This window comes from Microbacterium dauci (assembly GCF_030065535.1).
Taxonomy (GTDB): Bacteria; Actinomycetota; Actinomycetes; order Actinomycetales; family Microbacteriaceae; genus Microbacterium; species Microbacterium dauci.
In genome coordinates this window covers 1-57,671 of the sequence record NZ_JASJND010000004.1, presented here as the reverse complement: position 1 = coordinate 57,671, position 57,671 = coordinate 1, and the positions used below count along the sequence as shown (strand labels likewise).

Here is a 57,671-nt window from a genome sequence, read left to right as displayed (position 1 = left end):
CGCCTCGATCCCCGCCGCGATCGGTTTCGGCACGTACGCGATCCGTCAGTTCGTCCGCACCGTGCGGTACTCGATCGCGCCGACCTCAGCCGGCGTGCGCATCACGTTCGGCCTGCTGACGACCGTGACCGAGACGCTCCCGCCCGGCCGCGTGCACGCCGTCGACATCCGGCAGCCGGTGCTGTGGCGCTTGGGCGGCTGGTGGAAGGTGCGCGTCAATCGCGTCTCGGGTCGCTCGTCGACCGACGCGTCGGCCGCGCAGAACCTCGACGTGCTGCCGATCGGCAGCCGCGACGATGTCGAGCGCGTCGTCCGGTTGCTGTTGCCGACCGTGCCGGTGGATGCCGCGATGCTCGAGGGCGGCATGTTCGGCCCGCGTCAGGGCGACGGCTACACCGTCTCGCCGCGCCGTGCCCGGTGGTTGGGGCCCCTGTCGTACCGCCGGAACGGCTTCCGGCTCCTGCCCGAAGCGCTGCTCATCCGGCGCGGACGGATCTGGCCGAAGCTCGTCCTGCTCCCGCTCGCGCGGCTGCAGTCCGTGCGCATCGACCAGGGCCCGCTCGACCGCCGGCTGGGCCTCGCGAACGTCACCGGCCACACCGTCCTCGGACCCGTCTCCGGCGACGTGAACCACCTCGACCGCGCCGACGCCCTCGCGCTCTGGCAGGCGACGACGGATGCCGCCGTCGTCGCGGCTGCGGCTGTGGACGCCGTGGCGGTCGAGGCCGCGCCTGCGTCGGAGCCTGCGCCTGCGCCTGCGGCATCCGCCTTCGCGCCTGAGACGGTGCCCGCGGCATCCACTCCCGTATCGGATTCGGAGATTTCCACCGGAGTCGGACGAGAACCAGAAATCGATCCGAATCCGGTGACATCCTTCGAATCCGGTGCCGCCGCGGAGCAGATTCCGCCGGTGGGTGCCACCCCGGAGGAGCGCCGCGATGCGTGACGGCCGTCTCGGCGTCGGGGTCATCGGCGGCGGCAGGGTGGGCCCGGTCGTCGCGGCCGCGCTCGCCGGCGCGGGGCACCTGCTCACCGGGATCACCGCCGGGTCGGATGCCGACCGACTCGAGGCCATGCTGCCCGGTGTGCCCACGCTCACCGCCGACGAGGTCGTGCGCCGCAGCGAGCTCGTCGTGATCGCGGTGCCCTCGGACGAGCTCGAGGCGCTCGTCGCAGGCCTCGCCGACCTCGGCGCCTGGCAGGTCGGGCAGCTCGTGCTGCACACCGACGCGGCGCAGGGACTCGCGGTGCTCGCGCCCGCCGCGACGCGGGGCGCGATTCCGCTCGCCATTCACCCCGCGATCGCGTTCACCGGAACGTCGACCGACCTGCGCGCGCTGCAGGGCGCGTACGCCGCGGTGACCGCGCCGGCGGCGGTGCTCCCGATCGCCCAGGCGCTCGCCGTCGAGATGGGGTGCGAGCCCGTCGTCGTCGCCGACCGCGACCGGCCCGCGTACGGCGAGGCGATCGCCACCGCGACCGAGTTCTCGGCGTCGATCGTTCGCCAGGCCTCGGCGCTGCTCGCGACCGCCGGTGTCGACGAGCCGGGCAGGTACCTCTCCGCGCTCGTTCACACGACGGTCGACCGGGCGCTGAGCACGTCGGTCGAGCCGTGAGCGACGTCGAGCTCGCCCGCATCCCGGGCGGCGACGTGACGCTGCACGACGCCCGCCGCTCTACCCGTCGCACGGTGACACTCGAGCCGTTCGAGATGGGCGTCTACCCCGTGACGCAGGAGCAGCTCGGCGAGGTGCTCGGGGTCGCGGCATCCAATCCCCGGCGTCCTGCGGTCGAGGTCAGCTGGCAGCGCGCGGTGCGGTTCTGCAACGCGCTGTCGGAGTGGGAAGGGCTCGACGCGGCGTACACGGTCGACGGCGAAGAAGTTCGCTGGCACGTCGACAGCGACGGGTACCGCCTGCCGACCGAGGCGGAGTGGGAGTTCGCGTGCCGCGCTGGCTCGACCGGTCCGCACTACGGTCCGCTCGCCGACGTCGCCTGGACCGCGGCCGACGGCGTCTCGGCACCGCAGCCGGTCGGCGGCAAGCTGCCGAATCTGCACGGCCTCTTCGACACGCTCGGCAACGTGTGGGAGTGGTGCTGGGACTTCCTCGACCCCGAGCGGTACGACGAGTACCGGGTCTTCCGCGGCGGCGGGTACGCCGACGACGCGTGGAGCGTGCGCGCCGGCGTCCGCCGGGGGAGTGGCCCGCGGACGACGCACGACGACGTCGGCTTCCGCGTCGCGCGCGGCGGCTTCGACGGGATGGATGCCGCGCAGGGCTGGTCGGCCGCTGCCGACGAGGTCGCCGGTGGTCGACCCCTGCCGCCCGGCTGGACGCCCCGCCGCTGACGCCGCACCGCGGCGCGGTCGCCCCCCGCGGCGCGGTCGCCCCCCGCGGCGCGGTCGCCCCTGCGCGGCGCGGTCGCCCCTGCACGGATGCAATGCCGCTGAGGCGACGCGCCGGGGCCGAGCGCCGCCACGGCGGCGTGTCGCCCTAGATCCATTGCATCCGCGCACGCGCATCGCGACGACCGCGCACGCGCATCGCGCGGCATCCGCCCGGAATTCGCCCGGGCACCCGCCGGTAGACTTTGGGGCCTACCCCCGAGGAGCTTTCCCCCATGACCGACGCGCCCGCGCCCGTGCCCGCCGAGACGACCGAAGAGGACGTTATCGAGCAGAAGGCCGTCCGTCTCGCCAAGCGCGAGCGTCTGCTCGCCGAGCGAGCGGATGCCGCGGGCGGTGCCTACCCCGTCGCCGTCCCCGTCACCGACACGATCCCCGCCCTGCGCGAGCGCTACGCGTCGCTCGAGGCGGGCGAAGAGACCGGCGTGACGGCCTCGGTCGCGGGCCGCATCGTCTTCAGCCGCAACACCGGCAAGCTCTGCTTCGCGGCGCTGCAGGCGGGCGACGGCAGCCGCATCCAGGCGATGGTCTCGCTCGCCGAGGTGGGCGACGAGTCGCTGCAGGCGTGGAAGGACCTCGTCGACCTCGGCGACCACGTGTCGGTCACCGGCCAGGTCATCTCGAGCCGCCGCGGCGAGCTGTCGATCATGGTCACCGACTGGGCGATCGCCGCGAAGGCGCTGCTGCCGCTGCCGAACCTGCACTCCGAGCTGAGTGAGGAGAGCCGCGTCCGCTCGCGCTTCCTCGATCTCATCGTGCGCGACACCGCCCGCGAGACTGTCGTCGCCCGTGCGAAGGTCAACGCGTCGCTGCGCCGCACGTTCGAGTCGCACGGCTTCCTCGAGGTCGAGACCCCGATGCTGCAGGTGCAGCACGGTGGCGCCGCGGCCCGACCGTTCACGACGCATTCGAACGCGTTCGACACCGAGCTCTACCTGCGCATCGCGCCCGAGCTGTTCCTCAAGCGCGCCGTCGTCGGCGGCATCGACCGCGTGTTCGAGATCAACCGTAACTTCCGCAACGAGGGCGCCGACTCGACGCACAGCCCCGAGTTCGCGATGCTCGAGGCGTACCAGTCGTACAGCGATTACAACGGCATCGCCGATCTGACGCAGGAGCTCATCCAGCAGGCCGCGGTCGCCGTGTCGGGTTCGACGACGGTCACCTGGGCCGACGGCACCGAGTACGACCTCGGTGGGCAGTGGGACCGCATCTCGATGTACGAGTCCCTTTCGGATGCCGCGGGGCGCGCGATCACTCCCGAGACGCCGGTCGCCGAGCTCGCCGCCTTAGCGGCGGAGGTCGGCGTCGAGGTGCCCGAGAAGATCGCGACGCACGGCAAGTTCGTCGAGGAACTGTGGGAGCACTTCGTGAAGGGCGGCCTCGAGCGGCCGACGTTCGTTATGGACTTCCCCCTCGACACCTCGCCCCTCGTGCGCGAGCACCGCAGTATCGCGGGCGTCGTCGAGAAGTGGGACCTGTACATCCGTGGCTTCGAGCTGGCCACCGGCTACTCCGAGCTCGTCGACCCGGTCATCCAGCGCGAGCGCTTCGTCGAGCAGGCGAAGCTCGCCGCGAAGGGCGACGATGAGGCGATGCGCGTCGACGAGGAGTTCCTCCGCGCGCTCGAGCACGGCATGCCGCCCACCGGCGGCATGGGCATGGGCATCGACCGCCTGCTGATGGCCATCACCGGCCTCGGCATCCGCGAGACGATCCTCTTCCCGCTGGTCAAGTAGCCGTCAGAGAGCAGTCACCGCCGGAACGCCCAGTCGGGCAGATGGGATGCCGCGACGAACGACCGCACGATGTCGGCGAGGCCATGGCGGCTGTCGACGTCGAGCGCGGCATCCGCCAACCGTCCCGCGTGCGTCGATCGGCCGAGCGCCCACGAGAGCCACGCGGCGGTCGCGAGCGGGCCAGGTGTCTGCGCGCGGTCGGCGACGGCGGCGACGTGGCGGACCAGCATGAGCGCCTGCTCGAGCCGCGCCGGGTCGGGTCGACTGCCCTCGCCCCACATGACCTCGGCGAGGTCGGCGGGGTAGTCCTCGCCGTCCTCCCAGCGCCGCTGGGCGTCGAGCGCGCGGTCGCCACCGGCGCGGTCGCTCGACCACTGCACGAGCGCGACGTCGCGAAGCGACGGGCGCATCAGGCACCACAGCAGCACCGCCGCGTGCATCGGGTCGAGGGCGGCGGCGTCCCAGCCCAGCGCGTCCTCGAACAGCGCCGGCAGGTCGTCGAGCGCGCACGCCGCCTCGAGCGCGGCCGGGTCGATGCGGGCCGCGGAATCTCCCACCGAAGGGATGCCGCACAGCACCGTGAGCGCCGCCTCGACCGACGCCGTCGCGGCGGCCACGCCTGCCACGAGCGCCGGCGAAGCCGCCGGGAGGTCGGCGCCCGTGGCCTGGTCGCCCGGCGGCATCCGCTCGTCGAGTTCGGACATCGGACGCACGCCATCCGCTGAAAGGTGCGACCCCCAGCCGTCGCCCGCGACGGTGAGCGCGTCGGTCACCGCCAGCCCGCACGCGTCGGCCGAGCGCCGCAACGCCTCGACGAGGTCGGCCTCTGGGAGTCCTTGCCGAGTGGATGCCACGGTGTACACGACCACGACGACCGCATCGGCCTGCGGGATGCGGCACACCATGCCCATCACGCTCGAGGCGACCGGGTCGAGGTCGACGTCGTCGGGCGGGAGGTCGACGCGCATCGCGCCGAGGCTGCGGCCGCGCGCCATCGGGATGACGACGAGGCTCTGCGTCGGCGTGTAGCCGAGCAGATGGGGGACCAGGGACAGCAGGTGCGCGGCATCCGCCGCTCTCACGATCATCGACATGCGTCGAGCGTGCGGGGGAGCGGGTGGTCGTGGGAGCGTAAGTCCCCGGGCTCGGGAGCGTTGCCGGCTGGCGTCGATTGTGCAGAACGTTGCGGGCCGCCGCGTGGGGAGAATCGCCCGCCGGAGAACCCCCAGACCCCCGGGCGATACGATGGACGCATGGACTATCTGTGGGCGCTGCTGCCGACGGTCGTCGTGCTCGGACTCCTGATCTTCGTACTGCGGAGCATCCTGCGCATGGACCGCAACGAGCGGAAGGCCTACGCGAAGGTCGAAGCCGAGGAGCGCGCCAAGCGCGGACTCGCGCCGCGCGGCGACACATCCGTCTGACCGCCTGACGGCGGGCTGCGAGACGTTCGGGGGACGGTATGGACAGCATCTGGGTCTGGTGGCCGATCCTGGTGCTCGTCGTCGACATCATCGTCCGCGTCGTCGCCGTGATCGTCGTCCCGCGCAACCGTCGCCCCACCGCCGCGATGGCATGGCTCCTCGCGATCTATTTCATCCCCTTCGTGGGCATCTTCCTGTTCCTGCTCATCGGCAATCCGAGGTTGCCGCGCAAGCGCCGGAAGCAGCAGGAGGCCATCAACAACGCGCTCCGCGAGGCGACCGATTCGATCACCTTCGGCACGCTGCGACCGGGCGCTCCGACCTGGTTCACCCAGCTCGTGCAGCTCAACCGCACCCTCGGCGCCATGCCGATCGCGGGCGACAACGGTGCGCACCTCATCTCGGACTACCAGGCGAGCCTCGACGCGATGGCGGCCGCGATCGACGACGCGAAGCGGTACGTCCACGTCGAGTTCTACATCCTCCAGTCGGATGCCTCGACGGACGGCTTCTTCGCCGCACTCGAGCGTGCCGCGGAGCGCGGCGTCACGGTGCGCGTGCTGCTCGACCACTGGGCGAACCGCTGGAAGCCCCGCTACAAGCAGACCCTGAAGCGCCTCGATCGGATGGGCGCGCAGTGGCACCTCATGCTCCCGGTGCAGCCGCTCCGTGGCAAGTATCAGCGACCCGACCTCCGCAACCACCGCAAGCTCCTCGTCATCGACGGCGATCTCGCCTTCCTCGGCTCGCAGAACGTCACCGACTCCAGCTACAACCTGAAGAAGAACATCAAGCGCGGCCTGCACTGGGTTGACCTCATGTCGCGAGTGGACGGCCCGATCGTGGCATCCATCAACGCCGTCTTCTTGTCGGACTGGTTCGGCGAGACGGGTGAGATCCTCGACGCCGACAACGAGTTCGTCAGCGCGCCGGGATCGGGCGACCTCGACTGCCAGATCGTCCCGAGCGGTCCCGGCTTCGAGTATGAGAACAACCTCAAACTGTTCACGAGCCTGATCTTCGCCGCCGAACACAAGATCGTCATGGTCAGCCCGTACTTCGTGCCCGAAGAGGCGCTGCTGCTCGCGATCCAGACGGCGTGCCACCGCGGGGTCGAGGTCGAGCTGTTCGTGTCGGAGGTCGGCGACCAGGCGATGGTCTATCACGCGCAGCGCAGCTACTACGAGCAGCTGCTGAACACCGGCGTGAAGATCTGGATGTACAAGCGGCCGTTCATCCTGCACTCCAAGTCGATGTCGATCGACGACGGTGTCGCCGTCGTCGGGTCGAGCAACATGGACATGCGCTCGTTCGGTCTCAACCTCGAGGTGACGATGCTGGTGCGCGGCGAGGAGTTCGTCGAGCAGCTGCGCGACGTCGAGGACCAGTACCGCAGGATGTCGCGCGAGCTCACGATCGAGGAATGGGAGAAGCGACCGCTCCGCTCGATCGTGCTCGACAACCTCGCACGGTTGACGTCGGCGCTCCAGTGATCTGAGACGGTCCGACGCGTGCCGACACTCTGAGGGTGACCGCGAAAGGAACCTCCCCATGCGACCCCGTCTCACCGCCGCCCTCGGCGGAACGCTCCTGCTCATCGCCGCCCTCACCGGCTGCGCAACTCCCGCCGCCCCCGGCGACGCGCCGTCGTCCGTGCCGGATGGTGGCGCGCCGCCGCTGTCGGACTGGGAAGTGGATGCCGCGTGGCTGAACGGCGGCTCGATGATCGCGCTCGTCACCTACGGCAGCTCGAGCTGCGTCCCGACGCTGGTGGACGCGAAGGCCGACGCGGGGGTGCTCGTCGTGGAGCTCGCCGACGCGAATGCCAACGGGTGCACCGACGACCTCGTGCCGCGACCGCTCGCCGTGCCGGTGCCCTCGGGCATCGACGCGTCCGCCGAGGTCGAGGTGCAGGTGTCGATGGGCGAGGCGTACGCGGATGTCGACCTCGACCCGTACACGGCTGGTCCGGTCGAGGAGTTCACGCCGTCGGCGGGCTGGCTCGACGACGATGCCGTCGCGATCCTCACGTGGGGATCGTCGTCCTGCGTGCCCGTCATCGAGGACGTGAGCGTGCCCTCCGCGGCATCCGTCGTCGTGCGGTTCGCGAAGCCCGACCTCGAGCAGGTGTGCACCATGGACATGGCCCCGCAGCTGACCGTCGCGATGCTCCCCGAGGGCGCTGACGTCGACGACACCGCGACCCTCACCCTCGGCGGCCTCGTCGACGCCGAGCCCCTCCCGATCGGGTAGCGGGGGCGCCTACTCCGCCCGGACGAGGAGATCGCCGACCTCGCAGTCGAGGGCGCGGCAGATCGCGGACAGGGTGGAGTAGCGGATCGCGCGAGCGCGGTCGTTCTTCAGCACCGAGAGGTTGACGACCGAGACCCCGACGATCTCGGAGAGCCGCGTCAGGGTCATGCCGCGTGCAGCGAGCAGCTCATCGAGCCGACAGTGGATGCCGGTGAGCTCGTCGTCCTCGGCCGGACTCACACGAGCCCCTTCACATCGTGTTGCAGGCGGGACCCGTAGCGGAAGATCGCTGCGAGGGCGGCGAGCGCGAGCCCGGCGGCGATCGGCCAGAACGGGATCTCAACGAGGAACGTCGACTGCGGGATCCAGGCCTCGAATGGGCTCTCGATCCCCGGAATGTCCGTCCAGGAGCCGCCCGTGGTCTCGAACGTCTCACTCGAGGCCATGCTGCCGGAAATGCCGCGCAGGATCTCCCGCACGATGCCGCCGCCGGCGACGATCACGGCGGCGACGGATGCCGTGCGCGCGACGACCGGCGCGAACGCGTTGCCGCTTCTCATCGAGCCGCAGGCGACCGCGACGAGGGCGGCGACGGCACCCGAGATCACCCACCCGAGCATCTCGCTGATCGCCCAGGTCACCCGTGCCCCGACGCTCAGCCCGTCGAGCGTGAGCGTCACGGCTTCGAACCCGCCTGCGGCACGCGTCGCAGTGCCGCTGTCGACGACCACGCCCGCGGGCAGCTGCGGCCAGAACTGCTGGATAGGCATCGTGATGCTCACCTGCGGAGTGAGCAGGACGGCGCACAGCGACACGACCGCGCCGATCGCCGACGCTCCCGCCCATACGTAGCCGACGATCTGCGTTGCGCGCACGAGGGCCGTCGGATCGTCGTCCTGACGCGAGCGGCGGGCCGCGAGTGCCAGGGCGGCGATCGTTGCCACCAGAGCGGCGACGAGGAGTCCGCCCACGATGAGAGCCCATCCACTGATCACGTCACACCAGTCCTTCTGTGTCGCGCTGCAGCCGGCCCGCGCGCACCGCGAGAGTCGCCACGAGGAGAAGCAGGACGCCGAAGGCGGCGAGCACCCAGTCGCCGTCGGGCAGCACATCGAACACCGGTGGCGACACCCAATGGGAAGCGGTCGCCCCGTCTGTCGGGTATCCCAGCGCCGCGACGGCGGTCGCGTCGGCGAGGCGCGCAGCCCACGGCACGACGACCGACACCGCGATCGACAGCACGCCCACGGCGGCGACGCCGACTGGGACGGCGCGCGTAAAGGTCCGCCGTGCGCCGGCGCGGACGGCCAGCAGCACGACCAGACCGCAGGCGGCGACGAAGACGACGAACGGCAGCGCCATCGCGACCGCCCTGAGGGTCCGCGGGCCGACGAGCGCCTCGTCGCTCCAGATGACGGCGGTCCCGTACTGCGCCACCGACGGCGCCGCGCTGCCGGTGAGGCCGGCGATCTCGGTTGCGGGTCCCGCATACGGCACCTCGACCGCGAAGGTCGTCGTGACGACATCCGAGACGAACCACGCGGCCACCAGCAGGGCAACCGCAGCCGCGACCGTCGCCGCCGCGATCACCGCGGTGAGCGTCGCACTCTTGGCCCGACGGCCCGTCTTCATCAGCGTCATGGCATCCCCATATCGAAAATCGTTGTTATTGAGAAACGATATGGTCTCGTGTGGGTGCTCGTCAAGATCTCGTCCGCGCGCATGCCGAACCCCGCCGCGCTTCGCATCGGGCACCCCGCACGCGGGCCGGTATGCCCACGGCGAACACGGGCATACCGGCATCCTCTGCTCGTTAGCCTCTACATACGACGCCATCGGTGCGTCAGTAGGAGGAGGGGACGATGTTCGAGAGATTCACAGACCGTGCACGTCGCGTGGTGGTGCTCGCCCAAGAAGAGGCGAAGATGCTGAACCACAACTACATCGGCACGGAGCACATCCTCCTCGGCCTGATCCACGAGGGCGAGGGCGTCGCCGCCAAGGCCCTCGAGTCGCTCGGCATTTCGCTCGACGCCGTGCGCGAGCAGGTCCAGGACATCATCGGCCAGGGCCAGCAGCAGCCGACGGGTCACATCCCGTTCACGCCGCGCGCCAAAAAGGTGCTCGAGCTGTCACTGCGCGAAGCGCTGCAGCTCGGCCACAACTACATCGGCACCGAGCACATCCTCCTCGGCCTCATCCGCGAGGGTGAGGGCGTCGCCGCCCAGGTGCTCGTCAAGCTGGGCGCAGACCTCAACAAGGTGCGCCAGCAGGTCATTCAGCTGCTCAGCGGCTACCAGGGCAAGGAGCCCGCGGGCGTCGCCACGGGAGCCGGCGAGCAGGCGCAGGCCTCCGCGCAGGGCGGTTCGGCGGTGCTCGACCAGTTCGGCCGCAACCTCACGCAGGCCGCGCGCGACAACAAGCTCGATCCCGTCATCGGGCGCGAGAAGGAGATCGAGCGCGTGATGCAGATCCTGTCGCGCCGCTCGAAGAACAACCCCGTCCTCATCGGCGAGCCCGGCGTCGGCAAGACCGCCGTCGTCGAAGGTCTCGCGCAGGCGATCGTCAAGGGCGAGGTGCCCGAGACGCTGAAGGACAAGCAGGTCTACTCGCTCGACCTCGGCTCGCTCATCGCCGGATCCCGCTACCGCGGTGACTTCGAAGAGCGCCTGAAGAAGGTCACGAAGGAGATCCGCACCCGCGGCGACATCGTCGTGTTCATCGACGAGATCCACACCCTCGTGGGTGCCGGTGCCGCCGAGGGCGCGATCGACGCCGCCTCGATCCTCAAGCCGCTCCTCGCCCGCGGCGAGCTGCAGACGATCGGTGCCACGACGCTCGACGAGTACCGCAAGCACTTCGAGAAGGATGCCGCGCTCGAGCGCCGCTTCCAGCCGATCCAGGTCGCCGAGCCGAGCCTGCCCCACGCGATCAACATCCTGAAGGGGCTGCGCGACCGCTACGAGGCGCACCACAAGGTGCAGATCACCGACGGCGCCATCGTCGCCGCGGCGAACCTGTCCGACCGCTACGTCTCTGACCGCTTCCTGCCCGACAAGGCGATCGACCTGATCGATGAGGCCGGCGCTCGCCTGCGCCTGTCGATCCTCTCGAGCCCGCCCGAGCTGCGCGAGTTCGACGAGAAGATCGCCAAGGTCCGCGAGGACAAGGAAGCGGCGAGCGAGGAGCAGGACTTCGAGAAGGCCGCCGCGCTCCGCGACGAAGAGAAGTCACTGCTCGCAGAGCGCCTCCGCCTCGAGAAGCAGTGGCGCTCGGGCGACGTGGCATCCCACGCCATCGTCGACGAGGGTCTGATCGCAGAGGTGCTGGCGCAGGCCACCGGCATCCCCGTGTTCAAGCTCACCGAGGAGGAGACCAGCCGTCTCGTCTTCATGGAGAAGGCGCTGCACCAGCGCGTCATCGGGCAGGAGGAGGCCATCGCGGCGCTCTCCCGCACGATCCGCCGCCAGCGCGCCGGTCTCAAGGACCCGAACCGTCCTTCGGGTTCGTTCATCTTCGCCGGACCCACGGGTGTCGGTAAGACCGAGCTCGCCAAGGCGCTCGCCGAGTTCCTCTTCGACGACGAGGGCGCGCTGATCTCCCTCGACATGTCGGAGTTCGGTGAGAAGCACACGGTCTCGCGGCTGTTCGGTGCACCTCCCGGATTCGTCGGCTTCGAAGAGGGCGGCCAGCTCACCGAGAAGGTGCGTCGCAAGCCGTTCTCGGTCGTGCTGTTCGACGAGATCGAGAAGGCACACCCCGACATCTTCAACTCGCTGCTGCAGATCCTCGAAGAGGGTCGCCTCACCGATGGTCAGGGCCGCGTCGTCGACTTCAAGAACACCGTGATCATCATGACGACGAACCTCGGTTCGTCGGCGATCGCCGGTGGCCCGGTCGGCTTCCAGGTCGAGGGCAACTCGCAGACGACCTACGAGCGGATGAAGGGCAAGGTCGACGAAGAGCTGAAGCGCCACTTCAAGCCCGAGTTCCTCAACCGCGTCGACGACGTCATCGTGTTCCCGCAGCTGAACAAGGACGAGCTGCGCCAGATCGTGACGCTGTTCACGAAGCGACTCAGCGAGCGTCTGCTCGACCGTGACATGACGGTCGCGCTGACGGATGCCGCGAAGGACAAGCTCATCGAGATCGGGTTCGACCCGACGCTCGGTGCCCGCCCGCTGCGTCGCGCGATGCAGCGCGAGGTCGAGGACCAGCTCTCCGAGCGGATTCTGCGAGGTGAGCTGAACGCCGGTGACCACGTGAAGGTCGACGTCGAGGCCGGCAAGTTCGCCTTCGAGACGACCCGCCAGGAAGGCCGCGAAGCGGTCGGCGTGGGCGCCGCAGGCGAGATCACCGCGAGCCCCGACATGATCGCCGGGTCGTAAGCACCTGAACGACAGAGGGCCGGATGCCTGGGCCCACGCTCCCAGAGGCTCCGCGCGTCGCATAGCGACGGGTGGAGTGGGAGTGGGGAGGGGCATCCGGCCCTCTTCGCGTTCATCGGCCCCGAGCACGATTGCAATGGATGCCACGCGACACGCGGCATCCATTCGGCTCAGCCCGGCGTGTCGGGCCTGATCCATTGCATCCGCGCGCGGGCCACCGACGCACCCGACACAGGCGAAAGGGCCGGGGCGCGAAGCCCCGGCCCTCCACGCACTGCCTACTTGTCGCCGAAGACCTGGGCCTCCATCGCGTCGTAGCCCTCTTCCTGCGGGTTGCCGTGCTCGCCGCCCGAGAGGGCGTACTCCTCTTCGGGGGAGAGGACGAGGCGGTGGCGCCCGTAGAAGGCGAAGGCGAGGAAGATCACGGCGTAGACCGCGATGATCGCGACGATCGCGAGCAGGTACGTCGGGTTGAACAGCAGCCCGAAGAACACGATCGCGGCGATGATCGCCGCCGAGTAGGCGCCGAACAGGCCCCACGGGCTCTTGTACGGCCGCTCCGCGTTGGGGAACTTCTTGCGCAGGATGATGAACGACAGCATCTGCAGGAAGTAGGCGACGACCGCACCCCACACCGCGATGTTCAGCACGATGGCACCGGCCGGTGAGGCGTCGCCGCCGGCTGCCTGCACGATCACGAGCGCGATGAATCCGATGACCGCACCGACGGTGAGCGAGACCCACGGGGTCTGCGCCTTGCCGGTGAGCGACAGCCAGCGCGGGTAGTACCCGGCGCGCGACAGGGAGTACATGTTGCGTCCGTAGGCGAACATGATGCCCATCAGCGAGGCGAGCAGACCGATGAGGGCGAGCAGCGCCAGGATCGCGGCGGCCTGCGGCGGCAGGAACGCCTTGAACCCGTCGAGCAGCGGTTCGAGCGATGCGCCGGTGACCTCGGCGCCGAGCACACCGGTGTTGATGAACAGCACGATGAGGCCGGTGACGATGAGCGTGCCGCGTGCCCAGAGACCGGCTCGCGGGATGTCGCGCTTCGGGTTGCGGGACTCCTCTGCCGCGAGCGGCAGCTCCTCGATGCCGAGGAAGAACCACATCGCGAACGGCAGCGCGAACAGGATGGCGCCGAAGCCCTCGGGGAGGAACGTCGAGGCGCCCACCGCGTCGGGGTTCGGTGCGATGTCCCACAGCGACGCCCAGCTGAACGCGCCCGAGAACAGTGCCATCACGCCGAATACGACGATGATGCCGATCGAGATCACCGAGACGACGATCGCGAAGGTGAACGAGATCGCGGCGCCCGCGGTGTTCAGGGCGATGAACAGGGCGTACAGGATGAGCCACCAGACCCAGCCGGGCAGACTGATGCCGGTCAGCAGGAACAGCGCCTGGTCGGCGTACGCGCCCGAGAAGTACACGACCACCGCGGTGGTCGCGACGTACTCAATCGTCTCGGCGAGGCCGGTTGCGAGCCCTCCCCAGGGCCCCATCGCGGAACGCGAGAACGAGTATGCGCCGCCGGTGTGCGGCATCGCGGCGGCCATCTCGCCGATCGAGAAGGTGAGGCCGTAGTACATGAGCACGAGCAGCGCGAACGCGATGAGCATGCCGCCGAAGCCGGCGAACCCGATGCCGAAGTTCCAGCCCGAGAAGTCACCTGAGATGACGGCGGCGACCGCGAGGCCCCAGAGTCCCCACACCCCCGCCGACCGCTTCAGCGTGCGCTTCTCGAAGTACCCGTCACCGGCTCGGGCGTAGCTGACCCCGGCGACCTTCTGTGTGGTGGAGCGCTGATCGGACAATACGACCTCCTGGCTACGGGTCGGCGCATGTGCGCCGTTGGGCGGCGCGCGTGCGCTCTCGGGTGGGCGCGCTGGCCGCGCCTTGCGAAGAGTGTGGACGCTATTGGTATGCCCTGTCTACCTTTGGGATGTAAGTTTCTCGTTACAGAGCGGCACCCGCCGCCGCGAAGGAGTGATCGGATGCCGGGCAACCTGACCGCCGCGCAGCTCGAAGCAGCAATCGCCGCCGACGAGATCGACACGGTCATCGTCGCGTTCCCCGACGCGCAGGGCCGCCTCGTCGGCAAGCGCGTCGCGGGCCGCTTCTGGGTCGACGAGGTCGGGAAGCACGGCGCCGAGGTCTGCGACTACCTGCTGTCGGTCGACGTCGACATGAACACGGTCGACGGCTACGCGATGTCGAGCTGGGACAAGGGCTACGGCGACATGATGCTGCGTCCCGACATCGAAACGCTCCGTCGCATCCCGTGGCAGCCGGCGACCGCGCTCGTCATCGCCGACCTGCTGTACGTCGACGGCTCGCCCGTGGTGCAGTCGCCCCGCGGCATCCTGCAGGCGCAGCGTGATCGACTCGCAGAGAAGGGCCTCGTCGCGTTCTCGGGCACCGAGCTCGAGTTCATCGTGTTCGACGACTCGTTCCGGGATGCCTGGGCGAAGCGGTACCAGGGCCTGACGGCATCCACCGACTACAACGTCGACTACAACCTGCTCGCCACCACCAGGCTCGAGCCGCTGCTGCGCGACATCCGCCGCGGCATGGAGGGCGCCGGGCTCTACTGCGAAGGCGTGAAGGGCGAGTGCAACGACGGCCAGCAGGAGATCGCGTTCCGCTACGCCGAGATCATCGAGACCGCCGACCAGCACACGATCTACAAGAACGGCGCGAAGGAGATCGCCGACGCCCATGGGCAGTCCCTCACCTTCATGGCGAAGTTCGACCAGCGCGAGGGCAACAGCTGCCACATCCACCTCTCGGTGCGCGGCAACGACGGCTCCGCGGTCATGGCGGGTGACGGCGAGTACGGCTTCTCGAAGCTCATGGAGCACTGGATCGCCGGCATCCTCGCCACCCTCCGCGAGTTCACGCTGCTCTATGCGCCGACGATCAACTCGTACAAGCGCTACGCCAAGGGCACCTTCGCGCCCACCGGCGTCGCGTGGGGCATCGACAACCGCACCTGCGCGCTCCGCGTCGTCGGGCACGGCCACTCACTGCGCGTCGAGAACCGGGTGCCCGGCGGCGACGTGAACCCGTACCTTGCGATCTCGGCCATCATCGCGGGCGGCCTGCACGGCATCGAGCACGAGCTCGAGCTGCCCGCGCCGCTCACCGGCAACGCGTACGATTCCGATGTCGCGCACCTGCCCACGACACTCCGCGAGGCGGCCCAGCTGTTCTCGGAATCCGAGGTGGCACGCGCGGCGTTCGGCGACGACGTCGTGGCCCACTACCTGAACCAGGCGCGCATCGAGGTCGAGGCCTACGACGCGGCCGTCACCGACTGGGAGCGCATCCGTGGCTTCGAACGACTCTGACCTCCGCCGCCCGGTCATCGGCCTCACCACCTACCTCGAGCAGGCGAAGCAGGGCGTCTGGGACGTGCGCGCCAGCTTCCTGCCGCAGCAATACTTCGACTCGGTGACCGCGTCGGGTGGCGTCGCGGTGCTGCTCCCGCCGCAGCCGTCCCCGGATGCCGCGGCCGCAGCCGTCCTCGACGGACTCGACGGCCTCATCTTGACCGGCGGCCTCGACGTGCAGCCCGAGCTCTACGGAGCGGAGCGGCATCCGCTCACCGACCCCGCCCGCGCCGACCGCGACGCGTGGGAACTCGCGCTGCTCGCGGGTGCGCGGGAGCGCGGCATCCCGGTGTTCGGGATCTGCCGCGGCCTGCAGCTCATCAACGTCGCCTTCGGCGGCACGCTGCACCAGCACCTGCCCGAGGCGCTCGGCACCGAGCGGTTCCGCATCGGCGGCGGCGTCTTCGCCGAGAACACCGTTGAGGTGGATGCCGACACCAAGCTCGCCGGCCTCCTCGGCGCGGGCCCGTTCGGGGTGCACAGCTACCACCACCAGGGCGTCGACCGGGTCGGTGACGGCCTCGTCGTGACGGCGCGGACCGACGACGGCCTCGTGCAGGCGTTCGAGACGCCCGGCGATGACTACCTCGTCGCCGTGCAGTGGCATCCCGAGGAGAACTCGGCCGACCGACGCCTGTTCCTCGGCCTCGTCGCCGCTGCCGATGCCTACGCGGTGTCGAAGCGGGGAGTCCCCGCATGAGCGTCCACACCGTCCTGAATCCCGCGACCGGCGCCGCGATCCGCGACGTGCCGGCCGCATCGATCGCCGAGACGGATGCCGCGGTCGCGCGGGCCGTCGCGGCGCAGCGCGGCTGGGCGGCGCTCGCCCCGGTCGATCGGGCCGACGCGCTGCGCCGGTTCGCAGCCGTCGTCGAGGCGCACGCCGAGGAGCTCGCGCAGCTCGAGGTGCTCGAGGCGGGGCATCCCGTCGGGTCGGCGCGCTGGGAGGCGGCGCACGTCGCGCAGGTGCTGCAGTACTACGCGGGCGCCCCGGAGCGACTCATCGGCAAGCAGATCCCGGTCGCCGGCGGCCTCGACGTCACGTACCTCGAGCCGTACGGCGTCGTCGGGATCATCGTGCCGTGGAACTTCCCCATGACTATCGCCGCGTGGGGCTTCGCGCCCGCGCTCGCCGCCGGCAACGCCGTCGTGCTGAAGCCGGCCGAGCTCACGCCGCTCACCGCGATGCGACTCGGCGACCTCGCCCTCGAGGCGGGGCTGCCGGAGGGGCTGTTCGAGGTCGTCACGGGCGCCGGGCCCGTCGTGGGCGAGCGCTTCGTCTCGCACCCCGACGTGCGCAAGGTCGTGTTCACCGGCTCGACGCGGGTCGGCACCGAAGTCGCCGCGGGCTGCGCTCGCGAGCTCAAGCCGGTGACGCTCGAACTCGGCGGCAAGAGCGCCAACATCGTGTTCGCCGACGCCGACCTCGAACGCGCCGCCGCTGGGGTGCCCGGGTCGGTGTTCGACAACGCCGGGCAGGACTGCTGCGCCCGTAGCCGACTGCTCGTCGAGCGATCGGTGTACGACCGGTTCCTCGAGCTGCTCGAGCCCGCCGTCGCCGCGTGGCGCGTCGGAGACCCGAACGACGAAGCGACCGAGATGGGCCCACTCATCTCGGCTGCGCAGCGTGAACGCGTCTCGGCATACGTCGACGGCGCCGACGTCGCGTTCCGAGGTTCGGCACCGACCGGCGACGGGTTCTGGTTCCCGCCCACCGTCGTCCTCGCCGGACGCGAGGACCGCATCGCGAAGGAGGAGGTCTTCGGTCCGGTCGTCGCGGTGCTGCCGTTCGATGACGAGGCCGACGCCATCGCGCTCGCGAACGACACCGTCTACGGCCTCGCCGGCTCGATCTGGACCGAGAACCTCGCCCGCGGCATCCGCGTGTCCCGCGGTGTTCGCAGCGGTGTCCTTTCGGTGAACTCGCACTCGTCGGTCCGGTACACGACGCCGTTCGGTGGCATGAAGGGCTCCGGGCTCGGCCGTGAACTCGGACCGGATGCCGCGGAGCACTTCACCGAGACCAAGAACGTCTTCTACGCCACCTGATTCCCACCTGCATCTGCTCTCCCGAAAGGCACCACCATGGACCTCACCCAGCGACTCGCCGGCCGCGTCGCCGTCATCACCGGCGGCGCCAGCGGCATCGGCCTCGCGACCGCCCGCCGCTTCGCCGCCGAGGGCGCCCGCGTCGTCATCGCCGACCTCGACCCGGCCTCGGGTGAGCGCGCCGCCGCCGAGGTGGGCGGTGTATACCGCGAAGTGAATGTGGCCGACCAGGCATCAGTCGACGCGCTGTTCGACGGCGTCGCGGCCGACCTCGGGTCGGTCGACATCGCATTCAACAACGCGGGCATCTCGCCCGCCGACGACGACTCGATCGAGACCACCGAGCTGCCCGCGTGGGATCGCGTGCAGGACGTCAACCTCAAGAGCGTCTACCTGTGCTCGCGCGCCGCCCTGCGCCACATGGTGCCCGCGGGTAAGGGCTCGATCATCAACACGGCGTCGTTCGTCGCGCTGCTCGGGTCGGCGACCTCGCAGATCTCGTACACCGCATCCAAGGGCGGCGTCCTCGCGATGACCCGCGAACTCGGCGTGCAGTTCGCGCGCCAGGGCATCCGTGTCAACGCGCTGTGCCCGGGCCCGGTGAACACGCCGCTGCTGCGCGAACTGTTCGCGAAGGACCCGGAGCGTGCGCAGCGCCGCCTCGTGCACGTGCCGATGGGCCGGTTCGCAGAGCCCGAAGAACTCGCGGCGGCCGTCGCGTTCCTGGCATCCGACGACGCCTCGTTCATCACGGCGAACGCGTTCGTCGTCGACGGCGGCATCACGAACGCGTACGTGACACCGCTCTGAACGCATGACGCACCCGCCGCACGACCTCGGTCGCACCGTCTACCGGCCGGTGCGCGGCGGGAACGCGCTCGAAGACACGGTCGCGCGGCTCGTGCAGACGGTGCGGCTGGGGCTCGTCGCGCCGGGGGAGTCGCTGCCCTCGGAGCGCGAGCTCGCCGAGCGGTACGCGGTCAGCCGTGACACCGTGCGGCAGGCGATCGGCGAGCTCGCCGACGCCGGCTACGTCGTGCGGCGGCGCGGCAGGTACGGCGGCACGTTCGTCGCCGACCCGTTGCCGCCGTCCGCCGACGGTCCGGTCGACGCGGCAGAGCTTGACGACGTGCTGGGACTCCGGCGGGTGCTCGAGGCGGGGGCGGCGCGGGCCGCGGCGTCGCGGATGCTGACGGACGCCGCGCGCGCGACCCTCGAAGATCGGCATGCGGCCACGGCCGCGGCATCCGCCGGGGACTACCGCCGACTCGACTCGCTGCTCCACCTGACGATCGCGGAGCTCGCCGGCATCCCGTCGCTGCTGCCGCTCGTCGTCGAGAACCGTGCGCGGGTGAACGCGTGGCTCGACACGTTCCCGCTGCTGCCGCGCAACATCGAGCACTCCGACGCGCAGCACGACCGCATCGTGGCATCCATCCTCACCGGTCGGCCCGACGCGGCCGAGGCCGCCGTGCTCGACCATCTCGCCGGGTCCGAGGCGCTGCTGCGCGGCTTCTTGGCCTGAGCTCGTCGCAGTCGGTGGGCCTGGCCTGCGGCATCCGCTGGTCACCGTTCGCGCACGAATGCAATGGATCCCGCGCGACGCGCCGGGGATGGATGCCGCGCCGCGGCGCGTCGGCCACGATCCATTGCATCCGCGCACGCGCGGGCCCGCGACGCGCCCCGAAACCCGGCCGTCAGTCGAGCGGCGCGACGTCGACCTGCACCCGCAGGGTCGAGGTCTTCGCGTCGGTGAAGATGATGCCGCGGACGGGCGAGACGTCGCCGTAGTCCCGCCCCCACGCGACGGTGATGTAGCGGTCGTTCGCCCACTGGTCGTTGGTGGGATCGATCGCGAGCCACTGGTCGGTGCCGGGCAGCCAGACGGCGAGCCACGCGTGCGATGCGTCGGCGCCGAACACGCGCTCCTTGCCGGGCGGCGGCTGGGTCGCGAGGTAGCCCGACACGTACCGTGCGGCGACGCCGTGCGCGCGCAGGCATGCGAGGGCGACGTGCGCGAAGTCCTGGCACACACCGGCGCGGGCGGCCATCGCGTCGGCGACCGTGCTCGTCACGGTGGTGGCGGTCTTGTCGTAGTCGAAGTCGCGGTGGATGCGCTGCATCAGGTCGGTCGCGGCCTCGCCGATGGGGCGACCGGGCGTGAGCGACTCGGCGCCGTACGCGGTCGCCGCCGCAACGTGCTGCACGCGCGGCGACTCGAGCGCGTACTCGGTCGCCTGCCACGCGCCTTCGAGCGACGGATGCTGCAGCGGGCGGGCGAGCTCCCACGGCTGGGCGAGCGCGTCGGCGTCGTACTCGGGCACCATCACGGTCACGTCGCTCGACGACTCGATCGTGAGCGCCTCGTGCGGGTCGGTGACGTGGAAGTAGGTCGACGAGTTGCCGAAGTAGTCGATGCCCGGTGCCATGTCGCCCGGCTCGGGTTCGACGGTGACACCGGATGCCGCGATCTGCTGCCACGGCAGTTCGCGGGGCAGCAGGTGGAACTGCCCGACGCTGTCGTGCACGGCGTCGCTGTACGTGTAGGCGGTGCGGTGCCAGACGCGGTAACGCTTCACGGTCGCACCTCCGCGAGCTCGATGAGCGACAGCTCCGCCATCGACACGGCCGGCGGGCCGGCTTCGAAGTGGAGGTGTCCGATCGCGTCGGCGAGCTGCTCGAGCTGGGCGGTGACGTCGGTCAGCGTCTCGACGAGCCGGTCGCGGCGACCGCCGACGACGGCGGTGAGGTCGGCGACGTCGATGGCGGCGAGCTCGGTCTCGAGGTGGTCGAGGAGCCGTTCCGCGCGCGTGGAACCCGTCGATGCCGGCATTGCGGCCAGGTGACCGCGCATCGTCGCGAGCGAGAAGGCGAGCGACCTCGGGTTGCTCGCATCGAGCAGCAGCAGCTCGACGACGTCGGCCGCGCGGGCGCTGCCCCGGTACCGGCGACGGTGCGTGACGACGCTCTCGGCGGTGACCAGCAGTGACTCGAGCACTTCGCGGTCGGTGCGCGGTGTGCGACTGATCGCGAGCGTCGAGGTCAGCAGTGCCGACAGCTGCAGGCCGCGCTCGAGGTAGCGGCCGGCCTCGATCATGTGCCAGCCGGCGTCGCGGATCATGTTCGCGGTCACGCCGTAGAGCGACAGCATCGAGGCGAGCATGCGTCCCGCCGACTCCGCGGTGCGGTGCGGGTGCGGCGAGCTCCGCAGCGCGCGCACGGCCCGCTCGATGTTCGAGAACACCCGCCAGGTGTCGCCCGACAGCTGGTCGCGGACGCCCTCCATCGCGTCGCGCAGGCGGGCGATCGAGTGCGCGGCGGAGCCTGGACGCGTGGCATCCAGCAGCAGGGAACGGAACTCGGCTTCGGGGTCGGCCTCGCGCCGTCCGGCGAGCGCGTCGAGCGACGCGAGCAGGACGCGCACGCTCTCGGCGGCACGGGCGGGCGTGTAGGCGCCCGGCTGATCGAGTGCGGCCTGCGTCGCGAGGACGAGCCGCAGCAGGTCTTCGGTGCGCTCGGCGTAGCGGCCCGTCCAGAACATGTCGCTGAGGGCACGCGGTGCGAAGGTCGGGTCGCTGCGGGTCGTGGGGAGGGCCGCCACGTCGGCGATGCCCTGGTCGGGGTCGGTCTCGTCGGCCTTCAGCACCCAGACGTCCTTCGTCCGCGGCGCGGCATCCGGCGCATCGCGCACCGTCGCGAGACCGCCGACAAGCGGCCGGTAGGTCGACCCGAAGCGGACGGAGAACCCGCGCAGGATGACCGGCAGAGCGGATGCCGCGGCCCCGCCGTTCCACACCGGGACCTGCGACAGCGGCAGCTGCTCCTGCGCCGCGTACCTGTGCGGCTCGGCGAGCACGCGCGCGACGAGCTCGCCCGAGGGGATCGCGAGGCGGCGGCGCGGCTCGTCGATGAGGCGCACCTCGAGCGTCGGATCGTCGCCCTCGATCCGCGCCAACACGTCACCGCGAGCGTCGGCGTCGCCGAGCCACCAGGTGGGCACCGACGGCAGCCGCAGCTGCTCGCCGAGGAGGTGCTCGCAGACCGCGGGCAGATACGGCATGAGCGCAGGGTTCTCGAGCACGCCGGCGCCGAGCCCGTTGACGAGCGTGACGCGTCCGCGGCGCGCGGCCTCGGTGAGACCGGCGACGCCGAGCCGTGAGCCCGACCGCAGTTCGAGGGGATCGCACCACTCCGCGTCGACCCGCCGCAGGATCACGTCGACCCGCTCGGTCGGCACGCGCTTCGGCCACCCGGCGGGCTTGATCCACACGCTGCCCTCGCGCACGACGAGGTCGCTGCCCTGCACCAGTGGGAAGCCGAGCGCCGTCGCGAGGAACGCTTGGTCGAACGCGGTCTCCGACAGCGGTCCCGGCGACATGACGACGATGCGCGGATGCGTCGTGCCCTCGGGTGCGGCGGCGATGAGCGCCGCGCGGAGCGCCGCGAAGTACGGGTCCATGCGGTGCAGCGCGCCCTCATCGAGGAGGTCGGGCAGCACCTGCGAGATGACGCGGCGGTTCTCGGCGGCGTAGCCGAGGCCCGACGGCGCCTGCACCCGGTCGGCGAGCACGTGCCACTCGCCTGCGGCATCCCGCCCGAGATCGGTGGCCGACAGCAGCAGGGGGGTGCCGGATGCCGGGTGCGCACGCGCGACCGCCCGGACGAAGCCGGCGTGTCCGACCACCGTCGCGGCCGGGACGATTCCCTCGCGGAGGACGGTCTGCGGGCCGTAGAGGTCGGCGAGCAGCGCGTTCAGGAGTTCGGCGCGCTGTGCGAGGCCGACTTCGAGGCGCGCCCAGCCCGGGGCGTCGAACACGAACGGCATGGGGTCGAGCTGCCAGGGCTGCAGGTCGTCGCCGGCGCGCGCGTACGAGACGCCGTCGTCGGCGAGGAAGCGGACGATCTCGCCGTCGACACGGGACAGCTCGTCCTGCGTCAGCCCGAGGGCGAGCGAGGCGAGTGCACGCCATGCGGGTCGGAGGGTGCCGTCGGTGTCGACGACTTCGTCGTAGCGGGCGTCGACCGTCGACGCGAACGGCAGTGTCGGCTGCGACACTGCCGTGGCGTAATCACGGAGCACACTCACTCGGGTCCCTCTCCTGCTCAAGCGTAGGGCTCCCGCGGGCCGGCCTCGGTCGCGCGCGCAGGCGCGGCGGCCGCCGCGCAATACAGTGGACGTTATGGCTGAGACGTTCGAGGTGCGGCAGGCGCGCACGTCCGACGTCCCCGCGATCCAGGAGCTGCTCGAGCCGTGGGTCGCCCGGCGCATCCTGCTGGGCAAGGAGCGGGTCACGCTGTACGAGACCGTGCAGGAGTTCGTCGTCGCCCAGGCAGGCGACCGGCTCGTTGGTTGCGGCGCGCTCCACGTCATGTGGGAGGACCTCGGCGAGATCCGCACCCTCATCGTTGCCGACGACTGGCTGCACCGCGGCGTCGGTGGTGGCGTCGTCGACCGCCTCGAGGGCAATGCCCGCGCGCTCGGCCTCTCGCGGCTGTTCTGCCTCACGTTCGAGGTGCCGTTCTTCAGCCGTCGCGGGTTCGAGACGATCGGCGAGCAGGTCGTCGACCCCGATGTGTACTCGCAGCTGCTCCGCAGCCCGGACGAGGGCGTCGCCGAGTTCCTCGACCTCGCGCACGTGAAGCCCAACACCCTGGGCAACACCCGCATGCTCAAGCAGTTGTAGGCGCGCCGGGCGGGGGAGTGCGGCCACGCCGCTTACCCTGGTCGCGTGACCAGCTCCACCCCGCGCCGCCGGCACTCGCCGGCCGTCTACCGCCGCCGTCGGCTGGCGGTGGTGCTCGTCGCACTCCTGCTGGTGGGTGGTGTCGTCGCGGTGGTCATCTGGCAGCCGTGGCGGGCGTGGGCGGATGCCGCGCTGGCCGAGCGCCCGGGCGCGAGCCCGTCAGCCTCGGCGAGTGCGCCGGCCGGGTCGACGCCGATCCCGACGAGCCCTGCCCCCGAGGAACCGTCCCCGACGCCGACAGCGGATGCCGTCGACGAGGACGAGGACGCCGTCGAGGTGCTGCCCTGTACGACGGGCGACGTCACGGTCACCGCGAAGGTAGACAAGGGCTCGTACGGCACCGACCAGTTCCCCCACCTTTCGATCCAGCTGGTGAACGACACCGAGTTCCCGTGCCTCATCAACGTCGGCACCACGGCACAGACGTTCGAGATCACGAGCGGCAGCGACGTGTGGTGGCGTTCCACCGACTGCCAGAGCGAGCCGAGCGACCAGGTCGTGCAGCTCGGCGCCGGGCAGACCGTCTCGAGCTCGACGCCGCTGGTCTGGGATCGCACGCGCTCGTCCGTCGACACCTGCGAGGGCAGCCGGCAGAACGCGCTGCCCGGCTGGTACAACCTCACGGTGTCGATCGGCGGCATCGAGTCGGTCGAGCCCGCGCAGTTCACGATTCGCTAGCGGCATCCGATCAGGGGTTCTGTTCTTCCTGAGAAGATTCTCATTTGCGATGTTGGCGCTGGGGTGTTGTCTCGCCCCGATCGCCGCGTAGCCTGGTGTCAGCTCCCGGCGGAGCCCCCGTTGTCCCCAGCATCGGAGCCCCGTCAAACCCCAGAGACGGGGCGCCAGGAATTGCCGCCGGTGAGCAATGGGCCCTCTCGACTTTCCCAGTCCCCAATGGGGAGTTCGAGAGGGCCCCACACGTTCCCGGCCCGTAGGCTTGAGGGCATGGCCGGAAAGAAGCGCGACAAGCGACCGCTCGAGTTCCGGAACACGCAACTCGCCGACGCCCTGCAGACCCAGGACATGGCGGCCCTCGCCTTCGCCCTGCGTCACGGTCCGACCGTCGTGCCGCTGCTGCGTCCGGGGCAGCGCGACGACCCCCGCGACTCCGGCGAGGTGTGGACCTACCGCGACCCGAACACCGGCGATCTCGCGCTGCTGCTGTTCAGCGACGCGGCGAACAAGCCGGCCGCGCTGCCCCCGGGCATCGCCCTGCAGTCGCCGGAGTGGCTGCGGACGTTCCTCGGCACCCACGGCGAGCAGATCACGACGGTGTTTTTCGACATCGCAGGCCCACACCCGATGCAGGCGGCGCCGGCCGACCTGATCGCGGCGCTCGACGCCTGATCCGTCAGAACCCTGGTTCGTCGCCGCGCGTCGGCTCGTGGTGCTTGGTGCGCTCGGCGAGGGCACCGCGCAGCGTGCCCGCGCCCATGTCGATGACCGCGCGGTAGCCGAGGCGCGCCGCTTCGGCCTTGCGCTGGTCGTGCTGCGTGACCCGGCGGATCTCGCCCGACAGGCTCAGCTCGCCGATGGCCGCGAGCTTCGCGGGATTCGGCCGCTCGGATGCCGCGCTGGCGATCGCGAGCGCGATGGCGAGGTCGGCCGCGGGCTCGGTGAGTCGGACGCCGCCGACGGTGGAGACGTAGACGTCCTGGTCGGAGAGGGTGATGCCGGCGCGCTTTTCGAGCACGGCGAGCACCATCGCGACGCGGGCGCCGTCGACCCCGCTGACGATGCGGCGCGGGTTCGGTGCCGTCGTGCGGAGGGTGAGCGCCTGCACCTCGACCGGGAGGGCGCGGCGCCCCTCGAGCGCGACGGTGACGCACGTGCCGGGTTCGCTGCGGCGGGTGCTGAGGAACAGCGAGCTCGGGTCGGGCACCTCGGCGATGCCCTCGCCGGTCATGTCGAAACAGCCCACCTCGTCGGTCGCGCCGAAGCGGTTCTTGAGCGCCCGCACGAACCGGAGCGAGGTCTGTCGGTCGCCCTCGAAGTGGCAGACGACGTCGACGAGGTGCTCGAGCACGCGGGGACCGGCGACCTGGCCGTCCTTCGTGACGTGCCCGACGATGATGACCGGCAGGTCGCGTTCCTTCGCGACGCGGATGAGGGTGGATGCCACCTCCCGCACCTGGCTCGGCTGGCCGGCGGCCCCGTCGATGAGCGAGGACGACACCGTCTGCACCGAGTCGACGATGAGCAGATCGGGCCGCACGTCGTCGATGTGGCCGAGGGTGGTGGCGAGGTCGGTCTCGCTCGCGAGGTACAGCTCGTCATGGAGGGCGCCGGTGCGCTCGGCGCGCAGTCGCACCTGGCTGAGCGACTCCTCGGCGCTGACGTAGAGCACGCGGCGGCCCGAGCGTGCGCTCTGCGCGGCGACCTCGATGAGGAGGGTCGACTTGCCGACGCCGGGCTCGCCCGAGAGCAGGATCGCGGCGCCGGGAACAATGCCGCCGCCGAGCACCCGGTCGAACTCGCCGACGCCGCTCGTGCGTCGCGGGGTCTCACGGGTGTCGATCTGCGTGATCGGCCGTGCGCTGCGGGTCGGGGTCAGGGGTGTCACCGACGCGGTGATGCCCGTCTGCGTCGCGGCTTCGACAACGGTGCCCCACTGCTGGCACTCGCCGCAGCGGCCCACCCACTTCGCCGCCGTCCACCCGCACTCGGTGCACTTGAACGCGGCGGTCGGTGCGGGACGACGTGAAGCCATGCAGTCAGGCTAGCCGCGGCATCCGACACCGGCGCCGCGCCCGGCCGTGCCCGTGCACAACGTCTCCATTCCGGTGCCGCAGACGCCGCGCGGCGCCGCGGGTCCCGAGATCCGCGGTGATTTGGAGACGCTGTGCTCGGCTGCTGGCCGCGCTGATCAGCGCAACGTAGCCGCGGCGCCGCGCAGCGCGTCAGCGGAGTGACGCAGCAGGCCGAGTTCGTGGTCCGAGAAGGCGGTGTTCATGATCGGCTTCGCACCGGCGGCGCTCACCACCGAGGGGACCGACAGGGCGACTCCGTCGATGCCGTGGAAGTCGTTCAGGACGGTCGACACCGGCAGGATCGCGTGCTGGTCGCCGAGGATCGCTTCGACGATGCGCGCGCTAGAGAGCCCGATGGCGTAGTTTGTCGCACCCTTGCCCCGGATCACCGTGTACGCGGCATCCCGAACTTCCACGGCGATGCGGTCGAGCTCGTCCTTCGTGAAGCGGGGCTGACCGTCGAGGGGTTCCCAGTCGAGGATCGGCACGCTGCCGATGGTCGCGTGCGACCAGAGCGGGAACTCGGTGTCGCCGTGCTCGCCGATGATGTGGGCGTGCACGCTCGACGTCGAGACCCCGGCGCGCTGCGCGAGTCGCCACCGCAGGCGCGAGGTGTCGAGCACGGTGCCCGACGCGAAGATGCGCTCGGGCGGCAGGCCCGTCGCCTCCTGCCCGATGACGGTGAGCACGTCGCACGGGTTCGTGACGATGACGTAGATCGCGTTCGGAGCGACTTCGAGGAGCTGCGGGAGCATCGTCCGGAGGATGCCGGCGTTCACCCCGGCGAGCTCGATCCGCGTCTGTCCGGGGTTCTGCTTCGCGCCGGCGGTGATCACAACGACGTGCGAGCCGGCGGCGACCGAGACGTCGGCACCGCCGATGATGTCGCTCGAGCCGGTGAACTGCGCGCCGTGCGCGAGGTCGAGCACCTCGGCCTCGACCTTGGGCGCGGCGATGTCGTAGAGCGCGACGTGCCGCGCCGATCCGCGGATGAGGGCGGCGTACGCGACGCTCGATCCCACGGCGCCCGCGCCGACGACGGTCAGTTTCGAGTTCTCCATCACGCTCATGGGATCAGTTTGTCAGTGACGGATGCCACCGGGCCAGGTGTCAGCCGGGTTTATTGGTCGCCGCCTCAGGTTGCGTCGCAGGTCGCGGGTTCCGGATGCCGGCGAACGCGACGAGCCCGCCGATCGCGAGGAGTGCCGCCGTGACGATCGCGGCGCGGTGGAAGCCGTCGAGGTCGAGCGTTCCGCCAACGATCGCGGCGAGCACGGCGATGACGACGAGCCCGGCGATGCGGGCGACGGCGTTGTTGGTCGCGGAGGCGATGCCGCTGCGCTCGCCGCCGATGGCGCCGAGGATCGTCGAGGTCAGCGGCGACACCGTGAGGGCGAGGCCGAGCCCGAAGACGATCAGGCCGGGAAGGACCTGCGTCCAGTAGTCGAAGTCCTCGCCGACGGTGAGCAGGAGCAGCGAGCCCGCGGCCATGATGAGCGGGCCGGCGGTCATGAACAGGCGCGGGCCGAGCTTCGCCGACAGGGTGCCTGCGAGCGAGCTCAGGCCGATGAGCAGCAGTGTCGCCGGCAGGCTCGCGAGGCCCGCGAGGGTCGCTGAGAGGCCGGCTCCCTGCTGCAGGTAGACGCCGACCACGAAGCCGTTCAGCGACAGCGCGGCGTAGACGAAGAACGTCGAGACGTTGCCGGTCCAGAAGTTCCGGACGGTGAAGATCCCGAGGGGGAGGATCGGGTGCGCGGCGGTGCGCTGGCGCAGGATGAAGGCGACGAACAGGGCGGTGCCTGCGAGGAGCGGCATCCAGATCGCCTTGTGCGTCCACCCGAGGTTCGGCTGTTCGATGAGTGCGAAGACGATGCCGCCGAGGCCGAGCGTGCAGAGGACTGCGCTGAGCACGTCGATGCGGGCGTCGGGGGAGCGGTGGTCGGTGCCCTTCATGCGGGTGAGGAGCACGAACGTGGCCGCGATCGGGATGACGTTGACAAGGAACGCGTACCGCCACGACAGGGTGTCGACGAAGACGCCGCCGATGAGCGGGCCCGCGAGGGTCGCGCCGGTTGTCCAGGCTGTCCACTGGCCGATCGCCTTCGACTGCGCCGTCCCCTGGAGGAGCGACGTGATGAGGGCGAGCGAGCTCGGCACGAGGAACGCGCCCGCGGCGCCCTGGAGCGCGCGGGCGATGATGAGGGTGACCGGGTCGGGTGCGAGGCCGACGGCGATGGATGCCACACCGAACCCGATGAGCCCGATCTTGAGCACCAGCACGCGACCGTATGCGTCGCTCACCGAGCCGGCGAAGAGGATGAGCGAGCTCAGGGTCAGCAGGTACGCGTCGACGGTCCACTGCTGAGTCGCGAGGCCGCCGCCCAGGTCGTCGCTCATCGCGGGGAGAGCGACGTTCACGACCGTGCCGTCGAGGAACGCGACCGCTGATGCGAGCGCCGCGATCGCGACGATCAGGCGGGACGAGGGTGCGGTCACGTGCTCACCGTACGCCCGCCCCTGGCCGGTGTGGGCGGTGCGGCGTACCGTGCAGGAACGGATGCCACGAAGGAATCGCCATGACCTCGCCGCGCAGCAAGAGCGTGTTCGGGGAGCTGTATGGAGCGGACCGCGGCTGACTCGGTTCGCGGCATCCAGGATCGTGTCGTAAACTGGACGACGGTGACGTGTCCGAGCGGCCGAAGGTGCAACTCTCGAAAAGTTGTGTAGGGTAACCCCCTACCGTGGGTTCAAATCCCACCGTCACCGCCATGATAAGACCCCCGAGAACCGCGGAATCACGCGGATCGTCGGGGGTCTTTCACATTGTCGGACCGTCGTGTGGCAACAGATTGGCAACAACTGAGGAGGATCGGGCGCGATCGAGAGCGTCCGACACGCGGTTGAGGTCGTCGTCGAACAGGTCGGCGTAGGTGTCGAGAGTCATCGTTGCGGAGGCGTGGCCGAGCATGCGTTGTACTGCCTTGACGTTGGCGCCGGCGCTGATCGCGAGGCTGGCCGCGGTGTGCCGGAGATCGTGCGGCGAGATCCTGGGGAAGGTCGGGTCGAGTGCCTGTGCTCGCCGGACTGCGGACGCGAACCATCCATCCTGGGACTGCGGTCGGCGGGCGTGAGCGTCGCCGGTGCCGAAGACGAGGTCTTCGGGGTGCTTGCCGATGCACGCAGTGCGCAACGCCTCAGTGAGGAATCCGGGGTAAGGAACCGAGCGAGCCTCATTCGTCTTCGTTGAACCGACGTGCATGGTGGCGTTGACGAGGACGGCGTTCTCTTCGATGCGCAGGCGACGGCGAGCGGTGTCGACGTTTCGGACGCGGAGGCCGCTCAACTCGCCCCATCGGATGCCGGTGTAGGCGAGGGTGTAGACGATGGTGGGGTACCGCGACTGAGTGGCGAGGGTATCGACCTGCGCATGCGTCAGGTAGGCGCGGCGGCCGCGTTGCTTCTTGGGTAGCCTGACGGCTCGCGCGGGGTTCTGGGTGAGGCGCTTGTCGTGGACGGCGCCGTCAAGGATTGCAGCGAGCACTCCGTGGACCCGCAGGACAGTGGTTGCGCTGTGGGTCGTCGCGAGGCCAGAGATCCACGCTTGGACCTCGCTGTGTCCCACGCCGCCGATCGCTCGCTTGCCCCACTTGGGTTCGACGTGGACGCGCCAGGCGGACTCGACGGAGTGAAAGGTCGACGGCTTCATGACGGATCGTCGGCCGTCGACCCACTCCGTGCCGAGCACGCCCACCGAGACCTTGGCATCGATTGGATTGACGTAATCGCCGCGTGCTTTTCGGTCGCAGCGAGTTCGGACCGAATGAAGAGCTCGTCCTCGTACGCCCGCACTGCAGCATCGATGTCATCTGGGCGCGACGCGATTGCCAGCGCGAGCGACGAGCCGTCGTGCATTGCGAGATTGGCGCCTTCGCCCGCGAAAGGTGACATCACATGCGCTGCGTCGCCCAGGATGGTCACACCCGAGCGGTGCTCCCACGTGAAGCCGGGCCGAAGCGCGTGAATGCGACGCGGAGTGAGTGTGCCGTCGGCATGCGCGATGAGTCCCTGCAGCGAGGGATGAAAGCTGCGAAGTCGCTCGAGCAAGCCCCGCTTAGCTGCCGCCGTGTCTGCGAAGTCGATGTCGTCGAGCCAGTCTTCGTCGACTCGTAGCCCGAGATACGTGTGGAGACTTCCATCGGTTTCACGATGGCACAGCACACCGGTGTCTCCGTCGAGCGCGAATAGCATGCCCGTTCCCACAAGGGATTCCTGGACGGGGTGACGGTTGTCCGCCTCCCGGATGTCGGCTTCGACAAACGAAATGCCGGTCTAACGAGGCGTCTCGTCGGAAAGCAGAGCGCGCACCCTGGACCACGCACCGTCTGCGCCGGGAGCAGAGCTGCGTCCACCTCGGAACCGTCACCGAATGTCACGGCGTACCCGCCGTCAATCTGCGAGAAGGCGACGGCTTTGGACCCCCACCGCACCGTGCCCTCGGGAAGTGAGTCGATCAGCATGTCGCGCAACTGCCCTCGCTCGACTTCGGGGCGGCGACGCGAACCGTCGTCCTTCTCGTCAAGGAGAATGTTCGCGTTACAGTCCATCACCCTGGTGGCCTCACCGCCGCGGTGGATCAGCTTGCTGAACTCCTCCCACAACCCGGCAGCGCGGATGGCACGCTGACCGTTGTAGTCATGGATGTCCAGCATGCCACCCTGGGCCCGCGCCGTGCTGCTGCGCTCGAGGTCGTAGACACGGTCGGCGATGCCGTTCACGTGGAGAACACGCGCCGCGAGGAGGCCCCCGAGTCCGGCGCCGATGACGATGGGATGGTCTGTAATCATGAGCGGACTCCTTGGCGAGGTGAGCGTAGCGCGCTTACACGTGGCGGTACTCGACGTCGAGGAGCCCTGCCGCCGCGGCGTAGTCGTCGGCACGGTGCCCTAGAGAAAGCGACCAGTGGTGACCCACGCCGGTGGCTGACCACTCATCCACCCACTCGCCTGGGTCGCGCCCGAAATCCACCCGGCTCGTCGTGTTGCCGATCTCCAGTAGCGGTCCGGGGACCACCTGTCCTTCGGAGGTGATAAACGAAAGAGACCCATCGCTGTTCTGGCCCAGGCCGAGCAACGTGACCGGGCCGTGGCGGACGTCAAACTCCACCGACACGCCCCAGCCGCGCTTCCCGTGATAAACGCCGAGGCCTCGCAATAGTGGATCGCGACTGGATACGGCGAGGTGGGCTGGCCCGTCGTGACCCATCTCAACGACCGAATCCTCGAAGTTCAATGCTTGGATTTCGCAGAAGGATCCGCCCGCGCCCACCACCTGTGTGACAAGTTGCGCGACAGTGGTCCGCAGCTCGAACTCACCGGTGGTCGGGACCCCTTGCGCCGTGAGCAAGGACGCGCCGAGGATCATGCCGGCGCCGAGGCGCTCGTGCAATTCGCCCTCGAGGCCTCGGTGGTAATAGGCAAGCGTGTCGAGCTCGAAGTCCTCGACCAGCTGATCCAGCGCGACCGATACCCGTGCGCCCCATGCGAAGTCGTCCTCGTCTACCGACTCGTCAACAGCGAAGATCTCTCGTGCGAGCGCCACACGTGCGGCAACCTCCCTTTCGGATACCGCGTTGGTCCGCACCCGGAGGTCGTCGAACTCGAGCACCTCGACGTGTGAGCCAAAGGTCGAAGGAAGGAGCGTGAGGTCTGTCGACACATCCAGCATCCCCGGATACAGGTGACCCATAAGGCCGTGTCGCGCGTGTCGGAGGGCGGCTCGAACGTGCGCTGCATTGATCCAGCGTGAGATGCGCTGCCATGCCGACTCCTGGGTGAGAAACCCAGAGACGGAGCGGAAGGGGATGCCCGCTCGACGGAACACATTTCCGAGTTCCGGAACCGGGCATTGGCCGCAATATGCAAGCCATGCGCCGGTGTCAAAGTTCGCATGGTCCATCTTCTCGGTGGGCTGCAGGTCGATGACCAAGACCGGTGCGTGCGCACGCTGGGCAATGGGCAGCACCATCGAACTCGTGAGGTAGGTGGTCAGAAACAGGACGATGAGGTCGCAATCGACCTGCCGTAGCTTCTCGGCGGCCGCGGCGCCTTCCTGCGCATCAGAGATAAACCCCACGTCGATGACCTCGGCGTCCATCTGGCTGAACCGTTCGGACACGTAAGACGCCGAAGCCTGCAACTGAGGAAGGAGGTTGGGGAACTGCGGCCAGTACGTTCCCAGTCCGCCGGCTACCAGCCCGATGCGGGGCTTGCGGCGACGAATCGGTGAGAGGAGGTCCGTCAACGGAGTGGGCATTTCATCCTTCGAAGCAGATCGGGGCGACTGTGAATCGATTCACAGTCGCCCCGATCCTATGGCTAACGATTCCGCTTCCGCAACGCCGGGGCTACGGGACGATCTGGATGTTGGATGCGTCACTCACGTTCGTGACGTTCATCTGCTGCAGTGTCGTCGCTGTCGTCGTACTCCCCGGCATGCGGATCGCTTCGAACTTCACGTCGGTGATTGGTGCCCCCGGCACGCCAGTGATGCGTGCCGGGGTTGTGCCAGCGTCACGGACGCGGATCCGTGTGAGGTCGATGTCGGTGACGGGACCAATACCCTCCGATGTCGCTCCGGTCCACAGCGCCATCCAAGTGCGGTTGCCGTCGCCGCAGGCGCTGTGTCCCACGCGTTCAACGTCGATGTCCTCGAACTGGACGCTTACCGCGCCGGCCGTCCCGTACTTGTGGTGGATGCCGATAGCGACCGAAGAGTCGTAGATCGTCGCGTTGCGGAAGGTGATGTTCAGTTGCTGCTGAAACACGCCCTGGCCGACCTTCACCCCGTAGCAATGGGTCCAGCTCACCAGGTCGTCGAACGTGACGTTCTCCATCGGCCGGGGCGATCCGGGCACGTTCTTGAATAGGTCGATATGGTTCGCCCAAGTCTTTGTGCTGAACGGGTCGTCGAGGCCGATGCCGATGGCGTTGGTGACGGTGACGTTCCTGGATTCCATCACGTCGATGCCGTCGTTCTCGCCCATGTCGAACCGGTTGAAGATCTTCATATTGCGGAAGGCCATGTTGGTAGATCGGGTGGGCATGATGGCCCAGCTGCTGGACTCGCGGAAGGTGATCCCATCCACAGTGAAGCCGTCAGTGTAGATCGGCACGAGGAGGTTCACGCCCAGATTGCTCGGCTGCAGAGAGGCCATCCCGTTGCCGTCGATGATTCCCCGCCCGGTGATGGAGATGTTCGTCGTGGAGTACCGGGTGGAGAGGAACCAAGTGATGTCGCGCGCCTGCGAGTTTTTGCGCCAGTGCACGTCGTAGTTCGCTCGCACACCGGTGTATTTGAGGACAGCGCCCGGCGCGAGGTACAACTTCAGGTTGGAGCGGAGGTAGAGCGTACCGAGCGTGTAGACGCCGGCGGGCACGTACACCGTGCCTTGCCCGCCGTTCGCTGACCCCCACGCGGCCGCGTCGTTTAACGCGTTCTGGAACGCCGTCGTGGAGTACTGCGGCCCCGGGCTTGCCGAGTAGGGCGACGCCGTCACGTTGAAGATGCCGGTTCCCGAGCTAGCGGGCTTGTTCGTCTCGAGCGGATCGATAGCGATGACTAGGTCAGGACGACTGTCGATTTTGACGATGAGGTACTCGTCTTTAGTGACTGTGAAATTCAGTGTCGACCCGGATACCGAACCGGTGAGCCCGAGCTTGCGAGGACTGATCGAGTAGGACCCGATGTTGGTGTTGTTGATCTTCCGGATGGAGATCGCCGCTTCGCCGCTGCCCATGGCGAACTGGGCGATGTCGTAGCCGGCGTAATCCTGAACCGGCACGCTCTGTCCGTTGACCGTAAGCACGAAATCGGGGGAGGCGGGGTAGGTGGACTGGAGGGGGTAGATGTCCAGCGGAGCGGGCGCCGCCAGCGCCGCGGGCGCTGGTAGCGCGACGAGCATGCCTGCCGCGAGCACACCCACGAAGACGGAGGCTAGGTTCCGGATCAGTGGCTTCATTGTCACTTCCTGCTTGGACCGCGAGACGACGGCGCAAGGTGTGGGTCCTCAACATCGAGCCCGATTGTGAATCGATTCACAATACCCTTAGGATAGCGCGACCGCTTTGCGTGGTCAACGATGAACGAAGGAGGTGCCGGGGCACCAGCCCCGGCGCCTCCCGTGCGCATCTGGCCGTTCTAATCGTCCTGACGCACGCGGACGTTGTCGAAGTCCACAGCGGCGCGGCCGGTGATCAGCTGGACAAAACCAGCACCGGTTACAGGATTGGGGTCAGTTACCGTCACCCGAGGCACGGAGCTAGTGCCCACGAAGACGCGTAGCGTCGCTCCGTCTGCCTCCACTCGGAGGGTCGTCGTTCCGCTGAGCGCCGATCCGGTGCCGCTGGCGATGACGCCTTGACCCGCTCGATAGACGTCGACCGAACCGTTCTGACGCACGTAGACCAGGTATCCGCTCGTCGTGTACGCGTCACCGGCGTTGGCGGTGCGCAGCTGAACCCCCGCGAACGCGGTCGAGGTCGCGGTGCTTCGGAAGGTGACGTCGACCTCCACCGAGCCATCAGCGACGCGCAGGCCGTCCACGACCGACCGCCACCCCGTCCGGGTTGTGTCGCTCTGCCGGAACACACCCTCCGTCGCCGACCACACCCCATCCACGCTGGTCCACGCCGCCTCTGTCGCCGGGGGAGACGAGAAGCTGTCCCTGAACACTGTGCCGTCCGCGGCCGCGACAATCGCCAGCGGAACCTGGTCCTGCTCGACGGTTCCCGCCGTCAGCTCGGTACGGACGGCGAGCGTACACTCACCGGGAAGAAGGGTCTCCCGCACCGTCACCGTCACCTCCCCGGCGCCCTGAAGGCTGGCAGGCTCGACAAGGCAGGGCCCGCTGACCGTGGACGCCGAGACCCGGGTGCCGGACACCCTCACTACCAGGTCGCTGCCCGCGGTGACGGACTGGGACGTGCCGGTCACCGTGACGCGGTCCTTGCCGATGTCGGACTGCGCGACTGCCCGCACGATACGGGACTTGTCCTTCCCCGTCAGCATCGCCTGCTGCACGAGGGAGTTGAGCACCGCCGTGACGTGGGAGACGAAGTCGTCATGGCTGGGCCACTGCTCGTCGGCGCGGAGCAGATCATTGATGGTGCATCCGGTGCCGTCGTCGATGTTGGCCACCCCGGTGTCCGTCTTTCCGATGACCACCTGCCCGGCTGTGTTCGAAGCCGGGCAACGGTCATCGAGGATCCGCAGCGAGTACTTCAGCGCGCCGGTCGCGTTGATGTCCAGAACCTGCAGGGTCCGCTGACCACCGGCGACAGGGAACGACGTAGGACGGATGGTCGCCGAGGCGTCACCGTCCCACGTGATCTCGAGGCTCCGCCCGTCCCGGTGGAGGATGACGCCGTGCGCGGTCGGAGCACTGGTGGAGGTGCCGTCGGGAACGGGATTGCCGTTGTCCCACAGCAGCTCATCGCTCTCACCCACGATGAGCGGGATGCGTTCGAAGAAGGCGCCGAAGGTCGAAACGGCGACACTCAGCTCTTCACCGAGGGTGACCTTCTTTATCACGGTGCCATCGGCGGGCGCGTAGCTCACTTCGAGCGCGTCCGTCGCGCCCGCATCGTCCGGATCGGTCGGCGCGCCGGCGATGGAGTAGCTGGGCTCCGGCTGGTCGTACGAATCCATGCGAAACACCCCGCCGACCACCCGCCCGGTGCCCCAGGACAGTTCGGAGGCTGCCGGGCGAGTCCGTGGTCCACCGATGGCGGGTGCGTTCTGACTCTGAATGACCACACCCATCTCGGGGTCGTACAGATAGTTCAAGCCAAACCGCTGGTTGTCCCAGAATCCGTACTGAGTGTTGACGTGCTTGCCGAACGACAGTGCGGTGACATACGTGTCCCGCTTCGCGAAGACGAACTCCTGACCCAAGAGCGAGTCAGCCCGATAGTCGGTGTAGTTGCCGGGGGCGTACGGGCGGAGGGTCGCAATCGCGTCCAGCCGCTCGGTGGCGCTGGGGTAGTTCTCAGCGCCTAGGACTACGTCGCGCACGAGTGCAGGATCCATGTACGACCAGGCCGCGGCGATCTTGGGTGCGACGGTGGAGTCCCACGTTCCGGCGGCGAACGTCGCCCGTTCCTCCGCGACCACCTCTGCGGTGCGCCCGTAGGCGCCGGCTTGTGGGATCACTCCTGACCACAGGTGATTTGCGCCGATGGGGATCTGGTCGGCGTAATTCCACCCGCGGTGTCGGGAGTCGGTGGCGGTGTTGATGAAGAATCCGTCGAGTTCCTGGTCGTACAGCAACTGGTACTGCGCCCAGTCCATGTACGCGGTCTGCATCTGGTCGATCACACCCCGGGTCGCTGGATCGCCCCACCCGACGAGGTCTTCGGACTCGACCTCCAGGCTGTAGCGGTGTGCGACCGTGCCGTCCCGGTAGAAGCCCGCTTCGCTCTGCGAGGTCGCACGGTGCTCGGTGAGACGCTCCTCGAAGCGTGCCCGGAGCGTGGGGTCGTCGAATCGGTGCACCAGGTTGGAGATGCCCACCAGTCCACTGGCGACCTGGTTGGCGAACTGGTCGCCACGCGGACCCCACACTTCGACGTCCTCGAGGAACCAGCCGGCAGCGCGCTTCAGCGCCGCGGTGAGCTGGTCCGTCAGCCGGGGATCGATGGTTGGGTCCGTTTCGAGCAGGTCCAGGAGCTCCGCGTAGAGCTCGAGGGCGAACCCGGTCGCTGCCCGCGACTCGAGGTCCCCGCCGCCTTGCGGGAAGGAGCCGTCGGCGTTTTGCCGCGTGAGAAGGAATTGGACAGCGGCATTGAACCTGAGCCCGAGCGCCTCGTCGTGGAAGTACGCGTTCCAGGGTCGGTCCGTGGCGTAGAAGTAGCCGAGCGTCAGCACGTTCTCCATGACGCGCGCATCATTCGTTCCTTGCCCGGGACGCCAGCAACCACACGTGATGAAGCCATAGTTCGTTGGGTTGTCGTCGTGGACGGAATTCGCCAGACGGGCGACGTTGCCCAGATACGGGGCGACATCCTGCTCCAGCCCGTCGAACGCGGCAAGGTCGATGCTGGAGCCCTGGATGGGCGCCACCTCGGGAAGGGGACCAGAGACCGGCCACGGGAGCATCGCATCCGCGGGCTCGTTCCCGAACGCGACCGACGGCTGAGATCCGAGCGCGAGCGCGGCGACAACGGCGGCCGCGACGACGCGACCGGCACGTGAATGGAAGAACATGAACACCTCTTTGTGATTTCTGTTGATAATGAGCGGGGACGAGTGGGTCTACAGGACTGGGTCAACTCCGGTGGTGAAGGCGGGGACTGCGCACTCAGCGACCCGGCTGCGCAGCGGGTGGTCAGCTGCTAGCGAGGGCAGCGCCTGCGCGCCGTCGATCCCTGTGCCGCGGGGGACGGAGATAGTCGCCTTCGGCCAGGAAGCCTGCAGCAGCCGTTCGAACGGGCGGCGAATGGCTTCCGCGTCGAAGACGCCACCGATTGCGGCGACCTCGGGGCCTTCCGCCCACGCCTCCGGTCCGCCCTGCACCCGACGGAGCCCGGCCTCGACAGCCATAGACAGTTCTTGGGCAGCGGCGCGGCAGATGGCTGCTGCCGTGGCGTCCACCGCGGCGAGTTCGCCGACCTGCCGGGCGAACGACGCGACAACGCGGACACGGTCGGCGTCCCCCTGCAGGTCGATGTACGCCGCCTCCGGGTCAGGCCACTGGTTGGTGAGCATCTGCAGCAAGCGAGTCGGCGCCGCGCGGCCGTCGTAGGCGCGCATCGCCGCCTCGAGTCCCGCTCGCCCGATCCAGTACCCGCTGCCAGCGTCGCCGAGAAGGTTTCCCCAGCCGTCCACACGGGCTACGGACCGGGCGCCGACAGCGAGCGTGACCACCCCGGTGCCAGCGGCAACGACCGCACCGGGATTGGCTCCAAGCGCGCCAAGGTAGGACGTGACGGAGTCGTGAGCGATGACCACCCGGCGCACCCCGGCTGGCTCGAGGCGCACCAGCAGCTCTTGCCCTTCGCGGGCGTCGTCGACCAGCCCGGAGACCCCGGCGGCCACGGTGTGGATGGGCCTTGCCCACTGCCCGGCCGCACGGAGCACTGCCTCGGCGATCTGCTCGGCTGGCGGGTTATGAGTGCGCACACCCGGCATGGTCATCTGGAGGACGTGGATGTCCTCAGACAGGCGCAGCTTGATACCTGTCTGTCCCGCATCGACGGACAGCGTTGCCGGGGTCATGCGCGCACCACTGGCGTGGATTCTGGCTCCAGCACACCATCGACGCGTCGCGGGACACCCAACGGATTGCGCTCCTGGAGGGCGGGAGGGAGGAGGAGGTCAGGGGCGTTCTGGTAGGCAATCGGTCGCAGGAACCGCCGCACGGCGGTAGCGCCGACGGAGGTGAACTGTGACGTCGTCGCCGGGAAGGGTCCGCCGTGGTGCTGCGACCAGGTCACGGCAACTCCGGTGGGCCACCCATCGAACAGCACACGCCCGGCGAGACGTTCCAGCCTGGGCACGACGTCGCTGACATCGTCGGAGGCGTCAGCGTGAACGGTCGCAGTGAGACTTCCCTCCAGGCTGTCGAGGGCGACCGGCAGCGAGGCGTCGTCATATCGCACCAGCAGTGTGACCGCGCCGAACACCTCGGTGCGCAGCAGCTCCGGGGTGGCGATGACCGTCGCCGCCTCGGCAGCTGCCACGAGGGGTCCTCCACGAACGCCGGCAATCAACTCCACCCCGGGAGTTGCGAGCAGATCGTCGACACCGCGGTCGAACGCCGCCTGCATGGCGGGTGTGAGCATCTGCGGGCTGGTGGCCGGCACGTCCAGCGCGGATTCCAGGCTGGACGCGCGCGGAACGAAGACGACGCCGGGCTTGGTGCAGAACTGTCCTGCCCCCAGAGTCATCGACGCCACCAGCCCCGCGGCCAGCTCCGTCCCACGGTGCTGGTCGGCTGCGGGGAAGACCACGACGGGGTTGATACTGCCCAGCTCTCCGTAGAACGGGATGGGAGTCTGCCGCCCGGCGGCCAGGTCGAACAGGGCGCGCCCGCCCTCGGTCGAACCGGTGAATGCCACCGCTGTCACTGCTGGGTGCTGAACCAGCGCGGGCCCGGCATCGAAGCCTTCTACGATCCCGAACGCGCCGGCGGGTGCGCCGGCGTCCGCCAGCGCCGCCTGGACCACTGCGGCGGTGCGGCGGGACAGTTCGGGGTGGGCTGGGTGGGCTTTGACGACGACCGGGCAGCCGACGGCGAGGGCTGAGGCGGTGTCACCGCCGGCCACCGAGAAGGCGAATGGAAAGTTCGACGCGGCGAAGACCGCGACCGGCCCGAGGGGCCGGAGCATGCGCCGCAGGTCGGGTTGCGGCGGGGTCGCATCTGGACGGGCGTGGTCGATGACCGCCTCAAGGTATGACCCCTCGGTGATCACCTCGGTGAACAGGCGAAGCTGGTTGGTGGTGCGGGTGACCTCTCCGGAGAGCCGGGGTGCGCCCAGGTGAGTCTCCTCATCGGCGAGCGCGACCAGCTCGGGCGCGTTCTCGTCCAAGCGGTCCGCGACGGCCCGCAGCCACCGGGCCCGGTCATGGTCCGTTGCGGTGCCCACAGCGGGGACAGCGGCTGTGGCTGCTGCCACGACGTCGTCGACGCTCATCGCAGGAGGTCCTCTCCCTCGTCGAGAATCCGCTCGAGCTCCACCAGGTCGGTGAGTGTCGGGTCGACCAGCGGTGGGCGGACTGCGCCGACGGGCAGACCGCGCGCGCGGAGCCCTGCCTTGATCAGCGAGACCCCGTATCCCGGCACCCGGTCTCGCAACACGACAAGCGGTTCGTAGAACCGGGTGAGGATCTCATCGGTGCGGGTTTGGTCGCCGCTTTCGTGGGCATGGAAGAAGGCGGTGGCCACGGCCGGTGCCATCGCAAACGCCGCGGACGAGTAGTGAGGCACGCCGATGGCCTGGTAGGCGCGTTGGCTCAGCTCAGCGGTGAGCAGTCCGTTGAAGAACAGCACGTCGTCGCGTCCGGCGCGCTGTGCTGCCAGGGTGAACTGCTGCGCGGCGGCGATGTCGCCCACGCCGTCCTTCACGCCGATGACTCGGGGATCGGTCAGCAGTTGTGCGATGGACTCCGGGGTGAACGCGCCCAGGCCGCGGTGGTAAACGATGACCGGAAGATCTGTCGCGTCGGCGATGGCGGTGACGTAGCCAATGAGGCCCGCTTGCGGCGCTGACACCAGGTAGGGGGGCAGCACGAGCACGGCGTCCGCGCCCGCTGCCTGTGCGGCGCGCGCGACGATGCGGGCGTGACCGAGCGGCCCACCGGCGCCGGCGATAACGGGGACGGCGCCGTCCGCGACGTCCACTGTCGCGCGCACCACCGCGTCGTACTCGGTCGCATCCAGAGCATGGAACTCGCCTGTCCCGCATGCGGGGAACACCGCGCCGGGTCGGTGGGCAAGCGAATCGGACAGGTGTCGCTCGAGGATCGGTACGGCGACCCCGCCGCGCGAATCGAACGGTGTCACAGGAAAGAACAGCACTCCGTGCAACTGCATAGGGAGACCTCGTTTCGGCGCATGCCGCCGCACGGGCGGCTATCGTGGTGGATCGATTCACAACTTGTCCGACTTTCGCTTGCGCGATTCCGGGGGGCTGTGTATAGAGTGTCTTGTGAATCGATCCACGGTGTCAAGTGGGTCGCCGACGGAAGTAGACAAAGTGGTCTGGATGACTAGTGAGGCGCCGCCCACCGAGCTGCCGAGCGCGCCCCCCCGGGCAAGCAGCTCGAGCCGGCGTCGAGCGGGTCGCGCTGGTGTCAGCGTGCCTTGGTGGTTCGTGGTTCCCGCGCTGGCGATCTACCTCTTCATCGTGGTAGTCCCCAGCTTCCGCGGCGGCTTCTTCTCCTTCACCGACTGGAACGGTCTCGGCGACGACTGGAACTTCGTTGGCTTCGAGAACTTCGCCGATGTCTTCACCGACAGGGCCGCACAGGCCGCGCTGATGAACACCATCATCTTGGCGGTGGTGGCCACCGTGGTCCAGAACGCCATCGGTCTTGCATTGGCGCTCGGCGTGAACACGATGGTCAAGTCCAGGTATGTGCTGCGCGTGATCTTCTTCGCGCCGGTCGTGCTCACCCCGCTGGTCGCCGGCTACGTGTGGAGCTACCTGCTCTCACCAAGTGGCGCAGTCAACGAGGCATTGAAAGCAGTCGGGCTGGGAGCGCTGGCGCAGGACTGGCTCGGCGACCCCCGGTTCGCTCTCGGCTCCATCATCGTGGCCATCGTGTGGCAGTTCTCCGGCTACTCGATGGTGATCTTCCTCGCCGGTCTGCAGGCGATCCCCGACGAGATCATGGAAGCCGCCGTCATCGATGGAGCCGGCCCCTGGCGTCGGTTCCGCAGCGTGATCTTCCCCCTCCTCAACGGCGCCATCGTCATCAACGTCATGCTTTCTCTCATCGGCGGGCTCAAGCAGTTCGACCAGGTCGTGGCAATGACAGGCGGCGGACCGGGCACGGCCACGGAGACCATCTCCACCCTGATCTACAAGAATGCGTTCGCGTTCGGCGAGTACCCGTTCTCCACCGCGCTGGCCGTCGTGATGACCGTGCTCATCGCGGGCTTGGCTGCCGTTCAGTACCGGCTCACGTTGCGGAAGGCCAACTGATGTACCGTCGCTACACCGCCACCACGCTGGTCCGCGAGATCGTCCTGATCCTCGCAGCCGTTGTCTTCGCCATTCCGCTGGTTGCCCTGCTGAATGTGTCACTCAAGCCGATGAACAGCGGCACGGGCGCGCTGTCTTTCGCGTGGCCGCCGACGCTGGACAACTATGTCCAAGCCTGGAACCAGGCCGCGCTCGGCGGGGCGCTGATCAACAGCACGATCATCGCCGTCATCAGCGTCGCCCTCATCGTGGTGATCTCCGCGCTGGCGGCGTACCCTCTGGCCCGAGTGACCCGACTCTGGTCGCGGTGGACGTTCTATGTCTTCATCGGCGGGCTCATCATCCCGGCGCAGCTGGCGCTCCTGCCGCTGTACACCACACTGCGTGATCTCGGGCTTATCGGATCCCTGTGGGCAGTCATCCTCATCAACGTCGGGACCGGCATGCCGTTCTCGATCTTCTTGTACACGACGTTCCTCCGGGAACTGCCGATGGACTACGAAGAGGCGGCCCTCTTGGACGGCTGCGGGCCGTCCCGCGCCTTCGTCAGCGTCGTCTTCCCGCTGGTGCGCCCGGTGACCGGGACCGTCATCATCCTCAACCTCGTGGGCATCTGGAACGAGTTCTTCGTTCCGCTGTTGTACCTCTCTGGCAGCGGCAACACCACCGCTCCGGTCGCCATCTACAGCTTCGTCAGTCAGTACGTCACCGTGTGGCCGCTGATCTTCGCGGGGCTCGTCATCACCGTCATCCCGATCCTTGTCGTCTATTTCTCGCTGCAGAAGTACGTCATCAAGGGCTTTGCGGGAGGGCTCAAGGGATAGTGTCCCGGCACTTTTCCCAGCGGCGCGCATCACACGCACCAGGGCACCTGCCCACTTCCAAAGGAGGAAAGATGAGTTCTACGACGGCACAGCGGCGCACTGTTGCGCTAGCTTCGGCCGCAGTCGTTGCACTGGCGCTCGCCGGCTGCTCGACCGACACCAACGCCGGATCGGAGGGAGAGGGCAAAGTGCTCACCTTCACCGCCGCTGGGGAGGCGCCCGCGCAAGCTGTCATCGACGCGTTCGAGGACGCCAACCCCGGTGTCACAGTGAAGGCGACGTTCGCCAACGACGACGCCTCGTATCAGCAGACGCTGCGCACGCAGCTGTCTGCGGGAACGGCGCCGGATGTGTTTCGCATCTGGCCCGGCGGTGGTAACGCCACCGCCGTGCGCACGCTGGGCGACGATGATCTGCTGATGAGCCTCGAGGACGAGCCATGGGCGGGCGAACTCAGCGACTCCCAGCGGTCGGTGTCGGTGAACAGCGACGGAACCCTGGTGGGCATCCCGGTCACGGTGGTGGGGATCGGCGCGGTGTGGAACGACCAAGCACTCGCAGAGGCGGGCCTCACTCCGCCCACCAAGTGGAGCGAGGTCCTGGAGTTCTGCAAGGCGGCCAACGACAAGGGCAAGGTCGCTTTTGCGCTGGGTCTGAAGTCGGCCTGGACCACCCAGCTGGTGCCGTACGCGCTGACCTCGACCCTCGTCTACGGCCCCGACGCGGACTTCACCGAGCAGCAGCTGGCCGGTTCTGCCACCTTCGTCGACTCGGAGTGGCAGAACGCCATGGACAAGTACGCCGAGATGCGCGACGGCGGCTGCTTCAACGAGAACCCGAACGGCGTCGGCTATGACGAGCAGATGACGAGCCTCGGTGAGGGCACCGCGCTCGGCGCCATCCAGGTGACCTCGGCCGCCGCCAACGCGCAGCAGTACGCCGCCGAGGACACGACGTTCTCGATGACCCCAGTGCCCGCCACCGACGACCCGGCCGACACCTACCTGCCGGTGTCCGTGGGTATCGAGTACGCCATCAACGCCGACGCCAAGGAGCCTGAACTCGCCAAGAAATTCCTCGAGTTCCTTGCCTCCAGCGAGGGCCAGGCGATCTACGCCACCGAGTCCGGTGCAGCGCCTGCACTGCCCTCGGAGGACTTCGAGACAGGCCCCGTGTTGGCCGCGGTCGCGGAGTACCAGGCTGACGGCCGCGACCGTCCGTTCCCGGACGTGTTCTGGCCCAACCCGAAGGTGCAGAGCGAGCACCTCACCGCGATCCAAGAGCTGTTCAACGGCAGCATCAGCGCCACGCAGGTGCTTGAGCGGATGGACGCGGCGTTCGCCGAAGGATAATCACGCAGGGCAGGCCGGCCCCCGGGGCCGGCCTGCCCACCCCCATCAGGAGACATCATGACCCCCGAGATCAACCGACAGGCCGTCACGGTCAGCGACGTCGCCAAGCACGCCGGCGTGTCCAGGGCCACCGTCTCCTACGCTCTGACCCAGCCCACGCGCCTGTCCGATGACATGCTCGCCCGGGTGCAGGCGTCCATCGCTGAGCTGGGTTACGTCCGCAACGACGCCGCACGTCGTCTGCGTGTTGGCCGCAGTCAGGCGCTGGGGCTCGTCGTCGCCAACAGCCGGAACCCGGTCTTCGCCGAGCTGGCGTCGGGAGCCGAGGAGGAAGCCGCCCGCCACGGCATGTTCATCCTGCTCGCCAACGCCGACGACAACGCCGACCGGGAACGGCAGTACCTGAACTTCTTCGAGTCGCAGCAGGTCAACGGTGTCCTCATCGCACCGGTCGGTTCCGTCCCGGACGAACTCGTCGAACTTCGGCAGAAGGGGACCCCGTTCGTTGTCCTGGGCAAGCCGCAGGAGGAGATGGTGTACCCGTCCATCAGCGGTGACGGCAGAAGCGGCGGCCGGTTGGCGACCGAGCACCTCATCGCGCAGGGTCGGCGGCGACTTCTGTTTGTCGGAGGACCCCACCCGCAGGTCGCGGATCGTCGTGAGGGAGCGCAGGACGCCATCGCAGCGGCTGCGCATCCCGTTCACCTGGAGACCATCTCCGTGCCCCTTCAGACGGTCAGGGCCGGTGAGGAGATCGGTGAACAGCTGCTGCGGCGCGGCGAGCTTCCCGACGGCATCTTCGCCGGTAATGACCTCCTCGCCCTCGGTCTTATGCACAAGCTCATCGCGGCAGGGGTCCGCATCCCCGAGCAGGTTTCCCTCGTCGGATACGACGACATAGAGTTCGCCGAATACGCCATCGTCCCGCTCACCAGCATCCGCCACGCGGGGGACAAGATGGGGGCAGCGGCTGTCCGGCAGGTCCTCGGCCTCGAGCATGCGGGCGACCCCGCCGCCGACCAGTACGCGCCGCAGCTGCTCGTTCGCGCCACATCCCTGCAGACGGGATGACCCGGGTGCACGCGGTCCCTCTGTCCACGCTGCGGGCAGCCACCTTCGGCGCAGCAGACATCGAACAGCGCGAGGACGGGTTCATGCCCCGACGGCTGCCGCGCTCCACACGCATCCAATACGCAGATGCCGGCGTCGACTGGATCTCGTCTCACACGGCTGGCGTGCGGCTGCGGCTGAACACCGCCGCACGCAGGCTTCGGGTGCGCGCCACCTTCATCCGCAACGTCGACTCGGACGCGCCCGCCCCGCCGTTCCCAGTCACCGTCGTCGCCACCACCGACGGGGTGGTCGTGGACCGGTGCGATCTGGATGACGGAACGCTCATCGTCGCCGCGCCCGACCGCACCTCCACCGTGCTCCCCGGCGAGGTCTCCGTGGTGGACCTGCACCTGGGCGGTGACGGGAGCGAGCGAGAGGTCCAGATCTGGTTGCCGCACACCGCCCAGGTCATCGTTCACGGGGCGGAAGCGGATGCCCCAGCGGAGGCCTCGGCGGCCAGCGACCGTCCCGTCTGGCTGCACCACGGCAGTTCCATCAGCCACGGCCTGGAAGCCGACGGTCCGCTCGGGCCGTGGCCGCAGCAGGCGGCTGCTGCGCTAGGAGTGGAGCTGCTCAACCTGGGGTTCGCTGGCAACGCCCTGCTCGACCCGTTCGTCGCGCGTACCATCGCCGCGGCGGACGCGGACGTCATCACGCTCAAGCTCGGTATCAACGTTGTCAATGCGGACGCAATGCGCGAACGGACCTTCGTTCCCGCGCTCCACGGGTTCCTTGACATCGTCCAGGACGGCCACCCGCATACGCCCGTGGCCGTCATCACCGCCATTTCCTGCCCCTCGCACGAACACACCCCCGGCCCGACGAGGCGACTGGAGTCAGGCCGGTTCGCTGCCACGCCCCGTCAGGTCAACCCGGGCGATGGAACCCTCACGTTGCAGCGCACCCGCGAGCTCGTCGGCCACGTGGTGACGCAACGCGCCGCTGAGGACCCGCAACTGCGCCTGGTCGACGGGCTCGAGCTGTTCGGACCTGACGATGCCGCGCTGCTGTACGACGACCTCCACCCGAATCAGGACGGGTACGACCTGATAGCGGCGCGGTTCACCGGCCTCGCGCGCACCCTCGACCACCCGTTGGGGCGGACGTTCGCGTCTGTCCTGGCGGGCACCACCGTCCGGGAGGGGGAGGGGGCGCGCCGCCTTCCTACCCCTCCCGGGCTTGACCCGGCGGTGCCGCGATGAGCCGCATCACCCACATCGAGGTCATCCCGCTGGCCTTCTCCGATCCGCCGCTGCTGAACACCTGGGGCGTACACGAGCCGCTTGCTCTGCGAACCCTGGTCGTGATCAGGACAGAGGACGGCACGACGGGCCTCGGTGAGGCGGGTGGCGACATCACACTGCTGCGACGGCTGGAGGCTATTGCCCCCCGCCTCATCGGTACCCGGGTGGACGCCCCATCGGCTATCTCCGACGTCGTGCGTTCGGTGCTCGGCCCGGATTGCTCGCTCGTCGAGCGCAACGTCGCACAGTCACCCTTCGAGGTTGCTGTGACCGACGCGTGGGCGCGTCTGGAGGGGATACGAGTGGTGGACCTGCTGGGCGGGGCGGTCCGGCAGCGGGTGGACTACGCCGGCTACCTCTTCTACAAGTGGCCTGGTCATCCGGGCGCTGCCGACGACGAGTGGGGCAGGGTCCTCACCGCCGACGAGGTCGTCCGGCTGGCGCGCACGATGGTGGAGTCCTACGGATTCGGATCTCTCAAGCTCAAGGCGGGCGTCTTCCCTCCCGACCAAGAGATCGACGCGATCCAGGCGCTGCACGCCGCCTTGCCGAACGTCCCGCTACGCATCGACCCGAACGGTGCGTGGACCGAGGGCACCGCACTCCGCGCCGCCCAGGCTCTGGAAGGCTCCTTGGATTACCTCGAGGATCCGGTACTGAGCATTCCTGCGATGGCCCGGGTCCGCGCCTCGACGACTCTGCCGCTCGCGAGCAACATGATTGTCAACACCCTGGAGGACCTAGACGCGGTCGTCGCAGCGTCAGCGCTGGACATCGTCCTCGCTGACCACCACTACTGGGGTGGCCTCCGCAGTGCCCTCGATCTGGCCCGTGAGTGCGCCGCGGCGGGACTCGGCGTATCCATGCACTCCAACTCGCACCTGGGCGTCTCGCTGGCCGCGATGACGCACGTCGCCGCGGCATCCGACGCCATCAGTTACGCCAGCGACACCCACTTCCCGTGGAACCGGGACGACGACATCGTCGCCGATGACACGTTCACCTTCGACCGCGGGGCACTCTCTGTCCCCGACGGACCAGGACTGGGGGTGGAGCTCCGCCCTGACGTGGTGGAGCGACTCCATCGCGCCTACCTGGAGTCTGGCCGCACAATCCGCGACGACACCGGGTACATGCGGTCCGTCGACCCGGATTACGACGCACGGCTGCCTCGATTCTGATGCGCGTCACGTTCAGTCTCTTCCCGTGGGATGTCGACGGGGATCCCAACGCCGCTGCCTGGCTCGCCGAGCACGAGGTGACCGACGTTGCGCTGGCCGCCACCTATCACGCCGCGCGCGCCGCGACGCCCCGCCACCCTGCGCACCAGATCGTTCACCTGGACCACTCGGCCAGTTATCTCGATGGGCCCGCCCCCCTGCCCCGTGGGCGTTTTTCCTTCGAACGTGCCCGCGACGACCTCACCGTAGCCGGCGTGCGGGTCTCGGCTTGGGTTGTGCTGAGCCACCTCGAGGGTGCACGCAGGGACATCCCCCGGGTCATCGACGCGTTCGGGACGGAATCACGTCACGCGCTGTGCGTGCGGTCTCCCGAGGCGCTCGAGTTCGCCGTAGAAACGGTGCGGAGCGTCGCCCGCGCCGGCTGCGACCGTCTCATCGTCGAAGGAGCGTCGTGGTCGAACCTCGGGCACGCGTCCCTCCACGACAAGATCGCCGCCGCAGACCTGAACACGCGGGCGCTGTCCTGGTGCCTCTGCCAGCGATGTGCAAGCGCGGCTGATGTGGACCCCGGGCGAGTACGAGCGGCGTTGCATCGTCGCGAACCCGTCCCCGCAGACGCCGCAGAACGCGTTCGCCTCGCTCGTCGGGATGCCGCGGACGGACTTCGCGCCCACGTGCTGCACACGGCTCGCGCGTCAGGGATCGCCGACGTGCTGTTTCACCCCGACCCTGACGAGCCGTCGCCACACGGTCGCACACTCGTCGACGCCTGGCACGACACCAGCGCCGCCGTCGCGCAGTTCCGCGACAGCACCGCGGATGCGGCCTACGTCAACATCCTCAACGACCCTGCGCCCAGCGCCATCGACCTCGGCACCCGTTGGTCTGCGCTGCGGGCGGCGGGCGCCAACGAACTTCTCGTGTACCACGCGGGCCTCGCATCGACGTCTCGCCTCGACGCGGCCCTTACCGCAATGAAAGGAATCTCATGACCTCCCCCCACGAAGTCTGCCTGTGGGTGACCCCCAAGATCTTCGACGATCTCCGCGCGCCCGAGGACGGTGTGGCGGCGTTCTTCGACCACCATGCGGAGTGGATCGACGGGAACGATCTCACCATCGTGTTCTGCGCCGGTAACGGCGACCACGTGCTCGACTGGCGGGGGCCCGACGGGCTGGATGACACCTTCGACTGGGCGCGGTACAACGCGTACGCGTGGGATCCGGACACGGGCCAGACCTTCGAGACGGCCATGCGCAACCACAACGCCAATTGGCTCGACCGTGTGCGGGAAGGGGGGGAGCGATCCGCGAACCCCTACTCGGCGGGACCGATGATGGTCCTCTCCGAGCAGGAGCTGGATTACCGGTCGCTCGCGCACATCTACGCCACAATTCGCGAAGAGGCCCAGCGACGCAGCGTGCGGCTCCGTCTGTTGGAATACCTCGAGCCCGGGCCCGAGTTCTGCCGGAGCGAATGGAAGACCATTCGCCATCCCGAGGTCGCAGCTGCTCGCGCGGACGCCGGCGGTCACGAGATCCCTGGCCTCATCGACGTCACCCTTCCCCTGAACGCCGACTCCCGAAGCTACGCCGGGTGGCCCGACGGCATCCCCGAAGGCACCCTCGCGGGTGAGTTCGTCGCGCGTCAGACCGCCGCGTTCGTCGCCGACTTCGCTCTGGACGGGGTGCTGCTGGGTAACCAGTTCGGACTCCTCGGCTTCTGGAACCCGAAGAACGCCCCGGAGCTGACGGTCGAACGTCAGGAGGGGATCCGGAGGTTCTTCCTCGGACTGCGGGATGCAATGGGTGACCGCCAGATCTACTGGATGGACAGCTACTGGCGAGCCGATGTCGAACGCGACGTGTGGGGGATGACCGACGAGTGCTACGACGCGCTGGACGCCATCGTCGTATCCACCTTCGCTGTGCTCGTTGAGCGGACCGAAATTATCCCGAACCTGCAGAGCAAAGCCCGGATGCGCGCACGCACCCTGTACGCGGTGGACTTCGTAGACCCCTGGTACGCGTACCGCACGCACCTCGACGACATCCGCAGCTACCAGTACCAGCGCGAAGTGCTCCGCTCCCATCGGGACCTCACCGACGGAGTCACGTTCTTCGCCAACGACACCTTCGGTCAGTTCGTCCCCCGGGAGCGGCTGGAGGAGACCCGCCGACTGCTCACCGCCTGATGGCTGTCATCGTCATCACCGGCGCCGCCGGCGTCATCGGGCAGGCGGTGAGCCCACAGCTCGCGACCCGCCACCAGCTCCGGCTGCTGGACGTACAGATCCCGGAGCATGCGGACAGCACATGGACGCGAGGCTCCATCGCCGATTCGGAGACCCTCGCAAAGGTCCTGGACGGCGCCGACACCCTGGTCCACCTGGCGGGGATCCCCACAGAAGCACCCTGGGAGGACCTCCTCACGGTGAACATCGACGGGACCCGGCGCGTGCTGGAAGCGGCTCGCGATGCCGGTGTGCGGCGGGTGATGCTTGCCAGCTCGATCCACGCCGGCGGGTATCTGACCGGCGCGGACGCGGACTCTCGCGAGGTCCGACCCGACTCGTTCTACGGGGTGAGCAAAGCCGCGATGGAGGCTCTTGGCAGCTTGTTCGCCGACCGGTTCGGGATGTGCGTAGTGTCGGCTCGCATCTGCACATTCGGGACGGAGCCCTCCGCAGGCCGCACCGTTGCTACTTGGCTGTCCGCGGCCGACATGGTGGGCCTGGTCGAGGCGGTAGCTAACCTGGAGACTCCCGGCCACCACTTGATCTGGGCGGTCTCCAACAACAGTCCCGGCTGGTTCAACCTCGAACCGGGACGCCGCGTCGGATATCACCCAGTAGATGACGCCGCCGCGCGGCTCGAAGAGATCGCCGGAACGCCGCCGAAGTTGCCGGACTCTCACTCTGTCCTCGGTGGGCCGTTCCTAGACATTCCACTCGGCCGCGGGTCAACGACGAAACGGTAAGAGGCGCCCAAGTGGTCGAGGCGAACGTAGGAAGTTGGGTGCTTTAGACGCGAGGTGTCAAGCACCCAACTTCCCCGATCCGGGTCCGATGGCGAGTCAGTTGCGGCGCGCGAATCCCGCTGCAGTCGCGGCGACGAGTGTCACTGCGGCGGTCGCCATGAAGAGCCATGAGAATCCGCTGGTGAGTGCGTCAGGTGTCGCGACGCCGCTGTCGATCAGCGCCTCCGTGCGAACCGATGCGAGCGTGCCGAGGAGGGCCAGACCGAGTGCTCCGCCGATCTGCTGGCTCGTGTTGACCAAGCCGCCGGCCAGTCCCGACTCGCCGCCTTCGACGCCGTCGACCGACAGCTGGGTGGTGGTGACGAAGGCGCCGCCCATCCCGATTCCGATGAGGGTGCTCGGGCCCAAGATGTCGACGACGAACTGTGCATCTGCGGGCGCGGCCGAGAGCCAGACGAGACCGGCCGCGAGGATGACGAGCGACCCGATCAGGGTCGGCTTCGCCCCGAACCGGGCGATGACGGCCGGGACCAGGCCCGCCATGATCACGAGCGCCCCGGCGAGAGGGAGCTGTGTGAGCCCGGTGACGAGAGCGTCGTACCCGAGGACCGCCTGCATATAGACGGACAAGGCGAAGAAGAGGGCAACCATCGCCGCGCCGATTAGCAGCATGACCACGTTGCCGACGGTGAGGTCGCGGTTGCGGAAGACGTCCAGCGGGACGAGCGGCTCGGGGCTGCGTCGTTCGATGAGCACGAAGGCGATCCCGAGCACGACGGCGACGAGAGCGAGCGAGATCGTGAGGGGATGTCCCAAGCCGACCTGCTCGAGCGCGCTGAGCGACCCGACCGCGGCGACAAGCGCCCCCGTGGTCCTGATCGTCTACTCGGTGGGTTCAAATCCCACCGTCACCGCCAGAAAAACCCCCGCGAGTCGGGGGTTTTTCCATTTCTGGATGCCGCAGTGAGGCGACGGCGTGCCTCGTTCAGCAAGGCGCGGGTGCTCGCCCAGTCTGCACTTCGAAGCCATGGGTGTTCCTCGTGATCGGTATACCCGGCTCCGGCATCGCATAACGAGAACCCGACCGCTGCTTGCCACGGACCCCTTCGCCGATCACGCGGCTGCGGGCCTCACGCACACTGCGTGCGTGCAGGCGTACTGACGTCGCATCCCGACACGCAAATCTGCTCGCTATCGGGACCTGCACGTCGATAGCATGAGCCCGAATCGACCCAGAGGAGCCCCCTCATGTGGACTCAGACGCTTGACCCGACCGGCCAACTCTGGCTGTCCGCTCTCATCGCTGTTCTCCCCATCGCCGTCTTCCTGATCGGCTTGCTCGTCTTCAAGCTCAGCGGCCTCGTCGCCGCGGCGATTGCCGTCATCGTGGAGATCGTCGTCGCGGTGTGGCCGTTCGGAATGCCGATCGGCTCAGTCGCCGGCGCGGGGCTCTTCGGGGTCCTCACCGCGATCTGGCCGATCGCCTACATCATCGTCATGGCCGTGTGGCTGTACCGCATCACCGTCGCCAGTGGGCGCTTCGACGTCATCCGCGACAGCATCTCCGGCATCTCACCCGATCAACGCATCCAGGTGCTGCTCATCAGCTTCTGCTTCGGAGCGTTCCTCGAGGGCGCAGCGGGGTTCGGTGTGCCGATCGCCATCTGCGCCGCGCTGCTCGTGCAACTTGGGTTCGGCCCGATCAAAGCCGCCATGCTGTCGCTCGTTGCCAACGTCGCCGCTGGGGCATACGGGGCGATTGGTATCCCCGTCATCGTCGGCGCGCAGGTCGGTGAGGTGCCACTCGCGGACCTGTCCGCCGATATGGTGCTCGTCCTCCAACTTCTCACCTTCAGCGTGCCGTTCATCCTCGTCATGATCCTCGACGGCCTTCGGGGGCTGCGAGAGACACTCCCGATCACCGCGGCCGTCGCCGTCGCGTACGCAGGCACACAAGCCGCCATCCTGCTCTTCCTCGGCCCCGAGCTCGCGGACATCGTCCCGGGGCTGGTGGGTATGGTTGTCGTCTTCGGGGTCTCGCGGATTTGGCAGCCGCGACGCGTCTATCGCGAAGGGGGGAGTGAGATCCCGGATCGCGTTCGACAGGACTTCGGCGATGTCGTGGTCGCGTGGAGCCCGTTTTACATCCTCACCGGCCTCATCTTCGTGTGGAGCGTTCCGTGGTTCAAGGCGCTCTTCGCTGCCGAAGGCCCGTTGGCGTGGTTGACCTTTGCTGTCCCGATCCCGGGTATCACGGGCGTCGTCGTTCCCGCCGGGTCCGACGCAGCGGTCGCGACAACCTGGGCGTTCACCCCGGTCAACGCCACCGGTACAGCGATTCTCATCGCGGTGATCGTCTCCTTCCTCACGATGCCGCGAGTGAGCGTCGGCGAGCTGGGGCGACAGCTCGTCGGGACCGTTCGAGCCCTGGGCACACCGATCATCCTGATCGCACTGATCCTCGTCATCGCGAACATCGCCAACTTCTCCGGAGGGTCCGCAACGATCGGCAACGCCCTGGCGGCGGTGGGCCTCGTGTTCCCGCTGTTTGCGCCGATCATCGGCTGGTTCGGTGTGTTCGTGACAGGGTCGGTGGTGAACAACAACACGCTCTTCGCGCACCTCCAAACCGTCACTGCGCAGCGCATTGGGGTCGACCCGACGCTGCTCGTTGCCGCCAACACCGCCGGTGGCACCGTCGCGAAGGTGGTCTCACCGCAGTCGATCGCCATCGCGGCGGGTGCCGTCGGGCTCACGGGCAGAGAGAGCGAGATCCTGCGGGCGTCGATCAAGTACAGCCTCGGCATGCTCGCCTACGTGTGCGTCTGGGTGTTCTTGCTTTCGTTCGTGCGCTGATCATCTCGAGCGACGTGGAGGGAGTCTGGCACCACCTTCGAACATGCTGGCCGGCGGGGTCATCGCAACAGACCCTCATCGAGCTCCTCGGCATGGTCGTCTACGTCCGCGTGATCCCGAAGCTCATCCCGGCGCACTGACCCGCCATACCCGGTCCGGTCCGCAGATGCCAGTCCTGCCATTCCGCCGATCGACTCCGTAGCGTGGACGTATGGCGCGTGACGACGATCGGCCCGAAGACCTGTACACCGGCCCCATCGACCTGGCAGGGCTTTCGGCCGCTGAGGAATCCGACCTCGAGATGCCCGAGATCAGCTACGACGAACAGCGCTATCCCGCCCGTCCGCGCCGGCTGCGGCCACGCGACAATCTGCGCGGCAGCAGTGTCCGCCGCATCCGCACCGATCCGCGCACCGCCAACGGCACGAACCCGTCGTACATCGAGTGGCTGGTGCGGCAGTCCATGCTGAAGGATGCCGATGTGCTCGCCCGGCAGCTCTCAGGTCAGCCGACCATGTGGCGCAACGCCTACGCGCGCCCCGATGCGCGACGCGCGATCGCGACGAGCGACGTCTGGTTCACGGCGTACCCGATCTCGCTCATCACCCGACCGGGGCAGTCGTTCCTCGCCGCCCTCGGGGACGACGAGCTGTGGTCGACGTTCGAGCGCATCGGGATCACCGCGATCCACACCGGTCCAGTCAAGCGTGCCGGTGGCATCGCGGGCTGGGGGGAGACGCCGAGCGTCGACGGTCACTTCGACCGCATCAGCACGGCCATCGATTCCGCGTTCGGCACCGAGGACGATTTCCGCGATCTGTGCGACGTGGCGGATTCGCACGGCGGCAGCATCATCGACGACATCGTCCCGGGGCACACCGGCAAGGGCGCCGACTTCCGCCTGGCGGAGATGGGCTTCAAGGACTACCCCGGGATCTACCACATGGTCGCGATCCCGCCCGAGGACTGGCACCTTCTGCCAGAGGTCCCCGAGGGATACGACAGCGTCAACCTCGATCCCGCGACCGAGCACGAGCTCGCCGAGCACGGGTACATCATCGGCGCGCTGCAGCGTGTGATCTTCTACACGCCCGGCGTGAAGGAGACGAACTGGAGCGCCACCGCGCCGGTCGTCGGTCCCGACGGGATCACGCGGCGCTGGGTGTACCTGCACTACTTCAAGCAGGGGCAGCCCTCGATCAACTGGCTCGACCCCACCTTCGCCGGCATGCGGCTCGTCATCGGCGACGCCCTGCACTCGCTCGGCGAACTCGGGACGAGCGCCCTCCGCCTCGATGCCAACGGCTTCCTCGGTGTCGAGAAGAGCACGGAGGGGCTCCCGGCGTGGTCGGAGGGTCACCCGCTCTCGCACGCCGCGAACCACATCATCGCCGGGATGGTCCGCAAGGTCGGCGGGTTCACCTTCCAGGAGCTCAACCTCACGATCGAGGACATCCGCGACACCGGCGCGGTCGGCGCCGACCTGTCATACGACTTCATCGGTCGGCCTGGATACCATCACGCGCTCGCCACGGGTCAGACGGAGTTCCTCCGGCTCGCCCTCACCACTTCCCTCGAGCTCGGTGTCGCACCCGTGCAGCTCGTGCACGGTCTGCAGAATCACGACGAGCTCACCTACGAGTTGGTGCACTGGGCGACCCGTCACGGCGACGACGTCTACGAGTTCCGTGGCGAGGAGATCTCGGGCGGCGAGATCGCCGAGGTCATCCGCGCAGAGCTGACCGAAGCGCTCGTCGACGCCGGCGACTACAACCGCGTCTTCACCCAGAACGGCATCGCCTGCACGACGACGTCGCTGATCGCCGCCACTCGCGGCATCCCGCGCCTCGACGACATCACCGAGGCCGACGTTCCCGCGATCCGCGAGGCGCACCTGCTCCTGTGCGCCTACAACGCCTGGCAGCCCGGCGTCTTCGCCCTCTCCGGGTGGGACCTCGTCGGCATGCTGACCCTGCCCGCCGACGAGGTCGCCGATCTCATCAGCGCCGGCGACACCCGGTGGATCGAGCGCGGTGCGCACGACCTGCTCGATGTGGATCCGGATGCCACGCGGTCGACGTCCGGCATGCCGCGCGGCCGTGCGCTGTACGGTCCGCTGCCCGCGCAGCTCGAGGACCCGGAGTCGTTCGCGTCGCGGTTGAGCGCCATCCTCGACCTCCGCCGCGAGCACGGGATCGCCACGGCGTCCCAGGTCGACATCCCCGAGGTCGCGCATGCCGGGATGCTCGTGTCGGTGCACCGTCTCGACGACGGGCAGGCCGACACGGATGCCGCGCTCCAGGTCACGGTCCTGAACTTCTCGGCGGACCCCGTCGAGGGGACGGTGCGGTCAGCGCACCTCACGCCGCAGAGCAGCGTCGTCGACGCCGCGACCGGAGAGACCATCGGTCGCGTCGACGATCTGCAGAGCTTCTCGGTCTCGCTGCCGGGGTACGGCGCGATGTTCCTGCTCCTGGAGGCGCCTGAGGCGGAGTGACCCGCCGCCGGGCTGATCGCCTGCCGGCGGATCAGCTCAGCGCGGCATCGATCCCCGCGAGCGGGACGGGGAGCCAATTCGGTCGATTGCGCGCCTCGTAGATGGACTCGTACACGGCCTTGTCCAGGACGAGCGCCCGCAGCAGCTCGGGATGGAGCGCCACAGCCCCGGGTGCCGCGGCATACGCCTCCACGAAGGCCGTGCGGCACGCGGCTGCCCAGTCGGCGGCATCCGGACCACCGCCGACGGCGGCCGCGTAATCGAACGAGCGCAGCATCCCGGCGACGTCGCGCGGAGGGAGGTCGGGGATCGCGCGCTCCTGCATCGGGCGGAGCGGTTCGCCCTCGAAGTCGACGATGCGCCACCCGCCGTTGGGAACGGCGAGCACCTGTCCGAGGTGGAGGTCACCGTGAATCCGCTGCAGTCGCGGCCAGGGGCGGGTGAGCGCAGCACGGTACACCGAGTCGATCGCGGCCCGTCGGTGTGCGACGGCGGGAACCTCGGTCGCCGCGATCGACAGACGCCGAGCCCAGGCGGCACCGGTGGCCGTGACGACGGCCTCATCGGCATCCTTCGTCTCGAGGGCAGCGCCCAGGGCGCCGTGCACTCCCGCGACGGCGATACCCAAATCGCGGGCGGCGGCGGTGAAGTCGCGGCCGGCGCGCGCTTCGTCGAGGGCGATCGCCCATCCATCGCGGACGCCGCGCAAGAATTCCTGCGCGAAGCCGAGGGTGCCGCGGGCCACGCCTTCGGGTCTGCCCACGTCGGGCCACTCCGCATCGAGGCTGCCGAAGAACCGCGGGACGAAGGGAGAGCCCGCCTCGCTGAGCACGCGCTGGACGGTGACGTCGGGGTTCTCACCGTGGTGAAGGGTGCGGAAGAGCTTCAGGATGATCGACGGTGCCCCGTCGACGTCGTAGACGATCGAGGTGTTCGACTGCTCACCGGTGAGGACGCGCGACGAGGTCACGCGTTCGACGTCGAGTCCCATGTCGCGGAGCATGCCGATGGTGAAGTCGGGATGCTGCGTCGCGTCGACCAGATAACGGTCGCCATCGCGTGCGGCGACATCGTCCCCTTCGCTGCGGTCGCTGTGTGCGAGGGGCACGTTGTACAGGGTGGGAACGGCACCCGCGTCATCCATCACGAGGTAGGTCGTCGCACCGGTGGTGGGTCTGGCGTCGAGCATGCGGAATCGCGGCTCGTGACTCTTGCCGGCATACCAGCGCTGTCGCGCCACCCAGGCACCGAGATCGTCTTCGAATCGCACACTCACACCCTGGCCCGAATGACCGGGGAAGCGTAAGGGGTGGACGAGCCCAGATGGGGAGGGTATGGCGGCCGTGGCGATCCAGATCACGGCCCCAGCCCTCCGCACGCGCGGAACCCCGCGCCCCGCCGCCCGCGGAATCCCGCGCGACACGCCCGCGTGCACGCACCGATTTGCCGAGGGGCCAGGATCGACGTAAGTTATTACCTGTTCGCCCCACAGGGCAGAGCGACAGGCCGAAAGGCCCGCCGCCCTCAAGCTGGTGAACCACTCCCCTGAGAAGAAACAACCGTTCGCGGTTGGGTCTGGCCGTTTCGGCCTAGGTGGGATCAGGATGCCGATGACCTCGGTGATCCGCCACACGAGCTTCGCAAGAAGCACGGCGTGTCGGATTTGACGGAGTTTAGAACGCGTCCTAAGCTAGTGAAGTTGCCTCACTACGAAGCCCGGAAGGGTGGTGTGGGAGCATCCGATCCTTGAGAACTCAACAGCGTGCACTTGT

At 68.7% G+C, this 57,671-nt stretch carries 47 protein-coding genes and 1 tRNA gene (1 of these 48 running past the window's edge); 28 read left to right on the top strand and 20 right to left on the bottom strand.

What is annotated here, in order from left to right:
• The 4 genes from QNI14_RS05255 to lysS form a co-directional block, all read left to right on the top strand.
• Positions 1 to 946, top strand: the 3' portion of a protein-coding gene (locus tag QNI14_RS05255; protein WP_283715353.1) for a PH domain-containing protein. It extends 830 nt beyond the left edge of the window; only the last 946 of its 1,776 coding nucleotides appear in the window; its start codon lies beyond the left edge, outside the window; its stop codon occupies positions 944 to 946.
• Complete coding sequence (locus QNI14_RS05250) at positions 939 to 1,616, top strand: DUF2520 domain-containing protein (RefSeq protein ID WP_283715352.1); 678 nt, start codon at positions 939 to 941, stop codon at positions 1,614 to 1,616. Before QNI14_RS05255 ends, QNI14_RS05250 begins: the two co-directional genes overlap by 8 nt.
• On the top strand, positions 1,613 to 2,350 hold the full coding sequence (locus tag QNI14_RS05245; RefSeq protein WP_283715350.1) for a formylglycine-generating enzyme family protein: 738 nt from the start codon (positions 1,613 to 1,615) through the stop codon (positions 2,348 to 2,350). The genes QNI14_RS05250 and QNI14_RS05245 overlap by 4 nt, the downstream gene beginning before the upstream one ends.
• A gap of 272 nt (positions 2,351 to 2,622) precedes the next feature.
• Positions 2,623 to 4,146 (top strand): lysine--tRNA ligase, encoded by a 1,524-nt coding sequence (gene lysS / locus QNI14_RS05240; RefSeq protein ID WP_283715349.1) that lies wholly within the window; start codon positions 2,623 to 2,625, stop codon positions 4,144 to 4,146.
• A gap of 14 nt (positions 4,147 to 4,160) precedes the next feature.
• On the opposite strand, the gene QNI14_RS05235 is transcribed toward lysS, so the two are convergent.
• Complete coding sequence (locus QNI14_RS05235) at positions 4,161 to 5,240, bottom strand: DUF4192 family protein (protein ID WP_283715348.1); 1,080 nt, start codon at positions 5,238 to 5,240, stop codon at positions 4,161 to 4,163.
• A gap of 159 nt (positions 5,241 to 5,399) precedes the next feature.
• On the opposite strand from QNI14_RS05235, the gene QNI14_RS05230 reads away from it, so the two are divergent.
• Genes QNI14_RS05230 through QNI14_RS05220 form a run of 3 tightly spaced genes read left to right on the top strand, consistent with a single transcriptional unit; the run spans position 5,400 to position 7,823 of the window.
• Positions 5,400 to 5,570 (top strand): hypothetical protein, encoded by a 171-nt coding sequence (locus QNI14_RS05230; RefSeq protein WP_283715346.1) that lies wholly within the window; start codon positions 5,400 to 5,402, stop codon positions 5,568 to 5,570.
• Between the two features lie 38 nt (positions 5,571 to 5,608).
• On the top strand, positions 5,609 to 7,063 hold the full coding sequence (gene cls / locus QNI14_RS05225) for a cardiolipin synthase (protein ID WP_283715345.1): 1,455 nt from the start codon (positions 5,609 to 5,611) through the stop codon (positions 7,061 to 7,063).
• A gap of 58 nt (positions 7,064 to 7,121) precedes the next feature.
• Positions 7,122 to 7,823 carry a hypothetical protein gene (locus QNI14_RS05220; RefSeq protein WP_283715344.1) on the top strand — a complete coding sequence of 234 codons (702 nt, stop codon included), beginning with the start codon at positions 7,122 to 7,124 and terminating at the stop codon, positions 7,821 to 7,823.
• A 9-nt stretch (positions 7,824 to 7,832) separates the two neighbouring features.
• On the opposite strand, the gene QNI14_RS05215 is transcribed toward QNI14_RS05220, so the two are convergent.
• Genes QNI14_RS05215 through QNI14_RS05205 form a run of 3 tightly spaced genes read right to left on the bottom strand, consistent with a single transcriptional unit; the run spans position 7,833 to position 9,464 of the window.
• A complete protein-coding gene (locus tag QNI14_RS05215) occupies positions 7,833 to 8,063 on the bottom strand; it encodes a helix-turn-helix domain-containing protein (RefSeq protein WP_283715343.1) in 231 nt (76 codons plus the stop codon).
• Complete coding sequence (locus QNI14_RS05210) at positions 8,060 to 8,794, bottom strand: hypothetical protein (protein ID WP_283715342.1); 735 nt, start codon at positions 8,792 to 8,794, stop codon at positions 8,060 to 8,062. Before QNI14_RS05210 ends, QNI14_RS05215 begins: the two co-directional genes overlap by 4 nt.
• 25 nt (positions 8,795 to 8,819) lie before the next feature.
• Positions 8,820 to 9,464, bottom strand: a complete 645-nt coding sequence (locus QNI14_RS05205; RefSeq protein WP_283715341.1) for a hypothetical protein — start codon at positions 9,462 to 9,464, stop codon at positions 8,820 to 8,822.
• Between the two features lie 221 nt (positions 9,465 to 9,685).
• Between QNI14_RS05205 and QNI14_RS05200 the strand changes: the two genes are divergently transcribed.
• Positions 9,686 to 12,211: an ATP-dependent Clp protease ATP-binding subunit gene (locus QNI14_RS05200; protein ID WP_283715340.1), complete on the top strand. Its 2,526-nt coding sequence runs from the start codon at positions 9,686 to 9,688 to the stop codon at positions 12,209 to 12,211.
• Positions 12,212 to 12,489: 278 nt separating this feature from the next.
• Here QNI14_RS05200 and QNI14_RS05195 read toward each other — a convergent pair whose 3' ends face one another.
• The gene (locus QNI14_RS05195) at positions 12,490 to 14,028 is read right to left on the bottom strand and encodes an amino acid permease (RefSeq protein ID WP_283715339.1); all 1,539 of its coding nucleotides are present in this window, start codon (positions 14,026 to 14,028) and stop codon (positions 12,490 to 12,492) included.
• A 180-nt stretch (positions 14,029 to 14,208) separates the two neighbouring features.
• Here QNI14_RS05195 and QNI14_RS05190 point away from each other — a divergent pair, with 180 nt between their 5' ends.
• Genes QNI14_RS05190 through QNI14_RS05170 form a run of 5 tightly spaced genes read left to right on the top strand, consistent with a single transcriptional unit; the run spans position 14,209 to position 19,180 of the window.
• A complete protein-coding gene (locus tag QNI14_RS05190; protein ID WP_283715338.1) occupies positions 14,209 to 15,564 on the top strand; it encodes a glutamine synthetase family protein in 1,356 nt (451 codons plus the stop codon).
• Positions 15,545 to 16,306 (top strand): gamma-glutamyl-gamma-aminobutyrate hydrolase family protein, encoded by a 762-nt coding sequence (locus tag QNI14_RS05185; protein ID WP_283715336.1) that lies wholly within the window; start codon positions 15,545 to 15,547, stop codon positions 16,304 to 16,306. Before QNI14_RS05190 ends, QNI14_RS05185 begins: the two co-directional genes overlap by 20 nt.
• Positions 16,303 to 17,655 (top strand): aldehyde dehydrogenase family protein, encoded by a 1,353-nt coding sequence (locus QNI14_RS05180; RefSeq protein WP_283715334.1) that lies wholly within the window; start codon positions 16,303 to 16,305, stop codon positions 17,653 to 17,655. The genes QNI14_RS05185 and QNI14_RS05180 overlap by 4 nt, the downstream gene beginning before the upstream one ends.
• A gap of 36 nt (positions 17,656 to 17,691) precedes the next feature.
• Positions 17,692 to 18,465: a 3-oxoacyl-ACP reductase gene (locus tag QNI14_RS05175; RefSeq protein WP_283715332.1), complete on the top strand. Its 774-nt coding sequence runs from the start codon at positions 17,692 to 17,694 to the stop codon at positions 18,463 to 18,465.
• Positions 18,466 to 18,469: 4 nt separating this feature from the next.
• On the top strand, positions 18,470 to 19,180 hold the full coding sequence (locus QNI14_RS05170) for a FadR/GntR family transcriptional regulator (RefSeq protein ID WP_283715330.1): 711 nt from the start codon (positions 18,470 to 18,472) through the stop codon (positions 19,178 to 19,180).
• Positions 19,181 to 19,352: 172 nt separating this feature from the next.
• Here the strand turns inward: QNI14_RS05170 and QNI14_RS05165 are convergent, their stop codons facing one another.
• Positions 19,353 to 20,234 (bottom strand): transglutaminase family protein, encoded by an 882-nt coding sequence (locus QNI14_RS05165; protein ID WP_283715328.1) that lies wholly within the window; start codon positions 20,232 to 20,234, stop codon positions 19,353 to 19,355.
• Positions 20,231 to 22,741, bottom strand: coding sequence for a circularly permuted type 2 ATP-grasp protein (locus QNI14_RS05160; protein WP_283715327.1), 2,511 nt, complete (start codon positions 22,739 to 22,741; stop codon positions 20,231 to 20,233). The genes QNI14_RS05165 and QNI14_RS05160 overlap by 4 nt, the downstream gene beginning before the upstream one ends.
• 94 nt (positions 22,742 to 22,835) lie before the next feature.
• Between QNI14_RS05160 and QNI14_RS05155 the strand changes: the two genes are divergently transcribed.
• From QNI14_RS05155 to QNI14_RS05145, 3 genes are all read left to right on the top strand, one after another.
• Positions 22,836 to 23,339 (top strand): amino-acid N-acetyltransferase, encoded by a 504-nt coding sequence (locus QNI14_RS05155; RefSeq protein ID WP_283715326.1) that lies wholly within the window; start codon positions 22,836 to 22,838, stop codon positions 23,337 to 23,339.
• A gap of 45 nt (positions 23,340 to 23,384) precedes the next feature.
• A complete protein-coding gene (locus QNI14_RS05150) occupies positions 23,385 to 24,077 on the top strand; it encodes a hypothetical protein (protein WP_283715325.1) in 693 nt (230 codons plus the stop codon).
• A gap of 267 nt (positions 24,078 to 24,344) precedes the next feature.
• On the top strand, positions 24,345 to 24,746 hold the full coding sequence (locus QNI14_RS05145) for a dehydrogenase (protein WP_283715324.1): 402 nt from the start codon (positions 24,345 to 24,347) through the stop codon (positions 24,744 to 24,746).
• Between the two features lie 4 nt (positions 24,747 to 24,750).
• Here the strand turns inward: QNI14_RS05145 and radA are convergent, their stop codons facing one another.
• The 3 genes from radA to QNI14_RS05130 form a co-directional block, all read right to left on the bottom strand.
• The gene (gene radA / locus QNI14_RS05140) at positions 24,751 to 26,109 is read right to left on the bottom strand and encodes a DNA repair protein RadA (protein WP_283715322.1); all 1,359 of its coding nucleotides are present in this window, start codon (positions 26,107 to 26,109) and stop codon (positions 24,751 to 24,753) included.
• A gap of 156 nt (positions 26,110 to 26,265) precedes the next feature.
• Entirely contained in the window at positions 26,266 to 27,219 is a 954-nt protein-coding gene (locus QNI14_RS05135) for an L-lactate dehydrogenase (RefSeq protein ID WP_283715321.1), read from the bottom strand.
• 40 nt (positions 27,220 to 27,259) lie between these two features.
• A complete protein-coding gene (locus tag QNI14_RS05130) occupies positions 27,260 to 28,645 on the bottom strand; it encodes an MFS transporter (RefSeq protein WP_283715319.1) in 1,386 nt (461 codons plus the stop codon).
• A gap of 182 nt (positions 28,646 to 28,827) precedes the next feature.
• Between QNI14_RS05130 and QNI14_RS05125 the strand changes: the two genes are divergently transcribed.
• Positions 28,828 to 28,918 (top strand) — tRNA-Ser (locus tag QNI14_RS05125).
• 49 nt (positions 28,919 to 28,967) lie between these two features.
• Here the strand turns inward: QNI14_RS05125 and QNI14_RS05120 are convergent.
• The 8 genes from QNI14_RS05120 to QNI14_RS05085 all read right to left on the bottom strand — a co-directional run bounded on the left by QNI14_RS05120 (position 28,968) and on the right by QNI14_RS05085 (position 40,739).
• On the bottom strand, positions 28,968 to 29,855 hold the full coding sequence (locus QNI14_RS05120; protein WP_283715318.1) for a tyrosine-type recombinase/integrase: 888 nt from the start codon (positions 29,853 to 29,855) through the stop codon (positions 28,968 to 28,970).
• Positions 29,852 to 30,397: an FAD-dependent oxidoreductase gene (locus tag QNI14_RS05115; protein WP_283715316.1), complete on the bottom strand. Its 546-nt coding sequence runs from the start codon at positions 30,395 to 30,397 to the stop codon at positions 29,852 to 29,854. The genes QNI14_RS05120 and QNI14_RS05115 overlap by 4 nt, the downstream gene beginning before the upstream one ends.
• Before the next feature lie 630 nt (positions 30,398 to 31,027).
• Entirely contained in the window at positions 31,028 to 32,461 is a 1,434-nt protein-coding gene (locus tag QNI14_RS05110) for an L-fucose/L-arabinose isomerase family protein (protein WP_283715315.1), read from the bottom strand.
• Positions 32,462 to 32,552: 91 nt separating this feature from the next.
• Complete coding sequence (locus QNI14_RS05105; protein ID WP_283715314.1) at positions 32,553 to 34,130, bottom strand: glycosyl hydrolase family 28 protein; 1,578 nt, start codon at positions 34,128 to 34,130, stop codon at positions 32,553 to 32,555.
• 215 nt (positions 34,131 to 34,345) lie between these two features.
• Positions 34,346 to 37,411 (bottom strand): hypothetical protein, encoded by a 3,066-nt coding sequence (locus tag QNI14_RS05100; RefSeq protein WP_283715313.1) that lies wholly within the window; start codon positions 37,409 to 37,411, stop codon positions 34,346 to 34,348.
• A gap of 48 nt (positions 37,412 to 37,459) precedes the next feature.
• Complete coding sequence (locus QNI14_RS05095) at positions 37,460 to 38,422, bottom strand: N-acetylglucosamine kinase (protein ID WP_283715312.1); 963 nt, start codon at positions 38,420 to 38,422, stop codon at positions 37,460 to 37,462.
• Positions 38,419 to 39,840 carry an aldehyde dehydrogenase (NADP(+)) gene (locus tag QNI14_RS05090; protein WP_283715311.1) on the bottom strand — a complete coding sequence of 474 codons (1,422 nt, stop codon included), beginning with the start codon at positions 39,838 to 39,840 and terminating at the stop codon, positions 38,419 to 38,421. Before QNI14_RS05090 ends, QNI14_RS05095 begins: the two co-directional genes overlap by 4 nt.
• On the bottom strand, positions 39,837 to 40,739 hold the full coding sequence (locus QNI14_RS05085) for a 5-dehydro-4-deoxyglucarate dehydratase (protein WP_283715822.1): 903 nt from the start codon (positions 40,737 to 40,739) through the stop codon (positions 39,837 to 39,839). Before QNI14_RS05085 ends, QNI14_RS05090 begins: the two co-directional genes overlap by 4 nt.
• Before the next feature lie 280 nt (positions 40,740 to 41,019).
• Here QNI14_RS05085 and QNI14_RS05080 point away from each other — a divergent pair, with 280 nt between their 5' ends.
• The 9 genes from QNI14_RS05080 to QNI14_RS05040 all read left to right on the top strand — a co-directional run bounded on the left by QNI14_RS05080 (position 41,020) and on the right by QNI14_RS05040 (position 50,546).
• On the top strand, positions 41,020 to 41,853 hold the full coding sequence (locus tag QNI14_RS05080; protein ID WP_283715309.1) for a carbohydrate ABC transporter permease: 834 nt from the start codon (positions 41,020 to 41,022) through the stop codon (positions 41,851 to 41,853).
• The gene (locus QNI14_RS05075) at positions 41,853 to 42,677 is read left to right on the top strand and encodes a carbohydrate ABC transporter permease (RefSeq protein ID WP_283715308.1); all 825 of its coding nucleotides are present in this window, start codon (positions 41,853 to 41,855) and stop codon (positions 42,675 to 42,677) included. Before QNI14_RS05080 ends, QNI14_RS05075 begins: the two co-directional genes overlap by 1 nt.
• A 71-nt stretch (positions 42,678 to 42,748) precedes the next feature.
• A complete protein-coding gene (locus tag QNI14_RS05070; RefSeq protein WP_283715307.1) occupies positions 42,749 to 44,029 on the top strand; it encodes an ABC transporter substrate-binding protein in 1,281 nt (426 codons plus the stop codon).
• A 57-nt stretch (positions 44,030 to 44,086) separates the two neighbouring features.
• A complete protein-coding gene (locus QNI14_RS05065) occupies positions 44,087 to 45,100 on the top strand; it encodes a LacI family DNA-binding transcriptional regulator (protein ID WP_283715306.1) in 1,014 nt (337 codons plus the stop codon).
• A gap of 5 nt (positions 45,101 to 45,105) precedes the next feature.
• Positions 45,106 to 46,344, top strand: coding sequence for a GDSL-type esterase/lipase family protein (locus QNI14_RS05060; RefSeq protein ID WP_283715304.1), 1,239 nt, complete (start codon positions 45,106 to 45,108; stop codon positions 46,342 to 46,344).
• Positions 46,341 to 47,567 (top strand): enolase C-terminal domain-like protein, encoded by a 1,227-nt coding sequence (locus QNI14_RS05055; RefSeq protein WP_283715302.1) that lies wholly within the window; start codon positions 46,341 to 46,343, stop codon positions 47,565 to 47,567. Before QNI14_RS05060 ends, QNI14_RS05055 begins: the two co-directional genes overlap by 4 nt.
• On the top strand, positions 47,567 to 48,559 hold the full coding sequence (locus tag QNI14_RS05050) for a hypothetical protein (RefSeq protein ID WP_283715301.1): 993 nt from the start codon (positions 47,567 to 47,569) through the stop codon (positions 48,557 to 48,559). Before QNI14_RS05055 ends, QNI14_RS05050 begins: the two co-directional genes overlap by 1 nt.
• Entirely contained in the window at positions 48,556 to 49,761 is a 1,206-nt protein-coding gene (locus tag QNI14_RS05045; protein WP_283715299.1) for a hypothetical protein, read from the top strand. Before QNI14_RS05050 ends, QNI14_RS05045 begins: the two co-directional genes overlap by 4 nt.
• A complete protein-coding gene (locus QNI14_RS05040) occupies positions 49,761 to 50,546 on the top strand; it encodes an NAD-dependent epimerase/dehydratase family protein (protein ID WP_283715298.1) in 786 nt (261 codons plus the stop codon). The genes QNI14_RS05045 and QNI14_RS05040 overlap by 1 nt, the downstream gene beginning before the upstream one ends.
• A gap of 96 nt (positions 50,547 to 50,642) precedes the next feature.
• Here the strand turns inward: QNI14_RS05040 and QNI14_RS05035 are convergent, their stop codons facing one another.
• Positions 50,643 to 51,362 carry an MFS transporter gene (locus QNI14_RS05035; RefSeq protein WP_283715296.1) on the bottom strand — a complete coding sequence of 240 codons (720 nt, stop codon included), beginning with the start codon at positions 51,360 to 51,362 and terminating at the stop codon, positions 50,643 to 50,645.
• 432 nt (positions 51,363 to 51,794) lie between these two features.
• Here QNI14_RS05035 and QNI14_RS05030 point away from each other — a divergent pair, with 432 nt between their 5' ends.
• Both QNI14_RS05030 and treS read left to right on the top strand, forming a co-directional pair.
• Positions 51,795 to 53,402 (top strand): L-lactate permease, encoded by a 1,608-nt coding sequence (locus QNI14_RS05030; RefSeq protein WP_283715295.1) that lies wholly within the window; start codon positions 51,795 to 51,797, stop codon positions 53,400 to 53,402.
• A 211-nt stretch (positions 53,403 to 53,613) separates the two neighbouring features.
• Positions 53,614 to 55,899 carry a maltose alpha-D-glucosyltransferase gene (gene treS / locus QNI14_RS05025; protein ID WP_283715293.1) on the top strand — a complete coding sequence of 762 codons (2,286 nt, stop codon included), beginning with the start codon at positions 53,614 to 53,616 and terminating at the stop codon, positions 55,897 to 55,899.
• A gap of 31 nt (positions 55,900 to 55,930) precedes the next feature.
• Here treS and QNI14_RS05020 read toward each other — a convergent pair whose 3' ends face one another.
• Positions 55,931 to 57,169: a maltokinase N-terminal cap-like domain-containing protein gene (locus tag QNI14_RS05020; RefSeq protein ID WP_283715292.1), complete on the bottom strand. Its 1,239-nt coding sequence runs from the start codon at positions 57,167 to 57,169 to the stop codon at positions 55,931 to 55,933.
• Positions 57,170 to 57,671: the final 502 nt, after the last annotated feature.

Coding starts and splice junctions, on each gene's coding strand:
- QNI14_RS05110 (WP_283715315.1), bottom strand. CDS start 32,461: ATGCCCACTCCGTTGACGGACCTCCTCTCACCGATTCGTCGCCGCAAG.
- radA (WP_283715322.1), bottom strand. CDS start 26,109: ATGGCTTCACGTCGTCCCGCACCGACCGCCGCGTTCAAGTGCACCGAG.
- QNI14_RS05180 (WP_283715334.1), top strand. CDS start 16,303: ATGAGCGTCCACACCGTCCTGAATCCCGCGACCGGCGCCGCGATCCGC.
- QNI14_RS05205 (WP_283715341.1), bottom strand. CDS start 9,464: ATGACGCTGATGAAGACGGGCCGTCGGGCCAAGAGTGCGACGCTCACC.
- QNI14_RS05040 (WP_283715298.1), top strand. CDS start 49,761: ATGGCTGTCATCGTCATCACCGGCGCCGCCGGCGTCATCGGGCAGGCG.
- QNI14_RS05115 (WP_283715316.1), bottom strand. CDS start 30,397: ATGCTATTCGCGCTCGACGGAGACACCGGTGTGCTGTGCCATCGTGAA.
- QNI14_RS05050 (WP_283715301.1), top strand. CDS start 47,567: ATGCGCGTCACGTTCAGTCTCTTCCCGTGGGATGTCGACGGGGATCCC.
- QNI14_RS05055 (WP_283715302.1), top strand. CDS start 46,341: ATGAGCCGCATCACCCACATCGAGGTCATCCCGCTGGCCTTCTCCGAT.
- QNI14_RS05045 (WP_283715299.1), top strand. CDS start 48,556: ATGACCTCCCCCCACGAAGTCTGCCTGTGGGTGACCCCCAAGATCTTC.
- QNI14_RS05250 (WP_283715352.1), top strand. CDS start 939: ATGCGTGACGGCCGTCTCGGCGTCGGGGTCATCGGCGGCGGCAGGGTG.
- QNI14_RS05145 (WP_283715324.1), top strand. CDS start 24,345: ATGGCCGGAAAGAAGCGCGACAAGCGACCGCTCGAGTTCCGGAACACG.
- QNI14_RS05190 (WP_283715338.1), top strand. CDS start 14,209: ATGCCGGGCAACCTGACCGCCGCGCAGCTCGAAGCAGCAATCGCCGCC.
- QNI14_RS05155 (WP_283715326.1), top strand. CDS start 22,836: ATGGCTGAGACGTTCGAGGTGCGGCAGGCGCGCACGTCCGACGTCCCC.
- QNI14_RS05085 (WP_283715822.1), bottom strand. CDS start 40,739: ATGCAGTTGCACGGAGTGCTGTTCTTTCCTGTGACACCGTTCGATTCG.
- cls (WP_283715345.1), top strand. CDS start 5,609: ATGGACAGCATCTGGGTCTGGTGGCCGATCCTGGTGCTCGTCGTCGAC.
- lysS (WP_283715349.1), top strand. CDS start 2,623: ATGACCGACGCGCCCGCGCCCGTGCCCGCCGAGACGACCGAAGAGGAC.
- QNI14_RS05200 (WP_283715340.1), top strand. CDS start 9,686: ATGTTCGAGAGATTCACAGACCGTGCACGTCGCGTGGTGGTGCTCGCC.
- QNI14_RS05075 (WP_283715308.1), top strand. CDS start 41,853: ATGTACCGTCGCTACACCGCCACCACGCTGGTCCGCGAGATCGTCCTG.
- QNI14_RS05100 (WP_283715313.1), bottom strand. CDS start 37,411: ATGTTCTTCCATTCACGTGCCGGTCGCGTCGTCGCGGCCGCCGTTGTC.
- QNI14_RS05220 (WP_283715344.1), top strand. CDS start 7,122: ATGCGACCCCGTCTCACCGCCGCCCTCGGCGGAACGCTCCTGCTCATC.
- QNI14_RS05030 (WP_283715295.1), top strand. CDS start 51,795: ATGTGGACTCAGACGCTTGACCCGACCGGCCAACTCTGGCTGTCCGCT.
- QNI14_RS05170 (WP_283715330.1), top strand. CDS start 18,470: ATGACGCACCCGCCGCACGACCTCGGTCGCACCGTCTACCGGCCGGTG.
- QNI14_RS05175 (WP_283715332.1), top strand. CDS start 17,692: ATGGACCTCACCCAGCGACTCGCCGGCCGCGTCGCCGTCATCACCGGC.
- QNI14_RS05235 (WP_283715348.1), bottom strand. CDS start 5,240: ATGTCGATGATCGTGAGAGCGGCGGATGCCGCGCACCTGCTGTCCCTG.
- QNI14_RS05120 (WP_283715318.1), bottom strand. CDS start 29,855: ATGAAGCCGTCGACCTTTCACTCCGTCGAGTCCGCCTGGCGCGTCCAC.
- QNI14_RS05095 (WP_283715312.1), bottom strand. CDS start 38,422: ATGACCCCGGCAACGCTGTCCGTCGATGCGGGACAGACAGGTATCAAG.
- QNI14_RS05090 (WP_283715311.1), bottom strand. CDS start 39,840: ATGAGCGTCGACGACGTCGTGGCAGCAGCCACAGCCGCTGTCCCCGCT.
- QNI14_RS05070 (WP_283715307.1), top strand. CDS start 42,749: ATGAGTTCTACGACGGCACAGCGGCGCACTGTTGCGCTAGCTTCGGCC.
- QNI14_RS05065 (WP_283715306.1), top strand. CDS start 44,087: ATGACCCCCGAGATCAACCGACAGGCCGTCACGGTCAGCGACGTCGCC.
- QNI14_RS05135 (WP_283715321.1), bottom strand. CDS start 27,219: ATGAGCGTGATGGAGAACTCGAAACTGACCGTCGTCGGCGCGGGCGCC.
- treS (WP_283715293.1), top strand. CDS start 53,614: ATGGCGCGTGACGACGATCGGCCCGAAGACCTGTACACCGGCCCCATC.
- QNI14_RS05230 (WP_283715346.1), top strand. CDS start 5,400: ATGGACTATCTGTGGGCGCTGCTGCCGACGGTCGTCGTGCTCGGACTC.